Below are 57,175 nucleotides of genomic sequence, written 5' to 3'. Positions count from 1 at the left end.
AGGATCCGTCGTGACACGGGCAAGTTGCAGCGTGCCGATCATCAGCCCGAAGATCGCATAGGCGGTTTCCGTCGCCTTCTCCTCCGGGAAGGACGAGGACAGTTCGGCCGCGATGATTGCGACGATCTCACTTGCCGCATCGGCCATGATTTTGCGGGTCTTCGGATCGTTGCGGGCGATCTCGGGCGCGAGTGCGGCGACGGAGCAGCCTGCCTCTGGCCGGTCGCGGTGCACCGTGCGCAGATACCGATGCACGATGGCCTCAAGCCCGTCCTCGCCACGCTCGCGGGCGGCCTTCGCGTCCGCGAGCCATGCCTCACGGCTGCTCGCATGGGCGGATGAGAGCGCTTCCCGGACAAGGTCGTCCTTGGATTTGAAATGGGCATAGAAGCCGCCATGGGTCAGCCCAGCATCGGCCATCAGGCTGGCAACCCCGGTCCCCTCGATGCCCTTGGCGCGGAACCGCGCTCCCGCAATGTCGAGGACGCGTTTGCGGGTCTGCTCCTTGTGACCCTTCTCGTAACGCAATGTCGCACTCCATTCCTAGTGGGCTTTACATTATCGTCATCATACTATATGTCAACAATCATATAACGGAGGCCCCGATGTCGTCGCATGATCCGGTCGTGATCGTTTCCGCCACTCGCAGCCCGCTCGGTCGGTTCCAGGGCAGCCTCTCTGGGCTGGGCGCCCCGAAGCTCGGCAGCCATGTCATTCGCGCTGCACTCGACCGCGCCGGGCTCGAGGCCGAAAAGGTCGATGAAATCCTCATGGGCTGCGTGTTACCGGCCGGTCAGGGGCAGGCGCCGGCCCGCCAGCTGCCCGCCAGGCAGGCCTGCCGGACGCAACAGGCGCGACGACCGTCAACAAGGTCTGCGGCTCCGGCATGAAGGCGACCATGCTCGCCCATGATCTGATCCTGGCCGGCTCGGCCGGAATCGTCGTCTCCGGCGGCATGGAGTCCATGTCCAACGCGCCGTATCTTCTGGCCAAGGCCCGCAGCGGCTACCGGGTCGGTCACGACCGCCTCATCGACCATATGATGATGGACGGCCTCGAGGATGCCTATGAGGGCGGGCGGCCGATGGGGGATTTCGGCGAGGCGACGGCGGAGGTCTATCAGTTCAGCCGGGCCGACCAGGACACTTACGCAATCGAGACGCTCACCCGGGCCCGTCAGGCCATCGGGGAAGGGGGCTTTGCAGCCGAGATCGCACCGATCGTCATCACCGGGAAGACGGGCGACACGGTCATCGACACGGACGAGAACCCGCTGAAGGTCTCACCGGACAAGATCCCATCCCTGAAGCCGGCCTTCCGGCTCGATGGCACGATCACGGCGGCGAGCTCCTCTGCCAATGCCGACGGAGCGGCGGCGCTCGTCCTCACGCGCCGCTCGATCGCCGAACGCGAAGGCCTCCCGGTCCTGGCAGCAATCCGGGGGCACGCGACCCATTCCCAGGATCCGGCCTGGTTCACCACCGCGCCGATCCCGGCGATCCGCAAGCTCCTCGACAAGGTGGGCTGGGGTGTGGGAGACGTCGATCTGTTTGAGATCAACGAGGCCTTCGCGGTCGTCGCCATGGCGGCGCAGCGGGACCTTGGCATCCCGCGCGACATCCTCAACGTGAACGGCGGCGCCTGTGCGCTCGGCCATCCCATCGGTGCGACCGGTGCGCGCCTGATCGTGACCCTGCTGCATGCGCTGGAACGCCGGGGATTGTCCCGCGGGATCGCATCCCTGTGCATCGGCGGCGGCGAGGCCACCGCCATCGCTGTCGAGCGCATGGCCTGAGTGGTCAGCCCATGGGCTCTGTTGCATCCCTCCTCTTGAACCGAAGGAACCTAGTATGAGCAAAGGACAAGGAACGGCGCTGGTCACTGGCGCTTCGGCCGGCATCGGAGCAGTTTATGCGGATCGTCTCGCCCGCCGCGGATATGATCTCGTTCTCGTTGCCCGCGATGAGACGAAATTGAAAGCTCTCACGGCCCGACTCGTCGCAGAGACGGGCGTAAAAGTCGAAATTTTGCGAGCCGATCTCGCGAATGCCGATGATATTCGTAGGGTCGAGACTCGGCTCCGCTCGGATGACATCGCCATGCTCGTCAACAATGCCGGTATCGCGGTTGCCGGGCCGACGATCGCCATGAATTCGGAGCGCCTCGACGCGATGATCCAGCTCAACGTGGTCGTGGCGACGCGCTTGGCACGCGCCGTTGCACCCGGCTTGGCACAGCGACGGAAGGGAGACATCGTCAACATTGCCTCCGTGGTTGCCATTCGGGGCGATCAGCCGGCCATCAGCGTAGGCTACGGTGCCAGCAAGGCCTATCTCCTTGCGTTCAGCGAAGGACTCGACAGCGAACTTGCGCCATACGGCGTGCGAGTTCAGGCCGTGCTGCCCGGCGTGACGCGGACGGAACTGTGGGAAAAGGGAGGGCTCGATATCAACGCTCTCCCGCAGGACATTGTTATGGAGACCGGCGATATGGTCGATGCAGCGCTTGCAGGTCTCGACCAGGGAGAGCGGGTCACGATTCCGGCGCTACCCGACGTGTCTGACTGGGTTGCCTTCAAAACAGCGCGGGCAGCCCTCCTGCCGAACGTGTCTCATCGCCTGCCGGCAGAACGCTACCGCCGCACGAGTGCCGACGGGGTTCGCTGACGCGGCCCTCCGGGTCCGCGAAGAGCGATGCTCTAATGATTGCAACAAGTATCAAGATGTTTGTTCGGGGCAATTGCATGTTTCCCGCGGCGCCGCCGCACCGTCATGAGGCCGTCATCGAGCCGCTTTAGGTCAGCTCTGTGGCCGCTTGGCCCGAGGGACAAAGACAGGCACGGATGTACTGCCTTCCTTGTCACCTCACCCAGGCGCGACAAAAGACGCTACTCAGCCGAGCTCTCAACTATCCTTAGCGTTCCTGTTGAGCCATTTGCGCAAACTTGTGTCGGAAAATGGCAATATCGGATAGCCCGCAATCCGGCAGAGCGCTTAACTAATGAGCACGGAATTAATGTAGAGGGATCTCTCTGGCAATCGTAGACGCAGCCCTTGCATAACGGGCCTTCCGCAAGTCACTTTGTGAATCGGCGGGTCGAACCATCCAAAAGCATCGCCGACAAACGTCATGTCTTGTCAGAATAAAGCATGAGCAATGTCGAGTTTGATGCGTAGGGCCAAGGCATCAAAAAGCCCGGCTTTGGGCCGGGCTTTGCATCGTTGCAGAGCGTGAGGCTTTGGCTTAGGCCGCCATGGCCTTTTTGAGGTTCTCGTCGATCTTGTCGAGGAAGCCGGTGGTCGAGAGCCATTTCTGCTCGGCCCCGACCAGCAGCGCCAGGTCCTTGGTCATGAAGCCGGCCTCGACCGTGTCGACGCAGACCTTCTCCAGCGTCGCGGCAAAGCGGGCGAGCTCGGCATTGTCGTCGAGCTTGGCCCGGTGGCTTAAGCCCCGGGTCCAGGCGAAGATCGAGGCGATCGAGTTGGTCGAGGTCTCCTTGCCCTTCTGGTGCTCGCGGTAGTGGCGCGTCACCGTGCCGTGCGCCGCTTCCGCCTCGACCGTCCGGCCGTCCGGCGTCATCAGCACCGAGGTCATCAGGCCGAGTGAGCCGAAGCCCTGCGCCACCGTGTCGGACTGCACGTCGCCGTCATAGTTCTTGCACGCCCAGACATAGCCGCCCGACCACTTCAGCGCCGAGGCCACCATGTCGTCGATCAGGCGGTGCTCATACGTGATGCCCACCGCATCGAACTTCGCCTTGAACTCGTTCTGGTACACCTCCTCGAAGATGTCCTTGAAGCGGCCGTCATAGGCCTTCAGGATGGTGTTCTTCGTGGAGAGGTAGACGGGGTACTTGCGGTTCAGGCCGTAGTTCATCGAGGCGCGGGCAAAATCCCGGATCGACTCGTCGAGGTTGTACATCGCCATGGCGACGCCGGCCTCGGGGAACTTGAACACCTCCTTCTCGATCACCGTGCCGTCCTCGCCCTCGAACTTGATCGAAAGCCGGCCCTTGCCCGGTACCTTGAAGTCGGTCGCCTTGTACTGGTCGCCGAAGGCGTGGCGGCCGACGATGATCGGCTGGGTCCAGCCGGGCACCAGGCGCGGCACGTTCTTGCAGATGATCGGCTCGCGGAAGATCACGCCGCCGAGGATGTTGCGGATGGTGCCGTTGGGCGACTTCCACATCTCCTTGAGCTTGAACTCCTCGACGCGGCCCTCGTCCGGCGTGATGGTGGCGCATTTGACGCCGACGCCGTACTTCCTGATCGCCTCGGCGGCCTCGACCGTGACCTTGTCGTTGGTGGCGTCGCGGTGCTCGACGCCGAGATCGTAGTACTTCAGGTCGAGGTCGAGATAGGGGTGGATCAGCTTGTCTTTGATGAAGTGCCAGATAATGCGGGTCATCTCGTCGCCGTCGAGCTCGACGACCGGATTCGCGACCTTGATCTTCGCCACTTTTGGCTCCTGATTGATTTGGACGCGGCGGTTGTTCCGCCTTAAAATTGCACCGCAGCACATAGAGATGCGCTGCGGTGTTGAAAGCCCCCTCGTCCGCATTGAGACGTTACAATACGGACGACACAGGTTAGACGACGACGACTTCGATCTTCCCGACGCCCTCGACGAAGCCTTCCATGACATCGCCGCGCACGACCGCACCGACGCCAGCCGGCGTGCCGGTCATGATAATGTCGCCCGGCTGCAGAGTGAACAGACCAGATAGATACGAGATCATCTCCGGCACCTTCCAGATCAGCTGGTTCAGGTCACCCTGCTGACGCAATTCACCGTTTACCTTCAATGTCACCGCGCCGGACGTCGGGTGGCCGATCTCGCTTGCGGGGACCAGCGGACCGCAGGGCGCGGAGGCTTCAAAGGCCTTTCCGACTTCCCATGGACGTCCCAGCTTCTTGGCCTCGCCCTGGAGATCACGGCGGGTCATGTCAAGACCGACGCCATAGCCGAAGACGTGATCGAGAGCAGTTTCCACGGGGATGTTGTCGCCGCCCTTGGCGAGCGCCACGATCATCTCGATCTCGTGATGCACGTCGGAAGTCTTGCCTGGATAGGGGAACTTGCCGTTCGTGACAATGTTGTCCGCATTCTTCTGGAAGAAAAACGGTGGCTCCTTGGAGGGATCGTGCCCCATTTCGATCGCATGCTCAGCATAGTTGCGGCCGACGCAATAGATCCGGTGGATCGGGAAGAGCTTGTCGCTGCCCTGAACAGGCAACGTGGCAACCGGTGCCGGCTGAATGACATAGCCGGTCATGGCGAGAGGGGCATTCATCATCTTACTCCTGCGTAATAGTCGACTTTTTTCTCAATGTACTCGATGGCCGCCGACATCAGCATCGCCGCAGCGAAGAGGATGATCGTCAGTGCCCAGAAGTTCTCCATGTCGAAGCTGCGTGAATAAAGCTCAAACAGTTCGCCATAACCGATGATCGCCACCAGAAGCTGGCCGATCACAACACCCTTTACGCCGCGCACAAGGCCGAGTCGGATCCCTGCGAGGATCTCCGGCAGTGCGGCAAGGAGAACGATTTTTCCGTAAAGAGCGAAGGGAGAGGCGCCGTAGCAGCGCCCCATTTCAATAAGCGAGTTCGGCACATGCTGAATGCCCGCTCGCGTGTCCAACACGATGATCCACACCGCGAAGAGAAAGACCGTGACGATGACCGTGGTCTCGCCCATGCCGAACAGAATCATCAACACCGGAACCAGGGCCGAGAGCGGCGCGCTGACGAAGATGTTGACCCAGATGCCGAACAGCTCGTCCACCGCCTTGAACCGCCCCATCAGCACGCCCAACGTGACGCCGACTACGATAGCCAGTGCCATGCCGACGGCGAAGCTGTGCAGCGTGATCAGCGCGGCTGCTTGCCATGTTCCGGTCTGCACCATCGCGACCCCGGCCATCAGCACGCTTGAGAGCGGCGGCACCAGGAACATCAGGCCGGACTGTCCGACCAGCTCCCAGATCAGGCACCAGACCAGGAGGGACGCCATCATCGGCACCCGGTAGCCGCAAAGTGTCATAGCTGCTCTCCTCAGTCCACGTAGTGCTTGAGGCCTTGCCAGATCTCCTCGACGGTATCGAGATAACCCTGGTCACGGCGGATGGCGTCGGGAGAGGCCGTTCGATCGATTTTCGGTTCGATGATCTGTGCGACGCGGCTCGGCCGGCGCGAGAGCAGCACGATTCGGTCCGACACGTAGACGGCTTCCTCGATGCTGTGCGTCACGAAGATGAAGGTCTTACGCTCCTTCTCCACCAGTTGCAGCAGGTCCTCCTGGAATTTGCGGCGGTTCTGTTCGTCCACCGCGGAGAACGGCTCGTCGAGGAGCAGCACCTCTGCATTGACCGCGAAGGCGCGTGCAAGACCGACGCGCTGGCGCATGCCCCCGGAGAGTTCGTGCGGGTACTTGTCCTCGAATCCTGTGAGACCGACCTCGGCGATATAGTGGCGGGCAATAGACTGGCGTTCGGCCTTGCCCATCCCCTTCAGCTCAAGCCCGAAGGCCACATTGCGCATCACCGTCGCCCACGGCATCAGGGCAAAATCCTGAAACACGAAGGCGCGTTCCGGACCGGGACCGGTGATAATCTTGCCGTTCACACGCACTTCGCCTGATGTCGGCTCGATGAGTCCGGCGATGATTTTGAGCAGGGTGGTCTTGCCGCAGCCGGAAGGGCCGAGCAGCGTCGTGAGCTTGCCGCGGGGAAAGTCGAGATCGATCAGGCGCAGCGCTTCGATGTCACCGTAGTTCTTGCAGATGCTGCGCACCTCGACGGCAACGTCGCTTTCAACCCGAGGCATCGCATGGATGGAAGCAGTGGGAGCAGTCATGTCAGCCTCTCTTCTTTTCAGGGCGCAGCACGCGGACCTCGAATGCCTCGAGTGCGGCGAGCGTCAGGGTCGAGACCAGGATGATGGAAACCACAGCGGCATACATTTCCGCATAGTTGGCCACTGAGCGATGGTAGGTAATGAGATCTCCGATTCCGGTCGGCGTGATCAGGAGCTCGGCCAGGATGACGCCGATGAACCCAGCCGCAAGGCCGAGACGCAGTCCGGCGAAGATCACCGGACTGGCATCGGGAATGATGATCTTGGTGATCTGCTGGAATCGCGTGCCCTGGAACGAACGGCACATGGCGACCAGCGAAGGATTGGCGTTTCGAACCGCCTTGTAGCCATTCAGGACAATCACCGGCAGGGCAAGCATGATGACCGCGAGGGTCTTTGCCACCAAGCCGATGCCGTACACGAACGTGATGAGCGGGATGAGGGCTGCCATGGGAGCAGATTGAAGGACAATGAACAGTGGTGCCACGAGCCACTCAGCCTTGCGTGACGAGCCCATCACGATGCCGAGCCCCACTCCGACCACGGCTGAAATGGCAATGCCAATGATCAAGGGCTGAACGGTCGATCCGTAAGCCACCAGGAGGCTGCCATCGAGCAGCATGGAGGCGAGGGCATAAAGCGTTTCGAGGAAGGTCGGGAACGCATAGCTGATCGGCACACGTCCGGCGATCTCCCAGATCAGGAAGAAGAGTCCCAGGGACACTGCCCTCACGGCGATTGGGTGGCTCGTGAACAGTCGGCCGAGGCTCAAGCCCCAGCCGGGCGGCGGATGAACGGCCCGCGCGGGGCCGTTCACTTGAGAATTCACCTGGGAGGAGGCCATCATGCCGGTCACCTCACTTGGAGCCGATTTTGGCAACGACGCGATCCAGAGAACGTGTGTCCCAGAAGTCCTCGACCTTCAGGCTGGCGGGTTCACCTGTGAGCTGGCCCGAGAGGGTATAGAAGGCGAAGTCGTCCTTCGCCGCCGCAGCACCGCCGCCGTTAAGCGGGAATGCCTTGCCCTTCGCGAGCTCGTCGAAATAAGGCCCGATGTCACTTGCTTGCGCAGCAGGCAGGTCGGGCAGCAGCTTGTACTTGGCGCGCCACTCGGAAACCACCGCCGGATTGGCTGTCACTTCGCGCCAGGTGGTGAGAATGGCCTCGACGATCTTGTCGACGTCTGCCGCATTCTTTTCGAGGAAATCCTTGTTGGCGAACAAGGCTTCATCGGTTGCGTTCACCCCCTCAAGCGGCAGGATGACGAACTTGCCGGGAGCCTGAGTCTCGAGCAGGCGGCGACCGGAGGAATCGACGATGCTGGCCTTGACGTTGCCTTGGAGCAGAGCACCTGTGCGCACCTCGGCGCCCGGGATGTAGCTGATCTTGGAGAACTTGATGCCCTGCCGCTGTTCCATCAGCTTCATGATGGCCTCGGTTCCGGAACCGCGCGAGTGAACAGCAACCTCCTGCCCGTCCAGATCCTTCCAGGTCTTGTAGAACTGACCGTTCACGGCCGGGTAGAAGCGCAGCGTTGAAAGCTGCATGAACATCCGGATCGGAGCCTTGACCTTCTGAACGAGTGCATAGGGACCGCCGACACCAATGTCAGCCTGACCGCCGACGACAGCCTGAGCGGCGATATCCTCGGATTTCAGATAGGTCATTTCGATATCGACACCCTTTTCCTTGGCGCGCTCGAAGGCCGCCAAGAGATGCAGGGATTCCACGCTGGGGATGTCGCCATAAACCACACGAACCTTGGCCGCTTCCGCTGCGTTCGATGTCATGAGCGCCGCACCAATCGCGAGAACTGCAGCGCTTGCCTTTAAGCACTTTAAGCCCTTGAACATGTTTCTCTCCCATTGTTTTGGGCGGTTCACCCGCTCTTGCTCTCAGTCGCACCTTTCGCGACCAATGCTATATTGGTCGCAATTGGCTGAATTGGTGTCAAGCATTATTTCAGTTGACGCGGTGCAATATTTAGTTAGAAGATCCAACCAATTTGAGATTGGTTGAGATCGGCAGATGCAAATGTACAGTGAGGCGGGATCCAATCGGGGCATCGTCACCCAGCTGAGGGCATACCTCGCGCAGGCCGAGTTGCCTGAAGATGGGCGCTTGCCGCCCGAACGGGATCTGGCCGTTGCCCTGGGCGTCACTCGATCCGAACTGAGGAAAGCGCTCGGGGCGCTCGAGGCCGAGGGTCAGATTTGGCGCCACGTCGGAAAAGGCACCTTCCTGGGGAATCGTCCCACCGACAGCCTTTCAGATATCGCAGCCCTGTCCAAGCGGACCAATCCGGCGGAGCTGATGCGCGCGCGCCTCATTATCGAGCCCGAGATCGCCCGCGCGGCCGCACTGACCGCGACGCCTATGCATCTCTCCGAGTTGAGACTATGCCAGACCCGGACTCAGGAAGCTGCAACATGGCGGCAATATGAGAACTGGGATACCCGCCTGCATCGCACCATCGCCGAGGCGACGCAGAACACGCCCCTTCTTGGACTGTTTGACATGTTGAATGCCCTGCGCCGGGCCGTAACATGGGGCCGTCTCCGCTCGAACCCTGTCAAGCCAGAACCCGATCATCACAGCTTTGCCGAGCACGAGATGATCATTACGGCTATCGAGAATCGCGACATGAATGGCGCTGCCGCGGCGATGCGCACTCACTTGCAGAGTGTGGAGCGCAACCTCTTGGCGCGACAGTCGAGTTAATGTTAATAATCCTAACATGGCACGGTGGGGCCTTGTGCCGTGTGCGCCCTTCACGGGGAGGGTGTGTCCAACACAAGGATCTGACTTGTGCTCAAAGCTCCGCGTCCGCCTGTAGCCACCCTTAGCATCAGCAAGAATGGCTTCCACCTTATTGGCCGGTGCTCGGTTGTTCACCGGAACGCGACGAAAATCGCAGTCGTTATCGGCGTGCGATTTAAGGCTCATGACGCCCGCAGCCATTGGCGCGGATTGTTTTGTTCAGTCAGCTTATCGGACAAAGCCCGACAGAGCTCCTCCATCGATGCCAGACTGTGAATCGGGCGGAATTCGTCGACGTGAGGCAGCATTGTCCTGATGCCGGAAGCCCGTGCCTCGAACGCGTCGAACCGGAGAAGCGGATTCAGCCATATCAGGCGGCGGCAGGAGCGTTTGAGGCGATCCATCTCGAAGGTCAGCTCTCTCGTCACTTCCCGCTCGAGCCCGTCCGTGAACAGAAGAACGATGGCGCCCTGACCGAGCACCCGACGCGACCAGTGACGGTTGAAGTCGTGCAGGGCATGGGCGATCCGTGTCCCGCCTTCCCAGTCCTGTACGCGTTTCGAGGCACGAGCGAGCGCCTCGTCCGGATCACGGCTCGCCAGCTCGCGGCTGATATTGGTCAGGCGGGTTGCAAACACGAAGGAGTAAACCCTCCGCCTCTTCTCAGCGATGGCATGAAGGAAATGCAGGAAGAGGCGGGAGTAGTCCGCCATCGATCCCGAGATGTCGACGATTGCGACCACCGGCGCATGCCGGACCGCGGGGGAGCGATAGGCCAGATCGATCACGGCGCCTCCTCCGCGCAGCGATCGCCGGAACGTCCTGCGCAGATCGATCCGCCGGCCTCTTGGGTCCGGCAGGAAGCGGCGCGTGGCCACTTCGTCGTCCGGAAGAGACATCTCGGTGATCACACGCTTCGCCATCGCGATCTCAGAGGCCGACATCTGCGCGAAGTCCTTCGTCTTCAGGATCTCGCGATCCGAGACGGTGAGGCGGGCAGAGAATTCGGTTTTCTCGACCGGGTCCGGTTTTTCCTGCCGCGGCGTGGCCAAGGCTTCGGCCACACGCAAGGCACCTGCCTGGGGCTTCTTCTCCTCCTTGCCTCCGGGGGCAATCGGCGACATCTGGGCAATCAGCTTCTCGATCAGGGCGCGCCGCCTCCAGAAGATCTTGAAGGCTTGGTCGAAGAGGATGCTGTGCTCATGTCGCTTCACGAAAACGGCGTGAAGCGTCCAGTAAAAGTCCTCGCGCGTGCCAATCCGGCCAGCCTCGACCGCAGCGATTGCATCGAGAACCGCGCCTGGGCCGACCGGCAGGCCCGCATTGCGCAAAGCTCGCGCAAAATAGGCGATGTTGTCTGCAAGGCGACCATCACCGTTTCGGCGGGGATTGCTACTCACTCGGAGATCCGCAGCGCGCTCTGGACAATGTCGAGCATTGCCTTGGCGCGGCTGCCCTGCATTTTCTGGATGTCGTCCTGATATTTTAAGAGAACGCCGAGCGTGTCCGAGACAAGCGTGGGGTCGAGCGCCACCGCATCGAGCTCCACGAGGGCGGAGGCCCAGTCCAGGGTTTCCGCTACACCCGGCGCCTTGAACAGGTCCTTCTTCCGGAGCGCCTGGACGAAGCCGACCACTTCTTGCGACAAACGCCCCGGTGCATCTGGAACGCGGCTCTTCAGGATGGCCAGCTCCCGTTCCGCATCCGGGTAGTCGACCCAATGATAAAGGCAGCGGCGCTTGAGAGCGTCATGAATCTCACGGGTGCGGTTCGACGTGATGACGACGATTGGTGGGTGATCCGCCCGAACCGTACCGAGCTCGGGGATGGTTACCTGGAAGTCTGACAGCACCTCCAGAAGAAAGGCTTCAAAGGCTTCATCCGTGCGGTCGAGTTCGTCGATCAGGAGAACCGGAGCTCCAGCCGTATCGGGCTCAAGGGCCTGCAACAGCGGCCGTTTCACCAGATACCGTTCCGAGAAAAGATCGCTTTCGAGCGTGTCTCGATCCACCGCTCCGCCAGCTTCTGCAAGGCGAATAGCCATCATCTGCCCGGCATAGTTCCACTCGTAGACCGCCGAGGCGATGTCGAGGCCTTCGTAGCATTGCAGTCGGATGAGCCGGCGGCCGAGCCCCGCCGACAGTACCTTCGCGATCTCCGTCTTGCCGACGCCGGCTTCTCCCTCCAGGAAAAGCGGCCTCCCAAGCTTCAGCGCAAGAAAGAGCACCGTCGCGAGCGGACGGTCGGCGACATAGCCTGTGCTCTTCAGAAGGGCTAGCGTTTCGTCGATAGAACCGGGTCGTTCAGCCAAGGGTCTCAATGCTCCACAAGAAGACATGCCCGGGAAATCCCGGGCATGGATGCCTCTGTGCCTTCGTCCAGTCTTGCAGTCGTCGCCTGCCAGGACAAGGTTGAGGGATCGCTTAGGCTCGAGAGGCTGCCGCCTGCACGGCGCGGCGGGCCATGACTCCGACAAGATGAGCCCGATAGGCCGCGTCTGCGTGGATGTCGCTGTTCATCTCGTCTGCCGGCACGGAGATGCCGTCGAGAGCGTCGGCCGCAAAGTTCTGGCGCAAGGCCTGCTCCATATCCGGCACGCGGAACACGCCGTTGGAACCGGCTCCCGTTACGGCCACCCGCACCTCATCCCCGTGCTTGGCCACGAACACGCCGACGAGGGCGTAGCGCGAGGCCGGATGGCGAAACTTCGCATAGGCCGCCTGAGACGGGATCGGGAACGAGATCTTCGTAATGATCTCTCCCTCATCCAAGGCTGTCGTGAAGATACCCTGGAAGAAGTCGTCGGCGGCAATCGTCCGCTTGTCGGTGACGATCGTCGCGTTCAAGGCAAGGCAAGCCGCCGGATAATCCGCGGAGGGATCGTTGTTGGCGACCGAGCCTCCGATCGTGCCGCGGTTGCGCACATGCGGATCGCCGATCAGTTCCGCCAATTCGGCAAGGGCCGGAATGGCCGCCTGCACCTCAGCCGAGTTGGCGACCTCCGCATGCTGGGTCGTGGCACCGATGCTGAGTGTGTCGCCGGAGCGCTCGATCCCGTGAAGTTCGGCGATCTGGCCGAGGTCGATCAGATTGGCTGGTGCCGCGAGCCGCATTTTCATAGTCGGCAGCAGGGTGTGCCCGCCGGCGAGGAACTTGGTCTCCTCCAGCTGAGTAGCGAGGTCAGCCGCCTGCTGGACGCTCGTCGGGCGGTGATATTCGAAAGCGTACATGCTGTCCTCCCTTATTCCGCTGCCATCGGCATGCGCGCCTTCTGCGCCGCCCGCCAGACGGCTTGGGGCGTTGCGGGCATCGCAATATCCTCATGGCCGAGCGCGTCCGTGATCGCGTTGATGACGGCAGGCGGAGCGGCGATGGCACCAGCCTCGCCACAGCCCTTGATCCCGAGTGGGTTCGAAGGGCAGGGCGTCATCGTCATGCCGATCTGGAACGACGGTAGGTCGATGGCGCGCGGCATGCAGTAATCATTGAAGCTGGCGGTCACGAGCTGACCGCTCTGGTCATAGACGGCGCCTTCGAGCAGCGCCTGCCCGACGCCCTGGGCGATGCCGCCATGGACCTGGCCTTCAACGATCATCGGGTTGATGATCACCCCGAAATCGTCGACTGCCGTCCAGCGCTCGATCTTGGTCACGCCCGTGTCGGGGTCGATCTCCACCTCGCAGATATGGACACCAGCCGGGAAGGTGAAGTTGGTGGGGTCGTAGAACGCTCCCTCCTTCAACCCGGGCTCCAGATCCTGGCCTGGGAACTTGTGGGCGATATAGGCCTGGAGAGCCACCTCGCCGAAGCCGAGTGTCCGATCCGTGCCGGCAACCCCGAACTTGCCATCCTTGAACTCGATGTCGCCTTCGGCGGCCTCGAGAACATGCGCCGCCACCTTCTTGCCCTTGGCGATCACCTTGTCGAGAGCCTTGGCGATGGCCGACATGCCGACCGCGCCTGAACGCGATCCATAGGTTCCCATGCCGAACTGTACCTTGTCGGTATCGCCATGGACGATGCTGACCTGATCGATGGGGATGCCGAGCCGGTCGGAGACGAGCTGGGCAAAGGTGGTCTCGTGCCCCTGGCCATGGCTGTGCGAGCCGGTGAGCACCTCGACCGACCCTGTCGGGTTGACGCGCACCTCGGCGGATTCCCAAAGGCCGACGCCTGCCCCGAGGGAGCCGACCGCTTGCGAGGGGGCGATGCCGCAGGCCTCGATGTAGCTCGAGAAGCCGATGCCCCGCAGCTTGCCGCGGCGGGCGCTCTCCTGCTTCCTCGCGCCAAAGTTCTTGTAATCTGCGAGTTCCAGTGCCTTGTCGAGCGAGGCGGCATAATCGCCTGTGTCGTAGGTCATGATGACCGGCGTCTGATGGGGGAACTGCCCGATGTAGTTCTTCCTGCGGAATTCAGCCGGATCCTGACCGAGCTCGCGGGCGGTTCTTTCGACGAGCCGCTCGACCACGAAAGTCGCCTCGGGACGTCCTGCGCCGCGATAGGCGTCGACGGGAGCCGTGTTCGTGTAGACCGCATCCACCTCGCAGTAGATTGCCGGGATATCGTATTGGCCCGACAGGAGCGGGGCATAGAGATAGGTCGGCACGGATGAGGAGAAGGTGGACAGATAGGCGCCGAGATTGGCGATGGTGTGAACCCGAAGGCCCAGGATCCTGTCGTTCTCATCGGTCGCCATCTCCGCATGGGTGACGTGGTCACGGCCATGCGCATCGGACAGGAAAGCTTCGGTACGGTCGGCCGTCCATTTCACGGGCCGCTTGACCTTTTTCGCCGCCCAGACGCAGACCGTCTCTTCGGCGTAGATGAAGATCTTGGAGCCGAACCCGCCGCCGACATCGGGAGCGATGACGCGCAGCTTGTGTTCCGGCGCGATCCCGATGAAGGCCGAGAGGACGAGCCGGGCCACGTGGGGGTTCTGGCTCGTCGTGTAGAGCGTGTAGCCGTCGGTGCCGTGATCGTATTCGCCCACCGCCGCCCGGGGTTCGATGGCGTTCGGCACCAGCCGGTTGTTGACGAGGTCGATCTTCGTCACATGCTTCGCCCGTGCGAAGGCAGCTTCCGTCTCTTCCTTGTTGCCGAGGTGCCAATTGAAGACGGTATTGTCGGGTGACACGTCATGCACCTGGACCGGCGCCTTTGTCGCCTCGGCCGTGTTCACGACGGCAGGGAGGACATCGTAGTCGACCGCGATGGCTTCCGCGGCGTCCTTGGCCTGGGCCAGGGTTTCGGCAATCACCACCGCCACGTGGTCGCCCACATAGCGCACCTTGCCCTGTGCCAGAGCCGGGTGCGGTCCCGCCTTCATGGGAGAGCCGTCCTTGGATTGGATCATCCATCCGCAGATGAGACCTCCGATCTTGTCGGCTGCGAGGTCATCTCCGGTAAAGACGGCCACGACGCCGGGCATGGCCTGTGCCGGGCCGGTGTCGATCGACCGGATCGTGGCGTGTGCATGCGGCGAGCGAAGGAAATATGCGTAGGCTTGGCCAGGTCGATTGAAATCGTCGACGTAGCGTCCCTGGCCGGTTACGAAACGCTGATCCTCTTTCCGGCGTACGGGGGCGCCGATTCCTGTTGCGGTCATGCTGTCCTCCCTTGTCTTCATCGGCCCTCATCAGAAGGCGGAAGCGGGAATCTCGACACGGACGTTGGAGAGACTACGCCGGCTTCGAGGTCCTCAGCCTGCACCCGTTGATGTGGGCGTCGCACCTTGGCGAGGGTCGGCCTATTCAGCCGCCTGCCTTAAAGGTGCCTGGGCCATGGCTAGCGCTCCGGCGGCAACGGCTTTGACGATGTTGTGATAGCCCGTGCAGCGGCACAGATTGCCTTCCAGCTCGGCCCGAATGGTCTGTTCGTCGAGAGCATGTCCCTTCCGGTTCACGATATCGATGGCGGACATGACCATGCCCGGCGTGCAGTAGCCGCATTGCAGGCCATGATGCTCGCGGAAGGCCGCCTGCATCGGATGCAGCTCGCCGCCTTGGGCGATGCCCTCGATGGTGGTGACGGTGGCTGAATTCGCCTGGACGGCGAGGATCGTACAGGCCTTCACGGCCTGATTGTTCAAATGAACGACGCAGGCGCCACACTGGCTGGTGTCGCAGCCCACGTGGGTTCCGGTAAGTCGAAGATTGTCGCGTAAGAAGTGAACGAGAAGAGTGCGGGGGTCGACGTCTGCGGTGACGGGTTGACCGTTCACCGTCAGGGAGACGGTGGTCATGCGTGCTTTCCTCCTCAGACACCGGCAGCCCGGCCAACCTTAGGTGGTCTCAGGCACCGGCAGGTATTCTTGTTGGACGATCGCATGAATGCGATCTGCCAATGTCAAGTGTGAACCGCCCCGATTGAGCGGTCAAGCATTGGAATGATTCAAAGGATGGCCGATGAGGAAACGCTCAGACGGCCGTTTCCTCAGGCGAGAGGATCCTGGCAAAATTCGCGAAGAACTCGTCGGCATATTTCTTCGCTACGCCATTGATCAGCCTGCCGCCGAGCTGAGCGATCTTGCCGCCCACATTCGCTTCGACGTCATAGACCAGCTTGGTTCCGCCCTCGATATCCTCCAGGCGCACCTTCGCTCCGCCCTTGGCCCAACCAGCAACTCCGCCCTGTCCCTCGCCGGTGATGGTGTAGCTGTCGGGGGGATCGAGATCGGTCAGTTTCACGCTGCCCTTGAAGGTTGCCTTGACGGGTCCGATTGAGATTTTCGCCGTTGCCTGGAATTCCGTGTCGCTCACCTTCTCCAGTTCCTGGCACCCTGGGATGCAGGCTTTCAAGACGTTGGGATCATTGAGCGCAACCCAGACTGCTTCCCGGTCCGCCGGTAGCGTGACGTCGCCTTGCATTATCATCGCCATGCTGAGTCCTCCCTGGATTTCCCCCGATATTGACAGCAAAGTATGATGCAAATTGCCCGGAGTGCCAGATCCTAGGTTCTGCTGCAGTGCACGATAGATGCGTGCGCTGCAACAATTGCTTGGAGCCGGTCAACGGCTTGAGCGTGCTTTCAAGACCGGCGCTTCCCATGGGATGGGATCGGTAGCGCCGATGCATCTTCCTCAGCTTCGCCGGGACCCGATGTCCGCCAATGGTGTGCGTCTTCGATCCAAACGGTTCGTCGAAGTTTGCGCCGTTCCGGGCCTCATTGCGAGGACTGCCCTAACGTTTTTGGATTTGGTCGAGTGCATCGACAACGGCATCGAAGGTGAGAAGGATGGAGGGATGGCGAGCCTTGAGGTCCCGCGCCGGTTCCAGAAATGCGAGGTCCGCCCATTTCCCGGAGGGTGGGGTGCCGCCAGCCTTCAACATCCGGCGCATTTCCTCCCGAACGTCCCGAAGCTCTGCCGCGGCCGATCCCACCACGTTTCGGCCCATGATCGATGACGATGCCTGCCCCAGGGCACAGGCTTTCACTTCGTGGGCGAACCCCGTGACGACATCGCCATCGAGTTTCAGATAAACGGTGACCGTCGACCCACACAGCTTGGAGTGTGCCGTAGCGCTGGCATCGGCATCCATTAGCTTCCCGAGACGCGGAATGTCACCTGCAAGCTGCAATATGCGCCGGCTGTAGATATCGTTGAGCATCTTGCTCGTAAGCCATCCGACGAATGTACCTGCCCCTCGCTGAATCAGACGCTCCGATCCAAGACCTGTCAATGGTCAGATACAGCCCCAACACCTGAGTCCAGGGTTCGCCTGCGGGTTCATTCGTATTCTGGTTGCGGTTCAAGGGGCCGCAATGGCAGTATTGACCCATATCGGCCGTCTGAGGCTGCTCATTTCGCCAGGGAATCTCATGTTCTCGACCGATACGGATATCCTAAGGACCGCAGAAGCCTGGAGGCGCGCGGGCAGGGGCGTGGCAATCGCGACCGTGGTCGAAACCTGGGGGTCGGCACCGCGTCCTGTCGGCAGTCACCTGGTGATTGACGAGGATACGAACTTTCTCGGGTCCGTTTCTGGCGGATGCGTCGAGGGAGCGGTCATTACGGAGGCTCTGGACGTCATTGCCGATGGAAAGCCGCGGATGCTCGAGTTCGGGGTTGCCGACGAGAGCGCATGGCAGGTCGGACTCTCATGCGGGGGACGGATCAGCGTCTACGTGGAACGAGTAGACTAGGATGGGCGGATATTCTCTGCCGCCTTCATTTCTCCGTTTCGCCGGATGGTGAGGGCATGACATGCGGCTGAGTCTTCTATCGGACCTGAATGCAGAGCGAGCCGCTCGGCGAGCCGCCGTGCTTGTGACCGACATCGCATCGGGCGAACAGCGCCTTGTTCGGGAAGAAGGGGTTGGAAATGACCCTATCGCTCAGGACATTCAGGAGCGCCTGCGCCAGGGCAAGAGTGGCCTCATTGAGCGGGATGGTCGCCAGTACTTTCTCACCGTGCAGACGCCACCGGTGAGGGTGGTGATCATTGGTGCCGTCCACATTAGCCAGGCCTTGGCTCCTATGGCAAAGGACCTGGACCTCGACGTCACCATCATCGACCCGCGTACGGCCTTCGCGACTCCCGAACGCTTTCCGGACGTGCAGGTGAGGGCTGAGTGGCCCGATGCTGCCCTGCCCGATATCGGGATCGACCGATATACGGCCGTCGTGGCACTGACCCATGACCCTAAAATCGACGATCCTGCGCTCGCCGCGGCCTTCAGGTCGCCATGCTTTTACATCGGTGCGCTCGGCTCGCGCAAAACCCATGAGCGCCGCGTTCAGCGACTGATGGCGTCCGGCTTCACCGACGCGGATCTTGCCCGTATCCATGCCCCGATCGGGCTTGACATCGGAGCCGTTTCTCCGGCGGAGATTGCCGTCTCCATCCTGGCAGAGATCGTTGCAACCCTGCGCAAGGAGCGGAGGCGCTCGGCGTGAAATTTGGCCTTATTCCAATTGAGGAGGCGATTGGAGCCCTGGCGGCTCACAGCGTGCGGGCAGGCAGCACGACGGTGAAGAAAGGAACCCTCGTCTCGCCCGAGATCGCGATGCAGCTGAAGCAAGCTGGCGTCGAGACGATGATCGCAGCGCGGCTCGAACCTGGAGATATCAGCGAGGACGAAGCGGCCTGGCGGCTCGCCCGATCTCTTGCCGGCGAAAACGTCGTTGTCGAAGCACCCTTCACCGGACGTTCCAATCTCTACGCCGAGGCCTCGGGCGTGCTCCTGATCGATGTCGAGGCGATCAACGGCCTCAATGCGGTCGACGAGGCCATGACGGCCGCCACCTTACCCGCCTACAAGCCGGTAGTCGTGGGGGAGATGGTCGGCACCGTCAAAATCATTCCCTATGCCATCCCGGAGACCCTGCTATGGAATGGGTTAGCTGCGGTTGGCAGGGAGGCGCTGCGTGTTGCACCCTATACCCGTCGCTTGGTCGGCGTTGTTTCGACGGTTCTTCCAGGGCTCAAGCCGAGTGTGATCGACAAGACCGTTGCCGTGCTGGCGCAGCGGCTCGAGCCCGCGAATGCAAGGATCGTGCAGGATTGCCGTGTGTCCCACGATGCGGCTGTATTGGCGCGGGAGCTTTCCGAACTGGCACAAGGCGACACGCAGCTCATCATCGTGTTCGGGGCCTCGGCGATTGCCGACCGTCGGGACGTCATTCCATCCGCCATCGAGCGGGCAGGCGGACGAGTGGAGCATTTCGGTATGCCTGTCGATCCTGGAAACCTACTTCTCATCGGAGCCATCGCCGGCAAGCCTGTCATCGGAGCTCCTGGCTGTGCTCGGTCACCCAAGGAGAACGGGTTTGACTGGATTCTTCACCGACTTCTTGCGGATGTTCCCGTGACACGGGCTGACATCATGTCACTCGGCGTCGGAGGGCTTCTTATGGAGATCGTCTCCCGGCCACAGCCGCGTGAGGGCGGCGAAAGCGAGGCTGATGAATGAGCGATGTGGCGGCTATTGTTCTGGCCGCCGGGCGCGGCAGCCGGTTCGGCGACGAGCCGAAGCTGCTGGCTCGGCTTGGCGGCAAGGCCTTGGTTCGCCATGTCGCTGAGGCTGCCGTCGGCTCTTCGGTCGATCCGGTTATCGTGGTGACCGGCCATCGATCCGAAGAGGTCGAGGCGGCCGTGCATGGGCTTTCCGTTCGGATCCTCCATAATGCCTTGTTTGAACAGGGGCTTTCGACGTCGCTGAAAGCCGGGTTCTCCGCCCTCCCTCCAAAGGCGCGGGCTGCAATCATCCTCCTTGGGGACATGCCCTTCGTGAGAGCTGATCTCATCGATGCCCTCGTGGTAGGGTGGCGAGAAAGGGGAGAACCAGCGGCCCTGATCCCCACCTTGAACGGCCGACGTGGCAACCCGGTCGTGCTCTCACGTGATCTCCAAGCTGCGATCGAAGGCCTGTCCGGTGACGTCGGCGCAGGCCCACTTTTGCGCGGACGGTTGGATGTTCTCGAGTGGACGACCACGGATCCTGCTGTCGTTCAGGACATCGACACGAGAGAGGATTTCGCCACGCACCGAACGTGAACGGCTGAGGCGGGGACTTTCACCAGCATTGCGGATTGGCCGCTTAAGATCAATCGAGCTTGTCCAACGTGATGGGCAGGTCGCGCACGCGCTTTCCCGTCGCGTGATAGACCGCGTTGGCAACCGCGGCTGCGACGCCGACGATGCCGATCTCGCCCAGCCCTTTGATGCCGAGCCGATTGATGGTGTCGTCCGGCTCGTCGACGAAGATGATCTTGATGTCGTGGATGTCGGCGTTCACCGGGACGTGGTATTCCGCAATGTTGGCATTCATGACGCGCCCGAAGGTGTGGTCGAGAAGCGTTTCCTCGTGCAGTGCCATGCCGATACCCCATACCACGCCACCCAGGATCTGGCTCCCGGCGGTCTTGGTATTCAGGATGCGCCCGGCCGCAACTGCGCTGACGACGCGGGTGACTCGGATGACACCGAGCTCTTCGTCTACCTTGACCTCGACAAAGACCGCGGAATGCACGTTGTGCGAACGCGACTCATCCTTGGCAAAGCGCGTGGTCTTCTCCTGCTCGATGCGGTCGACGCCGCCATGGCGCATGGCATCGGCAATCGATACCGCGCTTGCAGGATCGCGCTTGCTCACGAGCTTGCCGTCGGCCAGCGTGACCTCATCGGGCGCAACGTCTGCAAAAGGCGAATTCGGCATCTGCTTGGCGAGGCCCAACAGCTCGTGGCGGACTGCGTCGGACGTTGTCGCGATCCCATTGGCCACCGAGGCTGCAATCCATGATCCCCCTTCGACCGGCGATTGCGGCAGAGTCGAGTCTCCAAGCTTGACGGTGATGGCGTCGAGCGGCAACCCGAGCATGTCGGCCGCGACCTGGGCCATGATCGTGTAGGTGCCCGTGCCGATGTCGGAGGTCGCGCATGACACCTCCGCATGGCCGTTGGAGGTGAGTGCGATACGCACCGCGATCGGCACCTGCAATGCCTCCCAGACGCCCGTCGCCATACCCCAGCCCACCAGCTCGTTGCCATCGCGCATCGAGCGAGGTTCGGGGGTGCGTTTATCCCAGCCAAACACTTCAGCACCTTGGCGATAACAGTCCCGCAGGTTCTTGCTGCCGTAGGGCCGATCGGCGTGCTGGTCACGGTCCGAATAGCACCTCAGGCGCAGATCGAGCGGGTCGAGCCTGAGCGCGACCGCGAGCTCGTCCATGGCGCATTCGAGGGCATAGACGCCAGTCGCCGCGCTCGGAGCACGCATGTCGCACGAGGTTGCAAGATCGAGCGGCGCGAGGTTATGGGCGTATGTCGCATTGGCACACTGGTAGAGCAGGCCTGACCAGCCTGTCTCCTGCCGATAAAAGTGCTCGTATTGCGAGGTCACCGTGAGAGCATCATGTGTGACCGTCTCGAGTGTTCCGTCAGCCTTGGCACCGAGCTCGATCCGCTGGATCATAGCCGGCCGATGGCCGAGGCCATACATCTGCTGCCGGGTGAGCACGACGCGCACCGAGCGCTTTAGCGCGAGCGCCGCCAGCGCGGCCAGAACTACCTGATATTGTGGGCGCAATCCTGATCCGAAGCCGCCGCCCATGAAGGGTGACATGACGCGCACATCGTCCGGATCCAACTTGAACACGCCACAGATATAGCGCTGGACGTTCTGCACGCCCTGGGTTTTGTCGTAGATTGTAAGCTTGCCATCGCCCTCGAATATGACCGTCGATGCATAGAGCTCCATCGGGTTGTGATGTTCGATCGGAACGTAATATTCGCCCTGGTGGCGCACTTCGGCAGCAGCGAATGCCTTCTCGGCCGCGCCGCGTGGCTTTGGTGGGGCGAAGGGATCCGCTCCAGGCTTTGCAGATGGTTTCAAAGCAGAGGGTTCTTCCCGCCTGCGGTGCATGTCGGTGACATGCGGTTCCCGGTCATAATCGACCCGCACTAAGGAGGCCGCGAACTGAGCGATTTCCGGTTCTTCGGCAACGACTAACGCGATTGGCTGCCCGTCGAACAAAATTCTATCGTCGTAGAGCGGCCGGAACGGCGAGCCATCCGGAGCAACATCGTCCTTATAGGCGCTGTCGTCGTCTGGCATCTCCGGCCGATTCAGGTGCGTGAGCACCTCGATCACGCCATCGACGCTCAATGCCTCGCTCACATCGAGACGCGCAATCCTGCCCTTGGCGATGGTGGATGTAACGACGCTGCCATGGGCGAGGTCGTCCGGGTGGACTTCCGCAGCGTATTTCGCAGCGCCGGTGACCTTTGCATGGCCGTCGACACGGGGTGTGGCGGTGCCGATATACGTCATGACAGTCACCGGATCTTCTTGATGGCCTGGACCTGGGGCGTGCCGTTCGCGGCCTGCGTCAACGTGCGTTCGATCGCACGATGGGCGAGTCCGATCTTGAAATTGTTGTGCGCGTAGCCTCTGGCATCGCGAAGCAGGATATCGGCCGCTCTCGCGAACGCCGTCCGGTCGGGGGCTTCGCCGCGCAATGCCGCTTCGGCTTCAGCTTTGCGCCAGGGTTTGTGGGCGACGCCGCCGAGCGCGAGCCGCGCCTCCTTGATGCGACCTCCCTCGATCTCCATGGCCGCGGCAACCGACACCAATGCGAACGCATAAGACAGCCGGTCGCGGATCTTCAAATAGCTGTAGTTTGCCGCGAAGCCCTTCGGCGGCAGTTCGATAGCCACAATGATCTCGGTCGGCGCGAGATTGGTATCGATTTGCGGCGTGTCGCCCGGTAGGCGATGGAAATCGGCAATGGGGATCGCGCGTTCACCAGCGGGCCCTGCCACATGGACTGTGGCTTCCAGGGCCGCGAGTGCGACGCACATGTCGGATGGGTGCGTCGCGATACAAGCGTCACTCGTGCCGAGGATAGCGTTAATCCGATTGATGCCATTGATCGCGGAGCAGCCGCTGCCGGGCTCTCGCTTGTTGCAAGGGGTTGCCGTGTCGTAGAAATAGAAGCACCGTGTGCGCTGCAGCAGATTGCCGCCAGTCGATGCCATGTTGCGCAATTGCTGCGATGCCCCCGCCAGAATCGCGCTTGACACTAACGGATAGCGCTTCTCGATTAGTGGATGGTAGGCAAGATCGCTGTTCGGCACGAGTGCACCGATGTGCAAGCCGCCATTCGAGGTTTCCTCGATCGTCTTGAGCGGCAGATGCGTGATATCGATCAGCCGCGTCGGGCTCTCGACCTCGTACTTCATCAGGTCGATGAGGTTGGTGCCTCCCGCGATGAACTTCGCGGTTGGATCAGCCGCGATCTGTCGGATGGCGTCGGGGACGTCAGAGGCACGCGCATATTCAAAGTTGATCATGGCTTGGCACCCATTGCCTGCTGGATCGCCGCGACGATGTTGGGATAGGCGCCGCACCGGCATATATTGCCGCTCATCAGTTCGCGGATTTCCTCCGCGGTCTTTGCCTTGCCCTCCGCGATGAGAGCGACGGCGGAACAGATCTGGCCGGGCGTGCAATAGCCGCACTGGAATGCATCGTGATCGATGAAGGCCTGCTGCACGGGATGGAGTGCACCATCGGTGGCGAGGCCTTCGACCGTAGTGATATTGGCGCCGTCTTTCATGACAGCAAACGTCAGGCACGAAACGAGCCGGCGGCCGTCAACCAAGACAGTGCAGGCGCCGCATTGACCGTGATCACAACCCTTCTTGGTGCCGGTCAGATCGAGGTGATCCCGCAGGGCATCGAGCAAAGTCGTCCACGGTGCAATTGTCAACGAGCGTCTTTGCCCGTTGACATTGAGCGTGACGGGTATCGCAGCTGGCTTGGAGATCGATTTAGACCCCGGGTCGTTTGGGAATGGCGATGGGCTCATCCGACTCCCCCGATTCGCCGTTAGGCGTCACACTACGCTCCCAAGTCAATTTGCCTATTTTGAGGCGCGTCATCGTTCCGGTCCGCGCTCATCAGGATCAACACGTGGCCCAGAGCGTAACGCCCTTAACCGGCCGGAGATCAGCCAAAGGGCAGATACTGTTGAGAAATTCGGCGAAGACCATTCTCGGGCGTTCTGCACCCAGGATCTGGGTCTGCTCTGGAAGGCCGCCGCTACCAGTAGGCTACCAGTGCGGTGGCTGGGGCTTTTTCAGAATCGGCACTGAGTAAAGCAGATCGGATATCCGCATCGGTACGGTGAGCAGGCCTTTACACGGCTGCGCTTAAGGCTCGTCTTTGACCATTTCGGACGTTGGGAGGGTCAGTGCAGTGGAGAGGCTAATGGCTAGGGTCGGCCAGCGCTATACTCCGACGAGGTCCAAGGCGGAAGCGTAGGCGGGACGAGACGTGCATGTCGACAGCAATTGCCATTCTCGGTGGGGTCGGACTGTTCCTGCTCGGCATGACCGTTATGACCGACGGCCTGAAGGCGCTGGCGGGGTCAGCCCTGCGCACCGTCCTCGGCAAGGCGGCGGCTACGCCGCTCTCGGGGGCCTTCTGGGGCGCGGTCGTCACGCTGCTCGTGCAGTCGTCGAGCGCGGTGACAATGACAACGATCGGCCTCGTCAGCGCCGGGCTTCTGACCTTTCCGCAGGGACTCGGCCTCGTGTTCGGCGCCAATGTCGGCACCACGGGCACTGGCTGGCTCGTGGCGCTGATTGGCGTGCGCGTCTCACTTTCGGCCTACGCCCTGCCGATGATTTTTGTTGGCGCGTTGGCCAAGTTGCTGGCTGGCAGGCGGATCGCGGCGGCGGGCGGGGCGCTCGCGGGCTTCGCGCTCGTGCTCTACGGGCTGACAACCCTCCAGCAGGGTATGGGAGGGCTTGCCGAGAGCCTGCATCCGTCGGACCTGCCCGCGACGCTCGGCGCGCCGGGGGTGGGCTGGGTCGCGGGGACGGTCGGTCTCATAACCCTGATCGTCGTCGGTCTGGCGATGACCGCGGTCATGCAGTCTTCGACAGCCGCCATCGCCGTCACCATTTCTGCTTTCTATGCCGGGGCAGTAAGCCTGGAGCAGGGCGCGGCGCTGATTATCGGCCAGAATATCGGGACGGCGACAAGCTCCGCATTGGCGGCCATCGGTGCCGGCACGACGGCCAAGCGCCTCGCTCTCGCCTATGTGCTCTTCAAGGTCATAGCGGCGCTCATCGCGATCGTCGCCTTTCCGTTCACGGCAGCGCTGATGAAAGCCCTCGCCGCGTCGGTCGACGGGATGACGCTCCTTGCCGCCTATCACACGGCCTATAACGTCGTCGGGGTCGCGGTGCTTCTTCCGGCTACGCAGTGGTTCACCCGTATCGTGGAGCGGCTCTTGCCCTCCGATCAAACGGCGCTTCAGCGCGCGCTCGATCCTAGTGCGCTCGCCAGTCCGGTGATCGCGGTCGAGACCGCCCGGCGTGTCGTGGCGGACGTCCTCGCGACAACCGCCGCCTCGGTTTCCGCTGCGCTTTCGGGCGGGGCCGGCCCCGCCGCGCAGGACATTGCGGTGGCCGCCGCCGCGCTCGAGGAGGTGCGGGATTTCCTGTCCGAATTGAAGGAACCGCCCGGCACCGAGGCCGAGCGGCTCCGCATGACGAGCACGCTGCACGCACTCGATCACGCCTCGCGCCTCGCAGAAGTCGTGGCGGACGGCGGGCTCCCAGGACAGGCGGCCGGTGCCCCGCATGACTTTCGCGCCGCAGAGTTGTGCGCAAAGGCCATGCGCGCGATACAGGCGATTGGTGGCTCGATTACCTCGGAGTCCGCCCTCAGCGCGCAGGCCGCCCCCATCGGCTGGAACGTGTCGTCCAAAGTCGCCGCCGCGCTCGCTGAAGCCGAGGGCACTGCGAGGGAACTCGATGCTCTCCAGCGGGACCATCGTGCCGCGTCCGTCGCGCCGGGAAAGCTGACCGTCGCGGATGCCTTCGCGCGGATCGACGCCATCGGGCGGCTCGACCGGATCGCGCATCATGCCTGGCGTTCGGCGGCGCATCTCCTGGGCCCCGGCGCGGATGACGATCTGGACCGGTAGTCCCAACCAGAGAGCACTCGGCGTGGAAGGAACGAGGATGAGTCCCGCTGGGACCGCGGCTTCAGGCGTGGATCCGGCGGCAGCCTCGATGCTGCCGAGGCGCCGGGCGGCTAAGACCTACGGACCCAACTGCCTACCGCAGGGCAAGAAGAGGGGCCGCTTGCGGGCGCCTCGTCGTTTCATCGCTCAGCGTTTCGCCCAACAACAACTTCCATAGAAGCTCTTATGAAAACCCAGTTACGGCATGGGGGACATAGGGCGCTTCCAAGGCTTTAATCTCGCCCTCTGTTAGCTTGATCGATAGGGCCGCCACCGCATCGTCGAGGTGATGCGGCCTGGTGGCCCCGACGATGGGAGCGGTGATCTCGGGCTTGGCCAGGAGCCAGGCGAGTGCCACCTGCGCCCGCGGGATGCTGCGCTGGGATGCGACCTGGGCCACCGCTTCCACCACTTTGCGATCCGCATCGGCGGTTGTGGCATAGAGTGTCTTGCCGAACTCGTCCGTTTCCGAGCGAGCACTCGTCTCGTTCCAGTCGCGGGTCAGGCGGCCCCGGGCCAGCGGGCTCCAGGGAATGACGCCGATGCCCTCCGCCCGGCAGAGCGGCAGCATCTCGCGCTCTTCCTCCCGGTACAACAGGTTCATGTAGTTCTGCATGGACACGAAGCGCGCCCAGCCGTGCCGCTCGGACAGTGCCAGCGCCTTGGCAAATTGCCAGGCATACATGGAGGAGGCGCCGATATAGCGGACCTTGCCGGCGCGAACCACATCGTTGAGCGCCTCGAGCGTCTCCTCGATCGGGGTCGAGGCATCCCAGCGATGGATTTGCAGCAGGTCGATGTAGTCGGTGCCGAGCCGCTTCAGGCTCGCATCGGTCTCGGTGAAGATGCTCTTGCGCGACAGGCCCGCGCCGTTAGGCCCGGGTCGCATCCGGCCGTGCAGCTTTGTCGCCAGCACGATCTCCTCGCGCCGGGCAAAATCCTTCAAGGCACGTCCGACGATCTCTTCCGACGTGCCGTCGGAATAGACATTGGCGGTGTCGAAGAAGTTGATCCCATGATCAAGCGCCTGGCGGATGAAGGGCCGACTTTCGCTTTCGGGCAGGGTCCAGGGATGGGAGCCGCGGTCCGGTTCGCCATAGCTCATGCAGCCCAGGCAAAGCCGCGAGACCTCCAAGCCGGTGCGGCCGGGCTTTACGTATTCCATGGAGTTCCTCCCTCATCGTCAGAACGTAGCGGTCATGGGATCAGATCCGATGCGCCCGCTCGGATTATCGAGCCCGGCAATGGCGGCCATGTCCTGGGCATCGAGGGCAAAGTCGAAGACGTTGAGGTTCTCCACAATCCGACCGGGCGTGACCGATTTGGGAATGACGATCAAGTCGTTGTCGACATGCCAGCGGATAATGATCTGGGCCGGCGTGCACCGATGCTTTTCGGCGATGTGTGCGATCACCGGATCGGACAGCGCCTGCCCTTGGCCGAGGGGGCTCCAAGACTGGGTCTTGATCCCTCGCTTGGCATGCACTTCCCGCAGGCGCTTCTGCTGGAAGCGGGAATGAAGCTCGATCTGGTTGAGCACGGGCGGTACGCCAGTCTCGTCGATGATGCGGTCGAGATGCTCTGCCGCGAAGTTCGACACGCCGATTGACCGGACACGCCCCTCCTTCTGGGCCTTGATCAGAGCACGCCAGGTGTCGACATAGAGTCCCCGCCACGGTGACGGCCAGTGAACCAGATAGAGATCAACATAATCCTGACCCAATCTCTTTAAGCTCTCATCCAGTGCCTTAAGGGTGCTGTCATAGCCCTGATCTTCGTTCCAGACCTTGGTGGTCAGGAAGATCTCATCACGCGCCACGCCTGACGCGTGGATGCCCTTACCGACCCCTTCCTCGTTCTGATAGACGGCCGCCGTATCGATGTGACGATAGCCGATCTCGAGTGCGGTTTTGACAGCGGCCACTGCGACATCGTTCGGAGTCTTCCAGACGCCCAGTCCGACCTGGGGAATGCTGTAGCCGTCACTGAAGGAGATACGAGGCTGATGGGTCATCAATGTTTCCAAGTGATATGCGATGTGAAGCAGAGGTTCAATCATCGCGAATGGCGAGTTGTCTTTGCGGTCGACGCCTCAGCTGCATCTGGTCAGGATATCCTTCAGCGATACTTTGGCGGTCGGAGACAATTTATAGTGCCATTCCGTCTCACCGGCTGCTGCACTTTCCTTGACTGAGTGTTGAGCGCAATTTAACAGTTTCCCATGCTCAGCCGCACCGACCTCGCCGATCTGGACGCCTTTCTCGACATCGTTCGATATGGCGGCTTCCGGCGCGCTGCGACCGCTCGGGGCGTCTCCGCCTCGGCCCTGAGCCATGCCATCCGAGGCCTGGAGGCCCGGCTCGGCATACGCCTGCTCCATCGCACCAGCCGCAGCGTGAAGCTCACGGCGGCAGGCGAGATGCTCTTTCAGGACCTCGATCCCGAGTTTCGGCGGATCGAAGAGGCGCTGGACCGTCTGGACCATTTCCGTGAGCGCCCCGCCGGACGGGTTCGCATCAACGTGCTGCGTGACGCCGCGCGTCTCCTGCTGACGCCGCTGTTGCCGGCCTTCGCTGCTGCCTATCCGGACATTGAAATCGAGATCGAGGTCGACGATCACTTCGTCGATGTGATCGCGAGCGGGTTCGATGCGGGCATTCGCTATGGCGGCACGGTTCCAGAGGGGATGGTCGCTGTCCGCCTTTCGCAAGATCTGAACTGGGTCGTGGTCGGATCGCCCGCCTACCTCGATGTGGCAGGGCGGCCTGAAGCACCCGAAGACCTCACCCGCCATCGCTGCATCCGGATCAGAACCGGCGACGGTCGTATCTATCATTGGGAGTTGGGAGCTGGCGACAGAGCGGTCACCGTCGATGTCCCCGGCACGATTACACTCGATGATTCCGAACTGTCGATTCGTGCCGCTGAGGCAGGGGCAGGCCTGTACTATTGTCTCGAAACTCGCGTCACGCATGAGATCGCAACGGGAACGCTCGAGGTGGTGCTGCCGGAATGGCGTTCCCCCGGTCCTGGATTCCATGCCTATTATGCAGGCCATCGCCAAATCCCGAGCGGCCTGCGCAGCTTTCTTGACTTCGTCCGCGCCCATTCCCTCGGACGAGGGGCGCCGTAGCTGAACTCGCGTCGAAGGGCGCAAGCGGCCACATCGTTGAACGAGGCTCAACGGGCTGTTGCGTCGATCATGTCTAGAGAGAAATGATCGGGAGGCATATTCCATGGGATCCGATGCGGCATCCGTCGCATCGGACGCTCTCTGGGAGGACCGACATGGGGAAGGTTATCGTGACTGGCGGCCATGGCAAATTGGGCCGGGCCTGCGTTCAGGACCTTGTCGACCACGGCTACGATGTGCTGGTGTTTGACAGCACGCCCTCGCCATCGCACCTGAGGCGTCGTTCCGTGCAGATCGACTTGTCCGATTTCGGCCAGACGCTGGATGCCTTTCTGAGTTTGGACAATCATTCGGGTCAGGTTGATGCCGTTGTCCATCTCGCGGCCATTCCGGCACCCGGCCGCCAGAGCGACGCCAGGACCTACCAGAACAACACGGCCTGCAGCTTCAACGTCTTCCATGCCGCCAAGCGGGCTGGCGTCAAGAACATCGTATTCGCCTCGAGTGAGACGGTGCTCGGCTTGCCGTTCGACACACCACCTCCCTACGTTCCCGTCGATGAAGAATATGAGCCTCGACCGGAAACGACCTATTCCCTTGGCAAGGTGATGGACGAGACCTTGGCGCGGCACCTCTGCCGGCAGGATCCGGAGCTGAAGATGTATGGCTTGCGCTTTTCCAATGTCATGGAGGTCAGCGACTATGCGGCCTTTCCGGACTTTGACAACGATGCCCGGCAGCGCAAGTGGAATCTTTGGGCTTACATCGATGCTCGAGATGGAGCGCAAGCCGTACGAAAGGCCCTGGAGCATCCCGGGAAGGGCTTCGAGATCTTCATCATCGCTAATGCCGATACGGTGATGACGCGACCGAATAAGGAGCTGATTGCGGAAGTCTTTCCCGGTGTGCCGTTCCGACGTGAGGTTGGCCCCAACGAAACCCTCCTCTCGATCGACAAGGCACGACGGGTGCTCAGCTATGAGCCGCGCCATACCTGGAAGGAAGGTCTGTAAGAAACTCCTGCGCAAACAGAACCATGGATAGTCGGGGCCTTAGGTCGTCATTGAGCGGGAACGTCGGGGGATTAATGTCATAGCCCGCTCGTGGGTGCCAAGCGGACATCGGGCCGTCAACCTACGACACTGCGCCCGCGGGACTTTGCGCCTGCGCCGCTCTCCGAAACAGCCAGGCGGAGAGGAGCCAGAGCGCGGAGAAAGACCCAGTCAGGATCAAGAGTTCCCCAGGTTCACTCGGTCCCGTAAAGCCCGCTCCGGCAATCAGGGCCACCATGCCGACCGACGCCTGAGCGAGCGCCGTTGCAACCATCGCATACGCCATTCCACGGGGCTGGAAACGCGCCATGACAGCACCGATGATACCGGCGGCGAGCACTCCGCCATACATCAGGTTGGCGGGGTTATCCTCCGGCCCGATGATGCCAACGGCAAGGTTCATCCAGACGAGGATGAAGGCTGCCGCCAGCGCAACGCCGACGGCGGCTCGGTACGCGGTATTGCCTGCCATTCTCGCTGCTAGCTCGTAGGTGCCGCCAGCGCAGACCAGCATGGCGCCGAAGATGGCGAAATCGGCCACGTCCCAGTCCACCTCATCGGTGACCTGCATCGCGAGTAAGGGCAGCAGCAGGGCGAACGCTGCAGTGCCCCAGGCTGCGAACCTCCAATCGTTCCTGTGCTGTCTATCACCGACTTTCGCGGGCTCTGGCATGACTCTGTCTCAGTGCATGAGGGAAGCCTTCATCCTAATGGCCGCTTGTGTGCGGCAGGAGTCAATTCTGAGCGATAGCACTGGGCTGACCTTATCCGGATTTCTGGATCGGCGACGTGAGCGGCGACTCATTCAGTCCGGTTGTTTTCATAGTTTTACCCAGAGCGGCCCTTTCGCGAAAGCTGAGAGCTCCGTACCGGAGATTTGAAACCGGGCATGCGGGCAGGAGCGCGTCGCCGCCGCCGAGCGCATCGTGCGGACCCGAAGGGCCGCGTCAGCGAAAGGTAGACCCGGCTCTCCGCGTCAAGGATGCGCTGCTTAAGGGATTGTGCATCGCTCCGCAGATGATGATCACGGATCAGCTGGCTCTATGCTGCTGCCAAAAGGGCGGTGATGCCCTTTGCCAGCATCGGGTTTGAACAATCGAACAAAAAACTGACATCAGCCGACCCGATGATGCGAGCGTACTATGAAGCGCTTTAAGCTGGCCGGGCAGATCCAGCGCTTTCTCTCCGTCCACGATCCGAGTGCAAACCTATCTCAACCCGCTAAATTGACGATGCTCTACTCTAGAGTCCTGCAAAAGATACTCCTTTAACGCGCTATGGGCCCGCTCAAGTTCTCGCGCCAAACGCTCAACCTGTTCTCCTCCGCTTCGGATAAGATCGGCGCTCGTGACGCGTCTCCAGCCGACGCAGATTTCATGCACCGTCTTGGCTCCCACATTGGCGGATGCGCTCTGCAGGCCGTGAGCTTCAAGGCGAAACCTGTGCGAGTCGCCCGACGCTGCTGCATCTCGCAACTCGCCGACGAGATGGTCGGCGTCGGAGAAAAACTCCTCAACGAGATCGAGAACGAAATCCCTTCCGCCCAATTGCTCCAGTTCTACGAGAAGGGATTCGTCTATGATGGTGGGAGGAGCAGCCGTCGAAGCAGCGGGAACCGGGTTGCCTTCGACGGGCGCTCGAGCAGGACGGGATGCCACGTGCTCCTCGATGGCTCTGAGAAGTGTCGCAGGCTGCACGGGTTTGGTCAGGCAGGCATCTATACCGGCCGCGAGTGCCTCGGCGGCAACTTCTGGCGTCACGTCGGCTGTCAGGGCGAAGATGGGGGTATGGGTGTCCTTGGGTTCCATGAATCGGAACAGCTTAGCAGCCTCGATGCCGGTCATGACCGGCATGTTGACGTCCAGAATGACCAGGTCGAACGACTCCTCCTCCAGCGCGCTGAGCGCATCCTCCCCGTTTGTGACGCATCGGGCGGTATGCCCGCCGCGCTCCAGAATCTTCGATATCACCAACCGATTCGTCGCATTGTCATCCGCCAAGAGGATCGAGAGCGGACGCGATGCGCGGGGAAGCTCGATCCCGCTCGGCTCGCTCCACATTGCCTGAGCCCAGGACGTTTGGGCGGCCGCCGCAATCGATGCGGTTCGAGCGTCACCCTGCGTAAAATCGAGTGGCAATACGCTGCTTGACACATGTATCAAGCCCGACGTCGCGAAGACTCGAGATGTATCCCGGCGTATGAGAACTGGAGCCACAGGAAGGTTCGCAGCCTCGAGCTCCGCGATCAAGAGGTCGTCAGACAGGTCGCTATAATAGAACAGAACGATCTGGCGACCTCTGTTCCGCCAGATCCACTCGCTCGCTTCGGACAAAGTTTGAGTGACGGCAATATCGGCTCCATTACCAAGCCGAAGCGCAATAGCCTGTGCAAGGCTAGGATAGGAGCAAACCAGAAGCGGCTGGATCAGCCAGGGCGTCGGTCGGCCCGAAGCTTCCTGATCCGCGGCCCTCATCGGGATGGTGAACCAGAAGCAGCTTCCGTGACCCTCTCTGCTATCGACCCCAATTTTACCGCCCATGGCTTCGATGAGTTGCCGGCTGATGGAGAGGCCGAGCCCCGTTCCGCCAAACCGATTAATGATGGTTTCGTCGGCCTGGGTGAAGTTCTCGAAGATCTTTCCTACCGCGTGTGGGGCAATGCCGATGCCGGTGTCGGAGACCATGAATCGGATGAAAGGCTTGTTGTTCTCGTTCACAGGGTGCGCTGCGAGCGTGACATACCCTTTTTCCGTGAACTTGATGGCATTGCCGAGAAGGTTGAGCAGGACTTCCTCGAGATGGTGCTTCGGTCCATGAAGCTGCAAAGGAGTCGGCGGAGCGATATGGATCGTCAATCGAAGCTCTTTTTGTTGAGCTTGAGTCAGGACCATAGCGCGGGCGGTGGATAGGACTTCCGACAGATCAAACTCAATCTGCTCGATCGGCATCTTTCCCGCTTCGATGCGGGACAGGTTCAAGATGTTATTGATCTGCCTGAGCAAAGACTCGCCGGCGGAACCAATCGTCCGAATGATTCCACGCTGTTCTGCGTCGAGGCTCGTTCCCGACATGAGACCCGAAAGACCGATGATTGCGCTCAGCGGAGTTCTCAATTCATGGCTGACGCTGGCAAGGAACAATGTCTTTGCCCGGTTTGCCGCCTCCGCCTGCGCCTTGGCATTGGATAGTTTGCGGATCAGCGTACTTGCATAGAGGGGGAGAACGATAAGGCTCAGCAGCAGGGTTGCCGAGAGGTAGATGTCGTCGTGCCACCTCGGCGTCGTGTAGATGACCACCATGAAGCACACGACCGAGACGACCAGCGCAACATACAGAAACCGGACGCCGAAGCGAAATCCATTTCCAAACGTAATCCATAGATAGAGCAGAAAAAGGACCGAGGACGTCTCCCCGACGTAGTGAAGCTGAACGGAGGCGGTGGCAAGATCGCTGACGATGGCAATAATTCGTCGGACCGTCGACTGGTGAGGTCTGAGGAGAATGTGGACGACGATTCCGATTGAAATGAATGCGAAGATCGTTGCACCGATCAACGCCTCGCGCGGTACAGAAGGATTGATCCAGAAAGTATAGGCTGCGATCAGACTCAAAAAGATGAGCCTGTTCAGGCTCATCTCATGCTCACGGTCGGGACTGTTCTTCAGGCGTGATAGGATACTGGCTATCACGAGCTCTGGACCTTCTTGGGCGGCACGCCCTGCTTCGGCAGCAGGTATCGGGGGTTCTCCTTGAGCAAGGCCTCGAAGAGATCGGTCGGTACGGGGCGACTGAACAGATAGCCTTGAGCCTCGTCACAGGCGTGATTGAGGAGGCATGTGAGCTGAGGGTTGGTTTCGACGCCCTCCGCAACCACTTTCAGCTCGAGGCTTTGGGCCAGGGAGATGATCGCCCTGACAATGGCTTCGTCGCGGCTCCCCGCCAAGAGGCTTGAGATGAACGATCGATCGATCTTCAATGTGTCGACGGCGAAATTCTTCAGGTAGCTGAGAGAGGAGAAGCCCACTCCGAAATCGTCGATCGCGAGCCGCACTCCAAGCTTCTTGAGTCTCTGAAGAATCTGCTTGGTTCGTTCGACGTCCTTGAGAAGGCTGCCCTCGGTGAGTTCGAGTTCAAGGGACTCCGGATTCAGATTGGTCTCCCTAAGGGTGTCCTCGACGAGCTGAACGATATCCTGGCGGAGAAACTGGACGGGTGACAGGTTGACTGAGATCCGGAGCGGACCGTATCCGAGGTTCTGCCACGCCGCAGCCTGAGTACAGGCCTTCTTGAGAACCCACGCGCCGATCTCGTTGATCAGCCCGGTCTCTTCCGCAATATTGATGAATGCGTTGGGAGAGGTGAGGCCGAATTCCGGCCTGATCCATCGCAAGAGCGCTTCTGCGCCTGCAATCGATCCTGTCTCCAGATCGATTTGGGGCTGATAGTGAAGCTCGAACTGTTCCTGAGCAATTGCCTTGCGTAGATCGGTCTCCAGGCCGATGTTGTTCCAGGAGACACTGTCCATCTCGGGCGAGTAGAAGCGCAGCGTGTTCCTTCCCTCAGCCTTGGCCCGGTACATGGACAGGTCAGCGCACCGGAGGAGCTTCTCGGCATCCTGGCTGTCGCGAGGCGCCAACGTGATTCCAATCGTGCAGCCTATTCTGATCTCGGTCTCTTCAAGGAGGAATGGTGCGGACAGGGAATCGATAATCTTGCGGGCGAGTTCTTCCGCATCGTCCGGAGATTCGGTGTTCGCCTGCACGACGACGAACTCGTCGCCCGACATTCTTGCGACGAGGTCGCTGCTCGAAACGGTTCCAAGAAGGCGGCTCGTCACCAACTGCAGCATGCGATCGCCCCCGGCGTGGCCGAGGGCATCATTAACCGTCTTGAAGCGATCGAGGTCGATCAGGAGGATTGCAAACCGGGTCTCTTCGCTGGAGAGCCCCTGTTGGATCCAATCGTAGAGCATTCTCCGGTTGGGAAGATCGGTCAGCGTGTCATGCAGCGCAATATGCCGCAAGGTGCTTTCAGCCTGCTTTCGCTCGGTGATGTCGACCGACGTCGTCAGAACGCTGGTTTCGGTGCCTGAAAACGCGCGCATCGATGTCTTGGTCGTCAGAAAGGCACGTTCATCCCCGAAGATGTCGGAAATACTCTCCTCAAAGCTCACGGAGGTTCGCTGATCCTTGACGATGGAACCGTGAACCTGCCGGCCGAACTCCGGCTTGCTGCTCCGCAGCACATCGCTCATCAGTTTTCCCGTCAGAGCTTCCGGAGTGGAGTTGACGAAGTCGGCAAAGTGGGCGTTCACGAAGACGATGCGACTGTCCTTGTCGGCTGCGCTGATCAATGCCGGCACGGTATCGATCACCCGGGCCAGAGCCTCCCGGCTGCTGCGGACCAGTTCCTCCTGAGAGCGTTCACTGATACGGAGTTGCTGCTCGAGAGCCTGGGCGCGGCCTTTGATCTGCTGTTGCTGCCGCTGCAGCTTGAGCAGATTGCGGGCCCGGGTGACGAATTCATAATGATCGACAGGGGATCGCAGGAAGTCCGTAGCCCCTGCTTCCAGGGCGCGAAGCCGGAAGGCTCTGTCATCGTAGGCAGTGATGACGATGATCGGAACATCGATGCCATTGGTATTGGCCCGGACATGTTTGGTGAATTCCGCGCCGTCCATGACGGGCATTCGAAAGTCGGTAACAATCAGATCAGGAGCGTTGCCCTCGAGCCATTCGAGTGCCTCCACTGGTGATGCAAAGGCATGCACCACCGCTCCGTCTTCGATCTTCTGAGCGAGTCGGGAATAGATGTTGCGGTTGGTGCCTTTGTCGTCGAGGATCAGAATAACTGCCATGTGTTGCCCCCCGGCATCCCCCAGTCTGTCAGCTCGATCTATGCTCTGGAGTCGTTGAGCCTCCTCAGTGATCGACGATGGCGTTTAACCTGCTTCGTTGCTGTCATTCCGTGGGTCGTGCGGCGTGTCCTAGCGCAAGTGCCGTTTCATCCCTTTCGTGAGATCATCTATTCGTTCGCAGGTACGCCACGGCATCTTGTTGCTTTGTTGCATAAGATCAACATGACGTTTGCATCGAACATTTATATCGCAATTACGTAGGGAATGTATCCTGCTTTGCTTGACCGTTTATGGACTTGGTTAATTCAGTATTTTCAGGATCAGGCAATAAAGCTCTTAAATTTCAAGTAATCAGGTGGTCTCTGATTGTTTAAGTTTGTAAGAGGCGGGCGTCATTAACCAAGCTTCTCGACAAATCTTCCTAGGTACTATCCACTAGGCTGTTAAAGGATCATTATCCTTAAGGAAGGTTGCCTCCGACAGGTGCGCACCGCTCGACGGCGAGATGAAGCTCGCCGTGCTGATGAATTCTCTATGATGGAGAGCAGGATGCTATCCCCGTTGGCCAAAGCCGATGACCATCTCTTTTCTGACGTTCAATCTGTCGGCGATCTAGAAATATCGACTCCTGCAACTCCGACGCGGAGGCCCGCAATCGAGTCGACGCAATCCGACCCAACCAAGCTTCTCCTGCCGTATATTGACGTCAAACTTGACTTCGAGCAGAAGATCTATTGGGCGGCCATGCGTCCGAGCCAGCATCCGATGATCACGATAGAGCTTCTGCGGGACATGATGTGTGTGCAGGAATCCGTGCGCGCGATCATGGAAGAAGGAAACCGCGAACAATGTCGGCACCTGGAGTACTTCGTTGCCGCATCCCAGACACCAGGTGTCTATAACTTCGGCGGAAATCTGGCTTACTTTGCCGATTGCATCCGACGCAGGGATCGTGAGGGATTGAGGGGCTACGCCTATGCGTGCATCGATGTAGTCTATGGAAATGCAATGGCCTTTCATACGCCACTGATTACAATTGCGCTGGTTCAAGGCGATGCGCTGGGCGGTGGATTCGAGTGCGCACTCTCGTTTGACGTTCTTGTCGCAGAGAAAAGCGCGAGGATGGGCCTGCCGGAGGTGCTGTTCAATCTGTTCCCTGGAATGGGGGCATACAGCTTCCTGTCCCGCAAGATCGGTATGGCATCTGCCGAGAAACTCATCATGAGCGGGAAGGTCTATACCGCAGAAGAACTGTATCATCTCGGTGTCGTTGATGTTCTTGCCGAAGACGGCCAGGGAGAAAACACGGTTCGGGATTACATCGCTCGCAACAGGCGCAGGCATAACGCTCACAGCGCCATCTATCGTTCGAAGAGGAGGATCGACCCCTTAAAGTATGAAGAGCTGCAGGATATCGTCGATATCTGGCTGGATGCTGCAATGAAGCTGAGTGAGCAGGATCTGCGGATGATGAAGCGCCTTGTCGCAGCGCAAGAACGCCGCTTGGATAGACAGGAATAATGGGAGTGTGTCGTGCGGCTTAGGTGCTCCCTTCCTTGATAAGCGCAATGCCAAAGCAGCCAAGTGCCTGTCGCAGTTTCGAGTTAGAGCATCGGACCTAAAAGTGGAATCCACTTTTAGGTCCGATGCTTCTTTCGTTGACTGGCGCATCGTCGAACGCGGAAAACCGGACCCACTTTTCACTGGCGTGGCCCTTTGGGTCGCTGCCGCGGCCCTCTGGGTCCGCGCGATGCGCTACTATGACGATGCTCCTTGAAGATCGAATCGAGCCGCGAGTTATCTGCTCACGAGGCATCAATTGAGAGTGGCCAAGGCCTTCGGATCAGGCTTGGGATTTGTTCCTCTGGGCTCGCTTCGAGAGCGTCGGATAGGGGGCTGTGCGGAAGTTCGATAGCACCTACAGTATCCACCCAATTGAAACGTGGGCGTAGAGAAAGAAGCGACGGAAGGTCTGGAAACGGGATCGAGATCGAGCCTTCAGCGGCGATCCGCTCTTGTGGAGTCGGAGGCAGAGACAGTTCGGCCGGCTCCGGTGGTGGAGGCATCGAAGCCTCCACTGGAAAACTCGGCTCGGCGGGATCGGGTGGCAGTGGCATTGCGGCCTCCGAGGGCGCTGCCGGCATAGTAGATGTAAGTGGCTCCGATGGCGGTTCGCTGACTGGCGGCGTTGAGGGGAATGTCGGTTCAGTAGGTTCCGGGGATGGCGGCATCAGCGCTGCGACCGGGAAGTTGGGCTCGGCAGGCTCCGGGGGCGGGTCGTGCGAGACTGAGGACACCTCTGGCTGTGGCGATACTTGCGGTCGCGGAGCCTGAGGTCCGAGCGGCTGCTGTGGATTCACGCTTGCGCTTGGAGTGATCTGACGGGAGCGGATAGCTGAACGCTTTCTGGCATCCTCTGCCATCATCTCAGCCTGACGCCTCACCTCCACATTGGCGGGTCGTGGCTTGGATGCGGCTTTCGGTGGAGGAGGCTGGGGTATAACAGCGGGATTCACCATTCTTTCAGCGCAGGAGGCTGTGATCCAACTCAAAGTAAGGGCGGTAAACATCCCAAACTTACGCATGCCCTCGCGTCCTCCCCTGATCAGCTTATCAGATTAGCGAAGAAAAACCATTCAGAGGAGGTCCCGCGTCAATTCGCGCTCTGAATGAACAAGATTATCTGAAAGTAGTTGCAGAATGCCCGTTGCATGAACTGGCATTTGAGTTTCGTCCGCGAGCCCCGTCTTGGATTATGCGGTGATACACGAACTCGAATGTCTCGAACATCTTCCTTCCTGTCACACGAATTCAGCTATGGGATAGGATCATTGAGAATGTGGTTCCTTCGATTATTAGGCATGTTCACGCATCCGGTGATCGAGACACTATCGGCATTGGCATCGAGCTTGCCGCTAGACCTGACTGCATCTGTAATCCACGCAATATTTTCCCATGGAGCAGGTGGGCGATAAGCTTGCGGGCGGCGAGAGAAAGGTGCCCGCCTGCTGCCCTCGCCGCGATAGAGGCGGTTTTCCTGCTGGAGCGGGCAATCACGCTCGATCCCGACTACGCGGAGGCGCACCGCTGGCTGGCGCTGAATCTGTGGCTGGGCTGGGAGTTCTGGGATGAACCGATGGAGTCCTGCGCACGATCCCTGGCCGAAGCGCAACAGGCGGTAGCCCTCGATCCAAACGATGCTGGGAACCGGTGGGTGCTGGGCATCTTCTTGGGCCACGGGCGCCGCTGGGCCGAGGCGGACGTGGAATTCGACGCTGCCCTTGAACTGGACCCGAACCATGCCGACGCCTGGGCGATGCGCGCAGATCTGGCGACACTTGGCGGCCAGCCCGCCGAGGGCATCGAACTGGTCCGCAAGGCTCTCCGGCTCAACCCGCATCCGCCCGGCTGGTACTACTGGCAATTGGGACAGGCAGAGTACGCAATCCACGACTACGAGGCGGCGGTCCACACGCTGCACCGGCCTGAAACCTATCGCACGACCTCACGTCGCCTGCTTGCCGCGAGCCTGGCGCAGCTTGGCCGTCTGGATGAGGCGCGCTGTGAGGCAGATCTGTTCATGATGAGCAACCCGAAATTCACGATCCGGCACTGGGCTGACACCCAGCCCTTCCGGGACGATGACCTGCGGCGGCATTTTCTGGAAGGATGCCGCCTGGCTGGGCTTCGGGAGTGATGTGGGTGCCGATGTAAGCGCCGCGTCCAGCCCATTGTAGGACACACTAACCCATGTCTCGCCCTTGTCCCGGCTGACCGCATGACCGAGAGGAACGCCGGTAGCAGAGTCCGCTTGTCTCGTGAACCGTCGCCGCTTTGGATCAGATGGCTTTGCTTCCTACTCGGCGGCCGTGCGTCCTTCATCGGTGGCTTTGCGCTGAGCAGTCCGGTCGACTTCGACGGTGTCAGGGGCCTCCTTCTTGGCTTCTCCGCGATCCTGCTCGGCGGCTTGCGCTCCGGGCTGCGGTTCCAGCACCACCTTCCGCTGCTCGCTGTCCCAGCGCGCGATGACCCGGTCGCCTTCATGAACCTCATTTGCAAGCATCGCGCGGGCGAGTTGGGTTTCAAGCTCCGAACGGATCAGGCGTCGCAATTCGCGGGCGCCGAATTCCGGACGGAATCCCGCTGCCGCGAGATGGTCGAGAAGAGTAGCGTCGACGACGAGATCGACTCCCTGGCCATGGGCCGTGCGCTTGACCCGTTCGAGCTGGAGCTCGACGATGGAACGGATCTCGCTGCGCGACAGGGCGTGGAAGACGATGATCTCGTCGATGCGGTTGATGAATTCCGGTCGGAAGTGACCGCGTAAGACTTCCATCAATTCGCGCTTGAGCTTTGCCTGATCATCCTCGGCCGTTCCGCGCAGGTTGAGATGGCGCTGAATGATGTCAGAACCGAGATTGCTCGTTGCAATGATGATGGTGTTGGTGAAGTCGACCACGCGGCCCTTGCCGTCGGTCAGGCGGCCGTCATCGAACACCTGGAGCAGGATGTTGTAGACATCCGGATGCGCCTTCTCGATCTCGTCGAGGAGCACGACGGAATAGGGCCGCCGCCGCACGCGCTCGGTGAGCTGCCCGCCTTCCTCGTAGCCGACATAGCCGGGCGGCGCGCCGATGAGGCGGGAAACCGCATGGCGCTCCATATATTCCGACATGTCGAGACGGATCATTGCGTCCTCGTCGCCGAAGACCGTCTCGGCTAGAGCCTTGGCGAGCTCGGTCTTGCCGACGCCGGTCGGGCCGAGGAACAGGAAGGTCGCGATGGGACGGCGGCCTTCGCGCAGTCCAGCCCGCGCCAGCCGGACGGCATCGCTGACCGCCCGGATGGCCTCCTCCTGGCCGATGACGCGCTTGTGCAGGCGCTCTTCCATCTTCACGAGGCGCTGGCGCTCCTCGGTCGTGAGCTCGTTGACTGGCACGCCGGTGAGCTTCGACACCACCTGCGCGATTTGCTCGGTGCGCACCTCGGTCGAGGCCGAGCTGCGCTCCCGCCGCCACCGCTCCATGGCCTCCTGCAGGTCCTTGTTGCGGGCATCGTGCCGCGCCTGGATTTCGGATGCGCGGTCGAAAAGCTTGCGGGACGAGGCGTAATCCTGCTCCCGCTTGAGCTGGCGAACCTCCGCCTCCATTTCCTGCACGTCGATGGGCCGGGCGGTCGCCGAGATTTTGACGCGCGCGGCGGCCTGGTCGATCAGGTCGATGGCCTTATCCGGCAGGAAGCGCCCCGTGATGTAGCGGTCGGAGAGTTCCGCCGCCGCGATGATGGCCTCGTCCGTGATGGTGACCTTGTGGTGCGCTTCCAGCGTGTCCCGCAGGCCGCGCAGGATCATGATCGTCTGCGCGACCGTCGGCTCGGGCACGAAGACCGGCTGAAAGCGGCGCTCCAGGGCGGCATCCTTCTCGATGTGCTTCTGGTATTCGTTGAGCGTCGTCGCACCGATCAGGTTGAGTTCGCCACGGGCGAGCGCAGGCTTGAACACATTGGCGATATCGAGCCCGCCTTCGCCGCCGCCTTGGCCGGCGCCGACGATGGTGTGGATCTCATCGATGAACAGGACGAGCTCGTCTTCGCGCTCGGTGACCTCCTTGAGGATCTGCTGGACGCGCTCCTCGAACTCGCCGCGATATTTGGAGCCGGCCACCATGGAGTTGATCGACAACTCGACGAGGCGTTTGTCTCGCAGGCTCTCGGGAACTTCGCCCGCGATTATGCGTTGGGCAAGACCTTCGACGATGGCCGTCTTGCCGACGCCCGGCTCGCCGATGAGGACCGGGTTGTTCTTCTTACGCCGTGCGAGGACTTCGATGGTGGTTTCGATTTCCTGTGCGCGGCCAATCACGGGGTCGAGCTTGCCCTCGCGGGCGAGCTTGGTGAGGTCGCGGGAATACTTGTCGAGATTGGGCGTATTGGTGGGTGTATCGACCCGTCCTTCCTCGGCGCCGTGCCCGACGACCTTGGCCACCTGCTGGCGGATGGCCTGGGGCGTGAGGCCATAGCGGGCCAAGACATCGGGCCCGATGCCTTCGCCCTCTTCGGCCAGACCGATGAGCAGGTGCTCCGGCCCGACATAGGAATGGCCGAACTCGCTCGACACAGAGAAGGCGCGGGAGAGGGCGCTCTTCACGCGGGGAGAAACGCCGATCTCGCCGCCTTCTTCCGGATTGAAATCGCCACGCGGGCTCTCCGCAACGATCTGGTTGCGCAGATCGTCAAGAGAGACCTTGAACTGTTCGAGAATGGTGCGGACGACGTCGCTTTCGGTGAGTGCCAGGAGCAGATGCTCGGTATCAACCTCGCGGCGCCCGAAATCGCCGGCCCGCCGGGCGGCCGATTGCAGGATCTCCTCCGCATGTTCGCTCAGGCGCTCGGCGACGCCCGCCGCTGCGCCGCGTCCGCGGGCCCGTCCGCGGCCTGATCTGACAGGTGTCGAGGGGCCTTCGTCTCGGGCCTCGGAAGCGTCCTCTGGCCGGCTGCGGCTTCCTGCCGATGGGCTGCCGCCGAAGAAGTCATCGGAGAAGAAGTCGTCGAACAGGCTGCCTCGTCTACCGAAGAGGGATTCCAGCGGCGAGCTCGACCGTTGCTGGCGAGCCAGACGCCGGTAATCGACGTCGCAGAGTTCCATGATTTGCCGCTGGCCGTTGCTGACAACCTGTGCTCGAACGGTTGCGGGCCGGATTCCACAAATGTCACACAATCCATCCGCCATGGCCTTGACTCCATGCTGGCTGTTTCGTGCGGTGGTAGACGTCGTTCCATCGTTGACGCTTCACCTTGGCGCACGACTTCGGCGTGATCATCCATCGTTAGCAGTTGTTCCGGTCGATACGCGGACCGAATGATCCCTCAGGGAGAGTACGCACTCGCTCGACAATTCGCCCTGGAGCCGTCGCCAGGTTCGGGCTGAAAAATGCTTACAGAGAAGCAGGCTTGGCGATCATTATAGGGGCCGTCACGACAGGGACAATGAGCGGCCCAGGCGGACCGAAGCGGTCCTCATCGGCGATCCGCCCTGCCAGCTCTCGGTCGATCATCGCCGGGTTGACGCCTTTCGACGACATCGGCTGGCGGGCTCGTCTTCTCCGTCTGCTCTTTCTGTGCCGTCTTACGGGCCTGCGCGCTGTCGATGATGAGGCGGGCGCCGCGCTGATAGGTCAGGTAGTTCCAGAACCAGTTCAAAGCGACCGCGGCCCGGTTGCGCAGGCCGATCAAGAAATAGACATGGGCGATGCCCCAGAACCACCAACCGACAAGCCCCTTCAGGTGAAAGCGGTCGAGCTTCACCACGGCAGCCTTGCGCCCGATCGTGGCGAGGTCTCCCTGGTGGCGATAATGGAACGGTCCCGGAACGGGCCTGTTCGCGACTTTTGCGGCAATGACATCGGCCACATAGCGCCCCATCTGCTTCGCCGCTGGAGCGATGCCGGGTACCGGCTTTCCGGCTGTGCCATCGACCACCGCTGCGGTATCGCCGATCACGAAGATCTCAGGCCTGCCCGGCACAGTCAGATCCGGCGCGACCTTCACCCGTCCGGCGCGGTCTGCCTCCACTCCCAGCCATTCGGCAGCCGGGGAGGCCACCACGCCTGCGGCCCAGATGATCGTGCCGGTCTCGATGCGCTCGCCATCGAGATCGACCCCGCCCTCATTGCAGTTCGTGACCGAGGCCTGAGTGCGGACTTCGACGCCCATCTTCTCCAGAGCTTTGCGCGCATAGGCCGACAGGTCTTCGGGAAAGGCCGGCAGCAGGCGTGGTCCCGCCTCGATCAGGATCACACGGGCGGCATGCGGATCGATCCGGCGGAACTCGGCCGGAAGGGCGTGGTGAGCGACTTCCGCGATGGCCCCGGCCATCTCGACGCCTGTCGGCCCGCCGCCCACGACCACGAAGGTGAGCAGACGGCGCTGCTCGTCATAGTCGTCGGTCAACTCGGCATGCTCGAAAGCCAGCAGAACCTTGCGGCGGATCTCGGTCGCATCCTCCATCTGCTTCAATCCCGGAGCGACGGAGGCCCATTCCGGATGCCCGAAATAGGAATGCGTCGCGCCTGTCGCGAGAACAAGGTAGTCGTAAGCGACCGTCAAAGATCCTGCATGGACGACACGCGCATCGGCATCGATCCCGGTCACATTCGCCAGGAGCACGGTCGCGTTTTTCTGCCGCTTGAGGATGCCGCGGATCGGCCAGGCAATATCGGCAGGCGACAGAGCCGCCGTGGCGACCTGGTAGAGCAGCGGCTGGAAATAATGGTAATTGTGCCGGTCGATTATCGTCACATCGACCGGGGAGTTGGTCAGGGCCCGGGCAACCGTCAGCCCCCCAAACCCCGCTCCGACGATTGTGACCCTTGCTCTGCCAGCGATCATGATGTCCCCGCTGCTGCTGCGCCGGATAGGATGATTTTGGGAACCTCCCACGCAGCTCAATCAGCAATTATCACGAATGTTCCGAATTCCAGGCATTGTGTTGACAAGCGAAAGACGAGTTTGCCGCAGAACCAAGGGCCTTGGTGTGGGTAAGCCACCCGGATCTCACCATCTGCACATGAGCGTTCACGGACCTCGATCGAGGTATGGCGGTGAGGTCGAAGCCATCGAGCCGCTGCTTTTGGAGCAAAGTGGCACATCCTGCGATACCAAGTCAGCATATGGTTATCGTCGATCGGCATCGTGTTACGAACGGTAGCCCAGACGAACCAGGGACATACGCCCTGGCGCAACAAAGCCCATTCGAGCTCGTCCTGAATAAGCCCTATGCTTAGTGTAATCCTTCGCAGAAGCGCGAGATGCGTCGGCACCCCTCCTTCAACGTTTCCGTATCGGTGGCATAAGAAATCCTGAAGTAGGGGCTCATCCCATATGCGCTACCCTGCACCGTGGCGACATGCTGCTCCTCCAAAAGTGCGGAGACAAAGTCGGTATCGGACTCGATGCGCCGCCCCCATTCCGTCGTCTTGCCAATACATCCAGCAATGTTTGGGAATACGTAGAATGCTCCTTCGGGCTTGTGACAGGTGATGCCTGGAATCTCGTTGAGGAGCCTAACGACCAAGTCACGTCTTTCGCGGTAGACGTCCGCACGTTCCTTCAGAAGATCCTGAGGACCGTCTAGGACCGCAACCGCCGCGGCTTGACTCAAGGTGCAGATTCCACCCGTCGCTTGCCCATGAACATTGTTCATTGCCGCGATCAAGTCCTTTGGGCCGCCGCAGTAACCGACGCGCCAGCCGGTCATGGCGTAGGCCTTCGAGGCGCCGTTCACGGTCAGCACGCGATCCCAAAGCTTGGGTTCGACCTCGGCGATCGTGCAGAACTCGAAGCCATCATAGGTGAGATGTTCGTAGATATCGTCGGTCAGGATCCAAAGGTGAGGGTGCTTTAACATGACGTCGGCAATCGCGCGCATCTCGGAGCGCGTGCAGGCCGCACCAGTCGGATTGTTGGGGAAGTTCAGAATCAGCCACTTGGTGCTTGGCGTAATCGCGGCATCCAGATCCTCGGCGCGAAGCTTGAAATGATTGTTCTCAGGGCAGGGGACGGAAACGGGCGTCGCTTCGGCCAGGAGCGCGATATCGGCATACGTGATCCAACCGGGAGCGGGGATGACGACTTCGTCGCCAGGGTTGCAGGTCGCGAGAAGTGCGTTGAAGATGATCTGCTTACCCCCGTTGGCGATTAGGATCTCATCGAGCGCGTAGTCCAAATTGTTCTCGCGCTTGAACTTGCGCTGAACCGCGGCCCTCAAAGCCGCGGTGCCCGGCTGAGCGGGATACTTGGTGTCTCCGGCCAGTGCGGCTTGGTGGGCAGCCTCAATCGCATGCTGCGGCGTCGGGAAGTCAGGCTCACCCGATGACAGGCTGACGATCTGAACGCCCTGAGAACGAAGCTCACGTGCTTTGTCCGTCATGGCTGCGGATGCGGAAACCTTCACGTTGTCGAGACGGCTTGCGAGTTGAGGCATCGTCGTGGTCCTTGTTTATCCTGCCTTTAGGCAAAGGCGGCTGTTGCCGCCACGCGGGCGCTCTCGTCAGTATCTCGGATCGGGCTTCGTCCTTCCCGATCCGAGAAGAGGCGTCACACGTTGATGCTGCGTGCTTCCAGCGCGTCGACAAACGAGCGGTCCCATCTGCCGTCTCTGATCGCCTGCATGGTCTCTTCTTCCTTCTGCTTCTGAAGGAGAGCCTTCTCGATAACGGTCGGCGCTTCCTCGCGAGAGAGCACGACAAGTCCGTCCTGATCGCCGACGACGATGTCGCCGGGGCGTACCGCCATCCCGCCCACAGATACAGGGACATTGATCGCCCCGGGACCGTCCTTGTACGGGCCTCGGTGATTGACGCCTCTGGCGTAGACGGGGAAAGGACGCTCGCGGATCTCGGCGACGTCGCGGATGGCACCATCGAGGATCATCCCGGCGACACCCACGCTTGCGGCATAGAATGTCATGATTCCACCGACGAGCGCATTGGCGATATCGCCATCGGCGTCGACCACCAGCACATCGCCGGGCCTGCAGATATCGAATGCCCGGAGAATGGCTAAGTTGTCTCCGGCGCGCGTGCGCACCGTCACCGCTGTGCCGGCCAGCGGGGCAGGGTGATGATAGGGCTGAAGCCCGGTACTGCCCCGGTTGCGCTGCAGCTGATCGCTGAGAAGGGCGACCGGAATTTGTTTCAGGGTTGCAATGAGCTCTGGATCGGCCGATGGAGCCGACGGGTGTTTCCTGATGCTATTTGTCATTGTTCAGCTCACGGATCTCTGATCGATCCCTGACAGCTAGCGGGACGCTCGGAGACTAGCCAAGACAAGTTCGGTCTGCCAACATAGGAAAATCTTATGGCTCGCGTGTAGGAGGAGCCCAGCTCATGTCCGGTAGCGGTGATCGGATAATGAACCTCAAACGCCTCCAGTACTTCGTGAAGATTGTCGACATCGGCAATCTGACACAGGCGGCAGATGTCCTGCACGTGGCTCAGCCGGCGCTGAGCCAGCAATTGGCAACCTTGGAATCTGAAGTCCGTCAGCAGCTCCTCGTTCGCACGCCGCGGGGCGTGACGCCGACGGAAGCCGGCAAGGTTCTGTATCGCCACGCTCAGCTCATTCTCCGGCAATGCGATCAGGCGCGCGTTGACATGAGGGCGGCCGGAGGGGGCATTTCCGGCGCCGTTTCCGTGGGCCTCGCGCCTGGCACCGCCGCTGCTGGCCTTGCTATGCCTCTGCTGATTGCCACAAGGAGCCGTCATCCCGGCGTCGTGCTCTATCTCAACGAGACCTATGGAACCACGCTTTCGGAACTCGTCATGAACGGCAGAATGGATCTGGCCGTGCTGTACGGCGGGGGACAATCGGTGCATGGGCTCACGTTCCAACCGCTCCTGCGCGAAGGCCTTTATCTAGTGGGCCCCAGCAGCATTCCGGCCCCGTCGGACTCCGTGCCCCTCGAACGGATCGGCGAAATGGATCTCTTCCTGCCTCGGCCTTACAATGTGGTCCGCAAGGTCGTCGACGCCGCGTGCGCAGGCATTGGACTGGTTCCTCGCGTCGTCGCCGAGATCGAGTCGGCGAGCACGCTGGCGTCTGTCATCGCTGCAGGAATGGGCGTGACGATCCTGCCCGGCTCGATGGCGAGGCAGGTCGTGGAGACCACATCGGCGTGGCATGCGCGGATCATCGATCCGGCCATCGAGGTGCCCCTGGCTCTGTGCCAATCGGACCACCTTCCACTTTCGGAGCCAGCTGCCGCGATCAGGCAGATTTTGCTGGAGCTCGTTCGGGAACTGCCCGGCAACATGCTGTTGGCTCAAGATGAGAGTGTCCTGAAGAGAGCATAAGCTGCCCTTATGGGCACAGAGACAATCTGTCTTGGCCTCCCTTTTGGGCGACTGCTAGCGTCAAGGACATAGGCCCGTCACGGTGACGGACCGGTGATCCCCATGACGCTTGACGAGATCAAAGCTGCAATCGATGCGATGAACGCATCCGACCTTGTTGAAGTGGAGATCAGCAAGGATGGCTGGACCCTGCGGCTGATGCGGGACACAGGGTCCGCCGTGCCCTCTACCAGCGGGGCCGGGCCAAGACCATCTGCGGCGCCGATGCGCCCGGAGGCCTCTCGTCGCGAGCCAGCGTCGTCCGTCAAATCCGCGTCGTCGAAGAACGATGTCAGCGCTCCCTTGTCCGGAATTGTCTATCTCGGCCCTTCGCCGGAGGCGCCTCCCTTCGTGGCCGTCGGTCAGACAGTCACGGCCGGAACCACGCTCTGCACCGTTGAAGCCATGAAGATGTTCAATCCCGTGGCGGCCGAACGGGATGGCGTGGTCGAGGCGGTATTCGTCACGACCGGCGACGAGGTCGCAGCTGGCCAGCCCCTCTTGCGGATCGTCTGAGCGCCCATGTTCGACACTGTCCTCATAGCCAATCGCGGCGAAATTGCTCTTCGGATCCAGCGGGCCTGCCGAACGCTTGGTCTGCGGACGGTCGCTGTCTATTCGCAAGCCGATCAAGATGCCCCGCACGTCAGGCACGCGGACACCGCCGTGTGCATCGGGCCGGCTCCTGCAGGAAAGAGCTATCTTGATGGTGCCGCGATTCTGCTCGCCGCGGAGGCGACGGGCGCACAGGCAATTCATCCCGGATATGGATTCCTGTCCGAGAATGCCGCCTTTGCCGAGAGCGTCGCCCGCTCGGGCTTGACGTTCATCGGCCCAAGCCCAGAATGCATTCGCACCATGGGCGACAAGGTGGCAGCCAAGCGTGCCATGCGCGAGGCAAACGTGCCGTGCGTGCCCGGCTCAGAAGGAGCCCTGCCCGACGATCCCGAAGCCCTGCAGGCTATTGTCGGTGAGATCGGGTTCCCGCTCATTCTCAAAGCCGCAGGCGGCGGCGGCGGACGCGGCATGCGCGTCGTCAGAGAACGTTCGGAGCTTGCTGGTGCTTTTGCACTCGTCCGCGAGGAAGCACGCCGCGCCTTCGGCAATCCGGAGATCTATGCCGAAAAGTTCCTCGAACATCCGCGCCACGTGGAGATCCAGGTGTTGGCGGATGGCAATGGCACAGCGCTCTGGCTCGGCAGCCGCGATTGCTCGCTCCAGCGCCGCCATCAGAAGGTCTTGGAGGAGGCCCCGGCTCCGGGTCTGCCTGTCGATCTCATCGCGAGGATTGGCGAGCGCTGCGTCGAGGCCTGTCGTCGGATCGGCTATCAGGGCGTCGGCACCTTCGAGTTCCTGGTTGAGCAAGGGGAATTCTTCTTCATCGAGATGAATACGCGGGTGCAGGTCGAGCACCCCGTCACCGAGGCGACGACCGGAATCGACATCGTGGCCGAAGGCATTCGGGTTGCGCGGGGCGAAGGCCTCACCCTGACCCAAGCCGATATAGGCTGCCATGGTCACGCCTTCGAATGCCGGATCAATGCAGAAGACCCCGACAGCTTCGCACCCTCCCCGGGGCAGGTCACGCGGTTCGATGTCCCGGGCGGCCCTGGCGTCAGGGTCGATAGTCACATCGCCGCAGGAGCGACCGTTCCGCCTTACTACGACTCGATGATCGCCAAGCTCATTGTGCACGGGCAGACCCGGCACGAGGCGCTGGCGCGGTTGAGGGTGGCACTGTCCGAGATGAAGGTCGGCGGTGTTGCCACGAATCTTGCCTTGCACAAGAGGATCGTGGACGAGCCCGGCTTCATCGAGGGCGGGTTCGATATCCACTACCTTGAGCAAATGCTGAAAGCCGGGGCCCCCGCATGATCGTCAAGGAGCCTCAGATCAGCTTGCTGGGCACCAGAGCGCTTCTCTTCGAAGCGCCCGGTGAGACCAGCCTGACGACGCAACGGCGGATTTGGTCGCTTGCCCGTGAGGTGGGGACCTGGCCGGAGGTGAGCGAAGCCGTGCCGGGCGTCAACAATCTCCTCGTCAGCTTTTTGGCGCCGCCGCGGACGCTTGCGCCGATCGAGATGCGTCTGCAATCCGCCTGGGACACGGCGACACCGATGATCCTGCAGGGCCGCACGATCGAATTGCCGGTCGTCTATGGCGGGGAAGGGGGGCCGCACATGGCGGATGTCGTCGCCCATACCGGCCTGTGCCCAGAGGAGATCGCGGAGATCCATGCCAGCCCGCTTTACCCGGTCTATGCGATTGGAAGCCATCCGGGCTATTGCTATCTCGGCGGCATGGACGCACGCATCGCAACACCGCGCAGAAAAGTGCCGGTGCTGAAGCTTCCGGGCGGCGCAGTATCGATCGGAGGGTCGCAGACCGGCGTGTCGGCTTCGGCGGGGCCCAGCGGCTGGAACACGATCGGCACGACATCGACATCGTTCTTCGATGCGACACGTGATCCACCTGTCCTGCTGCAGCCGGGTGACAGCATTCGCTTCCGCATCGTCGAGGTGGTCCGATGATGGAGATTCTCTCAAAGAGCGCTCTCACGACCATACAAGATCGTGGACGCTTCGGCGCTTTGAAATGGGGCGTCGGCACAGCCGGTGCGATGGACGGCCTTGCGCTTGCCTGCGGCAATCTTCTGCTCGGCAACGGTGAGGACGCCGCTGCGATCGAGATCCAGGTCTTTCCATTCGAGGCTCGGTTTGACCGTGAAGCAGAGATCGCGCTGACGGGAGCAACATGCGAGGCAACGATTGATGGGAAGGCCATTCTTCCCTGGTCGAGCATCCGGGTGGCACCCGGCGCGGTGCTGCGCCTTGGGCTGACGCGCTCTGCGCGATGGCGAGGATCGCGCGCTTACATCTGCGTGGCAGGCGGGATCGACGTTCCAGTCGTTCTGGGATCCCGCTCCACGCAGTTGCGGGGCGGCATCGGCGGTCTTGAGGGTCGCGCGCTGCAGCAGGGAGACAAACTGCCTTTCGGCGAGCCCAACGACGCACGCCGTGCGTCGGATGGAACCAGCATTGTGCCGCCGACATTTGCTTTGCCCCTGATGTTGGATGGCCTGCCGGCGGTCCGGGTTCTGCCGGCCGCTGAATACCACTGCTTCAAGCCCGAGTCCCAGAGCGATCTGTGGCTGAAGCCGTGGAAGGTGACGCCTCAGAGCGATCGCTACGGATATCGCCTGTCCGGCCCTGTTCTTCAGCCCATTGCTCCCATGGAGCTGCGCTCGCATGGCATCGTTCCCGGAGTCATTCAGGTGCCGCACGGCGGCCAGCCGATCGTGCAGATGTGCGACGCCCAGCCTTCCGGCGGATATCCGAAGATCGGAACCGTCATCGAGGCGGATCTCTGGCGGCTCGGGCAGGCACCGATCGGCAGTTCCATCCGCTTCATCGAGACAGACTGGGATGGGGCGCTGCACGCCCTCGACGAAATCTCGCAATGGCTGTCCGATGTGGCGCGGTGTCTTGATCTTGCGGGAGCCCGGAGCGTGAGCTCATGAAGATCTCAGACATCCCACAAATTGCAGCCTGGATTTCCGAAGCGGGGATCGCGACATACGAGCTCATAGGGCCGGATTATCGCATCTGCCTGAGGCGCAGTGTTAAGGCTCGAAGCAAGCGCGTTGTGTCGGCGGGCTCCGTACGGGGTGTGGCCGTTCCGGCAAAAGGCCAATCTGATGTCGTCGGATCGCCGGGTGTGGGGCTTTTCCTGCACGCTCACCCTGTCCAAGAGACCGCGCTGGTGGAGCCGAACGAGCCAGTCGCCATCGGTCAGCCGCTGGGGCTTCTGCAGGTCGGACCCATTCTCTTACCCGTCCTCTCTCCGCGCGATGGGATTGTGGCCTCGATCATTGCGCCGGACTGCTCGCTCGTCGGCTATGGCGATCCGCTCGTCGCATTGAAGCCTTAGGGGAGCCAACCGATGCAAATCGATCTCAATGCAGACCTTGCCGAGGGTTACGGCCAGTGGCGTATCGGTGACGACGATGCCCTGCTGGATGTACTGTCGTCTGCGAACCTCGCTTGCGGCTTTCACGCGGGCGATCCCCTCATCATGGAGAAAACCGTCAAGGCAGCCCTGCAACGCGGTGTCGATGTCGGTGCGCATGTCGGCTTTCCCGACAAGCAGGGGTTCGGACGGCGGCCGATGCAGATCGACTCGGACGAATTGGCTGCGATGGTCATCTATCAGCTCGGAGCACTTGAGGGCATCGCGCGGGCGGTGGGGCACAGGATGACCCACATGAGCTTTCATGGTGCTCTCGGGAATATGGCTGCCGCGGATTCCGCTGTTGCCGCACCCCTCGTTGCCGCAGTCGCGCGCTTCAACCCTGAGCTGATCATCGTCTCCTCGACGAGCCGGGCCATCGAGGACGCAGCGGTATCGTGCAGCCTTCGCGTCGCGACAACCTTCCTCGCGGACCGTGCCTACGATAGATCGGGTCTTCTCGTTCCCCGCCGGCTACCGAACTCCGTCATTCACAATGAGGCCAAGGTTCTGGAACGGGTGCGACAGATTCTCTGGCAGGGGACCGTTACAACGTACGAAGGCGAGGATCTGCCGATGCGTCCTCACAGCATTCTGCTGCATGGGGACACCCCGGGCGCCTTGTCGCTGGCTCGCAAGATCCGCACGGAAATCGAGCAGGCCGGTGGGAAGGTCGTGCCCGTATCCCAGATGGCGTAGTCCGGCTCCGGCGCCGCAAGATAAGAACAGCTTATCGCCACAAACACAAACGGTCTTGGCGTCTGCCGGCTAACTTCTCTTAAGTTATATCAACCAGCGAGGACACTCATGCCCTTCTCTGATTACAAGACAGCTCTTGTGACCGGCGCTTCTTCGGGGATTGGCGCCGCCGTGGTCGAGCGGTTCCGCCGCGAAGGCTTGGAGGTCCATGCGATCGCCCGTAGTCGAGAGCCGCTGGAGCGCCTTGCCGAAAGGACCGGATGCATCGCTCATATCATCGACGTGACCGATCGCGAAAAGCTCGCCCGCCTCGCAGAGACAGTCCAGTTCGACATCCTGGTCAACAACGCAGGCGTCGACCGTCCCAAGAAGTTCCTCGAGGCGGATCCCGAGGACATCGACCTGCTCGTCGATGTGAACACACGGGCCGTGCTCCATCTCTGCCGCCTCATCATTCCCGGCATGGTGGCGCGAGATCGCGGTCACGTCATCAACATCTCGTCGATCGCTGGTGTCTATAATTTCGGCGGGAACTCGACCTACCATGCGACTAAAGCTGCGATCAGCATGCTTTCTCGCCAGCTGCGCATTGATGCCTTCGGACACCGGGTTCGTGTCACAGAGATCTGTCCCGGGCGCGTCGCAACCGATATCTTTGCGCATGTTCATGGCGACACGCCCGAGATCCGGGAGCGCTTCATCGAAGGCTTTGAGCTGCCGGAGGCGGCCGACATTGCCGAGGCCATCGCCTTCGCCGTTGCCGCGCCCGTATCCATGAATGTGGGTCACATGGAGATCACTCCGACCCTTCAAGTTCTCGGCGGTCTCCAAACCGCTCGTCCGGCCGCCAGAGATGGCCAGCCGTCCAAGGCGGGTTAAGCTGCAATGACCGGGTTCGATCTTATCACGATTTTAACGAACCCGAACTTCGGGCTCATGCTCCTCCAGGGGATGGAGATGACCTTTGTGATTGCAGCCGGGTCGTGGCTCCTCGCCATGAGCCTCGCAATCCTGCTTCTGATCATTCGGCTGACCCCGAGTCGCATCGCTGACCGCGCCGTTGCAGCCTACGTCTCCTACCACCGCAATGTTCCGACACTGGTGCAGCTCATGCTGTGGTATTTCGGAATATCGAGCCTCCTGCCCGAAGCACTGCAGTACTGGCTCTCCGACCACGGTGCGGAAGCCATCTTCGCCATCGTTGCACTTGGGCTGTGTCAGGCGGCCTATTTCAGCGAGGATCTGCGCTCCGGCATCCGTTCCGTGCCGGCCGGCCAATCCGAGGCTGCCCGCGCCCTCGGACACAGCTTCGTCGGCACGATGCGCTATGTGCTCATGCCGCAAGCGTTTCGTAACGCTTTGCCGGCTCTCGTCAACCACAGCGTCTCCCTGTTCAAGAACAGCAGCCTTGCGATGGCGATTGGGGTTGCCGAGCTCACGCACGCCGTCAAGGAAATCGAGAGCCAGAGCTTCAGAACCTTCGAAGCCTACCTGATTGCAACCATCGCGTACCTGATCTGCTCTCTGCTGATCATGTCGGTCGGAACTGCACTCGGCCGGCAGGCAGTCCTGAAGGGAGGGCGCTGACCGATGCTCTGGGACATCCTCTCCATCATTCAGGATAACTGGCTTCTTCTACTGATCGGCCAATACCCCAATGGGCCGCTTGGAGGTTTCGCTGCGACCCTGATCCTTTCCGTGCTCAGCATCGTTCTCGCATTCCCGCTCAGCGTGCTGCTTGCACTTGCCAGGCTGTCGCAATCGCCATTCCTGCTCTGGCCGTCTACCGCACTTGTCTATATCGCGCGGGGCGTTCCGCTTCTGATGCTGATCCTGTGGGTCTACTTCATGGTCCCACTGCTTGTCGGCGCGAATATACCCGGGTTCGTGACGATGCTCGTGACGCTGGTCCTTTATGAGGCGGCGTTTCTGAGCGAGGTCGTGCGAGCAGGGATTGTCGCGCTTGGGCGCGGTCAGATGGATGCGGCACGTGCCCTCGGCCATAGCTATCTTGGGGCGATGTGGTATGTCATCCTGCCACAGGCACTCTACAACATGCTGCCCAGCATCCTCAGCCAGTTCGTCTCGACGATCAAGGAAACGACTCTGGGATACGTGATCAACGTTCCGGAACTCACCTTTGCGGCCAATCAGATCAACAATCGCCTCCTCACGAAGCCATTCGAGGTCTTCTTCATCCTGGCGATCGTATACTACCTCGTCTGCTGGACACTGTCCTACGCCGCGACCGTTCTGGAGCGACGCATCGCGCGCAAGCGAGCTGGGACGAGTGCCGGTCCGGTACCCGTCACAATGCAACCTCAAACACTTACGGCTGAGCCATGAGCACTGTGCGTCCGTCTGCGGGAGGCCCACCAATGATCCGCTTTTCGAACGTCCGCAAGAATTACGGGACTTTTCAGGCGCTTGACGACATCAACGCTGAGGTGGCGCGGAGCGAGGTCGTGGTGGTCTGCGGGCCCTCAGGCTCAGGAAAGTCGACGTTGATCAGAACGGTTAATCGGCTCGAAGAAATCCAGTCCGGCTCGATCGTCTTCGACGGTCAGGACGTGCATGCCAAAATGCGCAGCAAGGAACTCAACCATCTTCGAAGCCGCATCGGATTTGTGTTTCAGAGCTTCAATCTGTTTCCGCACCTCTCGGCGCTCGATAACGTCACTCTGTCGCCCGTCACGGTGAACGGCGTCAAGCGGGAGGTTGCCCGCGAGAAGGCGATGCAGCTTCTTGACCGCGTGGGCCTTGCCGCAAAGGCCGGCTCCTATCCGGGCCAGCTATCCGGCGGCCAACAGCAGCGCGTCGCGATTGCTCGGGCGCTCGCCATGGAGCCGCCGGCGATGCTGTTCGATGAGCCCACCAGCGCCCTCGATCCCGAGATGGTGGGCGAGGTGCTCGCCGTGATGAAGGCTCTGGCCGCGGATGGCATGACAATGATGTGCGTCACTCACGAGATGGGATTCGCACGTGAAGTTGCGGATCGCGTCTGGTTCATGGACGGAGGCCGCATTATTGAGGAGGCCGATCCCGAGAGCTTTTTCTCGCGGCCTCAGCACCCTCGGGCGCAGCGCTTCCTATCGGATCTGCGCCACTGATCGACCAGCCAAAAATAAAACCAGAGGAGAAGGACATGTCACTGAAATTGCTTAAACTCAGCCTCGCTGTCACTGCGCTCGGCATCGCGGCGATTGCCCCCGCGAGCGCCGATCAACTTGCTGATATCATGGCTCGCAAAGAGCTTCGCTGCGGTGTCTACGCCGACGTGCCGCCGTTCTCGGCGCCGGATCCGAAGACGCGCGAGCTGGTAGGCTTCGATGTCGATCTGTGCAAGGGGATCGCCAAGCGATGGGGCGTCGAGGCAAAGCTTACGCCGCTGTCCGTCGAGGCACGCGTGCCGGAGGTGAAGCTCGGTCGCGTTGATCTGACGATTGCGAACCTCGCTTACACCCTAAGCCGCGCTGAACAGATCCAGTATAGTGATCCTTACTATATGGCCAAGGAAATGCTGGCCGTGAAGGCGAGCGATCCGGCAACGTCGAAGGCCGACTTCAAGGGTAAGCGACTTGCTTCAACGAAGGGATCAACCTCCGAGCTCGCCATCAAGATGAACGGATCCGAGCCACTGACATTCCAGGACACGGGCTCAGCGTTCATGGCGGTTCAACAGAACAAGGCGCTCGGCATGGTCGCAAATACCATGACGATCACGAAGCTCGTCAACGAGTCGAAGACGCGCGGCGTTGAGCTGAAGATGATCCAGGAACCTATGGTCTTGCAGCCAACGGGCATCGGCATGAAGAAGGACGAGCCTGCCCTGCTGGCAAAGGTCAACGAAACCCTCAGGGCAATGGATGAGGCCGGTGAAATCAATGCGGCCTGGGACAAATGGCTCGGGCCAAACACTGAGTTCAAGATGACGCGGACCGACAAGGTCACACCCCTGACCGAGCTGAAGTTCGAGCCAATTCCCTAAAATCTGGTACGTTCGTTCGCTCTTGGCGAACCTTCCCGCCGGCTTGCGTCAAGCGAGCCGGCGTTTGCTTTTGCGATGCCGCTTCGCCCTTGAGTCCCCATCCGCCCCTTGGGCGAAGGCGCAGACTCCGCCTCCGGCTCATGCGATCACAGCGCCATAAGGAAAAGCTATGGCTACAGATTGGAGTTGTCTTTGTCGAACCGATTTTCTGAGCCTAACTTTGCAAGCCATCCGGTTATGAGGAAATGGCCGGGATAAACGACAAACTACATCTGACATTCCATCGCGCTCGATGATTGAGAAGGTTTTCATGGTGTCTTCGTTGTTTTCTCTTTCCGGTCGGCGTGCGGTTGTGACGGGCTCGTCGCAGGGCATCGGCTTTGCGCTGGCCAAGGGCCTGGCGGAGCATGGGGCGGCGGTGGTTCTCAACGGCCGCGACCCGGGCAAGATCG

50 protein-coding genes and 1 pseudogene (1 of these 51 cut by a window edge) are annotated in these 57,175 nt (G+C 61.2%); 25 read left to right on the top strand and 26 right to left on the bottom strand.

Annotated features, from left to right (window positions below):
- Nucleotides 1-528, bottom strand: the 5' portion of a protein-coding gene (locus ACS5Q1_RS21665; protein WP_473100115.1) for a TetR/AcrR family transcriptional regulator. Its footprint begins 99 nt before the window's first position; the window shows 528 of its 627 coding nt (coding positions 1-528); its start codon is at nt 526-528; its stop codon lies beyond the left edge, outside the window.
- Between the two features lie 77 nt (nt 529-605).
- Here ACS5Q1_RS21665 and ACS5Q1_RS21660 point away from each other — a divergent pair.
- Both ACS5Q1_RS21660 and ACS5Q1_RS21655 read left to right on the top strand, forming a co-directional pair.
- A pseudogene (locus ACS5Q1_RS21660) lies at nt 606-1,795 on the top strand (acetyl-CoA C-acyltransferase).
- A 55-nt stretch (nt 1,796-1,850) separates the two neighbouring features.
- Nucleotides 1,851-2,666, top strand: coding sequence for an SDR family NAD(P)-dependent oxidoreductase (locus tag ACS5Q1_RS21655; RefSeq protein WP_473100114.1), 816 nt, complete (start codon nt 1,851-1,853; stop codon nt 2,664-2,666).
- Between the two features lie 577 nt (nt 2,667-3,243).
- Here ACS5Q1_RS21655 and ACS5Q1_RS21650 read toward each other — a convergent pair.
- The 6 genes from ACS5Q1_RS21650 to ACS5Q1_RS21625 all read right to left on the bottom strand — a co-directional run bounded on the left by ACS5Q1_RS21650 (nt 3,244) and on the right by ACS5Q1_RS21625 (nt 8,710).
- The gene (locus ACS5Q1_RS21650; protein WP_473100113.1) at nt 3,244-4,458 is read right to left on the bottom strand and encodes an NADP-dependent isocitrate dehydrogenase; all 1,215 of its coding nucleotides are present in this window, start codon (nt 4,456-4,458) and stop codon (nt 3,244-3,246) included.
- Between the two features lie 130 nt (nt 4,459-4,588).
- A complete protein-coding gene (locus ACS5Q1_RS21645) occupies nt 4,589-5,293 on the bottom strand; it encodes a fumarylacetoacetate hydrolase family protein (RefSeq protein ID WP_473100121.1) in 705 nt (234 codons plus the stop codon).
- Nucleotides 5,293-6,045 (bottom strand): ABC transporter permease, encoded by a 753-nt coding sequence (locus ACS5Q1_RS21640; RefSeq protein ID WP_473100112.1) that lies wholly within the window; start codon nt 6,043-6,045, stop codon nt 5,293-5,295. Before ACS5Q1_RS21640 ends, ACS5Q1_RS21645 begins: the two co-directional genes overlap by 1 nt.
- 11 nt (nt 6,046-6,056) lie before the next feature.
- Nucleotides 6,057-6,857: an ABC transporter ATP-binding protein gene (locus ACS5Q1_RS21635; RefSeq protein ID WP_203441439.1), complete on the bottom strand. Its 801-nt coding sequence runs from the start codon at nt 6,855-6,857 to the stop codon at nt 6,057-6,059.
- Nucleotide 6,858: 1 nt separating this feature from the next.
- Entirely contained in the window at nt 6,859-7,701 is an 843-nt protein-coding gene (locus ACS5Q1_RS21630; RefSeq protein WP_473100120.1) for an ABC transporter permease, read from the bottom strand.
- Between the two features lie 13 nt (nt 7,702-7,714).
- Nucleotides 7,715-8,710 carry an ABC transporter substrate-binding protein gene (locus tag ACS5Q1_RS21625; RefSeq protein WP_473100111.1) on the bottom strand — a complete coding sequence of 332 codons (996 nt, stop codon included), beginning with the start codon at nt 8,708-8,710 and terminating at the stop codon, nt 7,715-7,717.
- 175 nt (nt 8,711-8,885) lie between these two features.
- Between ACS5Q1_RS21625 and ACS5Q1_RS21620 the strand changes: the two genes are divergently transcribed.
- Nucleotides 8,886-9,578, top strand: a complete 693-nt coding sequence (locus ACS5Q1_RS21620) for a FadR/GntR family transcriptional regulator (RefSeq protein ID WP_203441437.1) — start codon at nt 8,886-8,888, stop codon at nt 9,576-9,578.
- 221 nt (nt 9,579-9,799) lie between these two features.
- Here ACS5Q1_RS21620 and ACS5Q1_RS21615 read toward each other — a convergent pair whose 3' ends face one another.
- The 7 genes from ACS5Q1_RS21615 to ACS5Q1_RS21585 form a co-directional block, all read right to left on the bottom strand.
- Complete coding sequence (locus ACS5Q1_RS21615; protein ID WP_473100110.1) at nt 9,800-11,017, bottom strand: vWA domain-containing protein; 1,218 nt, start codon at nt 11,015-11,017, stop codon at nt 9,800-9,802.
- A complete protein-coding gene (locus ACS5Q1_RS21610) occupies nt 11,014-11,928 on the bottom strand; it encodes an AAA family ATPase (RefSeq protein WP_473100109.1) in 915 nt (304 codons plus the stop codon). Before ACS5Q1_RS21610 ends, ACS5Q1_RS21615 begins: the two co-directional genes overlap by 4 nt.
- Nucleotides 11,929-12,040: 112 nt before the next feature.
- Nucleotides 12,041-12,847, bottom strand: coding sequence for an FAD binding domain-containing protein (locus tag ACS5Q1_RS21605; protein ID WP_473100108.1), 807 nt, complete (start codon nt 12,845-12,847; stop codon nt 12,041-12,043).
- 11 nt (nt 12,848-12,858) lie between these two features.
- Nucleotides 12,859-15,222 carry a xanthine dehydrogenase family protein molybdopterin-binding subunit gene (locus tag ACS5Q1_RS21600; RefSeq protein WP_473100107.1) on the bottom strand — a complete coding sequence of 788 codons (2,364 nt, stop codon included), beginning with the start codon at nt 15,220-15,222 and terminating at the stop codon, nt 12,859-12,861.
- Between the two features lie 141 nt (nt 15,223-15,363).
- Nucleotides 15,364-15,858: a (2Fe-2S)-binding protein gene (locus tag ACS5Q1_RS21595; protein WP_473100106.1), complete on the bottom strand. Its 495-nt coding sequence runs from the start codon at nt 15,856-15,858 to the stop codon at nt 15,364-15,366.
- Between the two features lie 175 nt (nt 15,859-16,033).
- Nucleotides 16,034-16,495: a CoxG family protein gene (locus tag ACS5Q1_RS21590; RefSeq protein WP_203441431.1), complete on the bottom strand. Its 462-nt coding sequence runs from the start codon at nt 16,493-16,495 to the stop codon at nt 16,034-16,036.
- 301 nt (nt 16,496-16,796) lie between these two features.
- The gene (locus ACS5Q1_RS21585) at nt 16,797-17,225 is read right to left on the bottom strand and encodes an iron-sulfur cluster assembly scaffold protein (RefSeq protein ID WP_473100105.1); all 429 of its coding nucleotides are present in this window, start codon (nt 17,223-17,225) and stop codon (nt 16,797-16,799) included.
- Between the two features lie 211 nt (nt 17,226-17,436).
- On the opposite strand from ACS5Q1_RS21585, the gene ACS5Q1_RS21580 reads away from it, so the two are divergent.
- The 4 genes from ACS5Q1_RS21580 (at nt 17,437) to ACS5Q1_RS21565 (ending at nt 20,114) form a co-directional block, all read left to right on the top strand.
- On the top strand, nt 17,437-17,760 hold the full coding sequence (locus ACS5Q1_RS21580) for an XdhC family protein (RefSeq protein ID WP_473100119.1): 324 nt from the start codon (nt 17,437-17,439) through the stop codon (nt 17,758-17,760).
- A 61-nt stretch (nt 17,761-17,821) separates the two neighbouring features.
- Nucleotides 17,822-18,514 (top strand): XdhC family protein, encoded by a 693-nt coding sequence (locus tag ACS5Q1_RS21575; RefSeq protein WP_473100104.1) that lies wholly within the window; start codon nt 17,822-17,824, stop codon nt 18,512-18,514.
- Complete coding sequence (locus ACS5Q1_RS21570; RefSeq protein WP_473100103.1) at nt 18,511-19,530, top strand: molybdopterin-binding protein; 1,020 nt, start codon at nt 18,511-18,513, stop codon at nt 19,528-19,530. Before ACS5Q1_RS21575 ends, ACS5Q1_RS21570 begins: the two co-directional genes overlap by 4 nt.
- Nucleotides 19,527-20,114, top strand: coding sequence for a nucleotidyltransferase family protein (locus tag ACS5Q1_RS21565; protein WP_473100102.1), 588 nt, complete (start codon nt 19,527-19,529; stop codon nt 20,112-20,114). Before ACS5Q1_RS21570 ends, ACS5Q1_RS21565 begins: the two co-directional genes overlap by 4 nt.
- A gap of 49 nt (nt 20,115-20,163) precedes the next feature.
- Here ACS5Q1_RS21565 and ACS5Q1_RS21560 read toward each other — a convergent pair whose 3' ends face one another.
- The 3 genes from ACS5Q1_RS21560 to ACS5Q1_RS21550 are packed head-to-tail and all read right to left on the bottom strand — an operon-like array spanning nt 20,164 to nt 23,929.
- Nucleotides 20,164-22,389: a xanthine dehydrogenase family protein molybdopterin-binding subunit gene (locus ACS5Q1_RS21560; RefSeq protein ID WP_473100118.1), complete on the bottom strand. Its 2,226-nt coding sequence runs from the start codon at nt 22,387-22,389 to the stop codon at nt 20,164-20,166.
- Between the two features lie 5 nt (nt 22,390-22,394).
- Entirely contained in the window at nt 22,395-23,411 is a 1,017-nt protein-coding gene (locus ACS5Q1_RS21555) for an FAD binding domain-containing protein (protein WP_473100101.1), read from the bottom strand.
- On the bottom strand, nt 23,408-23,929 hold the full coding sequence (locus ACS5Q1_RS21550) for a (2Fe-2S)-binding protein (protein WP_473100100.1): 522 nt from the start codon (nt 23,927-23,929) through the stop codon (nt 23,408-23,410). Before ACS5Q1_RS21550 ends, ACS5Q1_RS21555 begins: the two co-directional genes overlap by 4 nt.
- A 471-nt stretch (nt 23,930-24,400) precedes the next feature.
- Between ACS5Q1_RS21550 and ACS5Q1_RS21545 the strand changes: the two genes are divergently transcribed.
- Entirely contained in the window at nt 24,401-26,059 is a 1,659-nt protein-coding gene (locus ACS5Q1_RS21545; protein ID WP_473100099.1) for a Na/Pi cotransporter family protein, read from the top strand.
- 223 nt (nt 26,060-26,282) lie between these two features.
- Here ACS5Q1_RS21545 and ACS5Q1_RS21540 read toward each other — a convergent pair whose 3' ends face one another.
- Nucleotides 26,283-27,263: an aldo/keto reductase gene (locus tag ACS5Q1_RS21540; RefSeq protein ID WP_473100098.1), complete on the bottom strand. Its 981-nt coding sequence runs from the start codon at nt 27,261-27,263 to the stop codon at nt 26,283-26,285.
- An 18-nt stretch (nt 27,264-27,281) separates the two neighbouring features.
- Nucleotides 27,282-28,112, bottom strand: coding sequence for an aldo/keto reductase (locus ACS5Q1_RS21535; protein ID WP_473100097.1), 831 nt, complete (start codon nt 28,110-28,112; stop codon nt 27,282-27,284).
- A gap of 207 nt (nt 28,113-28,319) precedes the next feature.
- Here ACS5Q1_RS21535 and ACS5Q1_RS21530 point away from each other — a divergent pair, with 207 nt between their 5' ends.
- Nucleotides 28,320-29,231, top strand: coding sequence for a LysR family transcriptional regulator (locus ACS5Q1_RS21530; RefSeq protein ID WP_473100096.1), 912 nt, complete (start codon nt 28,320-28,322; stop codon nt 29,229-29,231).
- A gap of 155 nt (nt 29,232-29,386) precedes the next feature.
- Entirely contained in the window at nt 29,387-30,244 is an 858-nt protein-coding gene (locus ACS5Q1_RS21525; RefSeq protein WP_473100095.1) for an NAD-dependent epimerase/dehydratase family protein, read from the top strand.
- Between the two features lie 121 nt (nt 30,245-30,365).
- Here the strand turns inward: ACS5Q1_RS21525 and ACS5Q1_RS21520 are convergent, their stop codons facing one another.
- From ACS5Q1_RS21520 to ACS5Q1_RS21510, 3 genes are all read right to left on the bottom strand, one after another.
- A complete protein-coding gene (locus ACS5Q1_RS21520; protein ID WP_473100094.1) occupies nt 30,366-30,956 on the bottom strand; it encodes a hypothetical protein in 591 nt (196 codons plus the stop codon).
- 535 nt (nt 30,957-31,491) lie between these two features.
- On the bottom strand, nt 31,492-33,918 hold the full coding sequence (locus ACS5Q1_RS21515; protein WP_473100093.1) for a hybrid sensor histidine kinase/response regulator: 2,427 nt from the start codon (nt 33,916-33,918) through the stop codon (nt 31,492-31,494).
- A gap of 50 nt (nt 33,919-33,968) precedes the next feature.
- Nucleotides 33,969-36,140, bottom strand: a complete 2,172-nt coding sequence (locus ACS5Q1_RS21510; protein ID WP_473100092.1) for a GGDEF/EAL domain-containing response regulator — start codon at nt 36,138-36,140, stop codon at nt 33,969-33,971.
- Between the two features lie 561 nt (nt 36,141-36,701).
- Between ACS5Q1_RS21510 and ACS5Q1_RS21505 the strand changes: the two genes are divergently transcribed.
- Together ACS5Q1_RS21505 and ACS5Q1_RS21500 are read left to right on the top strand one after the other, a co-directional pair.
- Nucleotides 36,702-37,661, top strand: a complete 960-nt coding sequence (locus ACS5Q1_RS21505) for a crotonase/enoyl-CoA hydratase family protein (RefSeq protein WP_473100091.1) — start codon at nt 36,702-36,704, stop codon at nt 37,659-37,661.
- Between the two features lie 1,456 nt (nt 37,662-39,117).
- Nucleotides 39,118-39,837 (top strand): tetratricopeptide repeat protein, encoded by a 720-nt coding sequence (locus ACS5Q1_RS21500; RefSeq protein WP_473100090.1) that lies wholly within the window; start codon nt 39,118-39,120, stop codon nt 39,835-39,837.
- Nucleotides 39,838-39,996: 159 nt separating this feature from the next.
- Here ACS5Q1_RS21500 and ACS5Q1_RS21495 read toward each other — a convergent pair whose 3' ends face one another.
- From ACS5Q1_RS21495 to ACS5Q1_RS21480, 4 genes are all read right to left on the bottom strand, one after another.
- On the bottom strand, nt 39,997-42,867 hold the full coding sequence (locus ACS5Q1_RS21495) for an ATP-dependent Clp protease ATP-binding subunit (RefSeq protein WP_473100089.1): 2,871 nt from the start codon (nt 42,865-42,867) through the stop codon (nt 39,997-39,999).
- Between the two features lie 287 nt (nt 42,868-43,154).
- Nucleotides 43,155-44,525 carry an NAD(P)/FAD-dependent oxidoreductase gene (locus tag ACS5Q1_RS21490; protein ID WP_473100088.1) on the bottom strand — a complete coding sequence of 457 codons (1,371 nt, stop codon included), beginning with the start codon at nt 44,523-44,525 and terminating at the stop codon, nt 43,155-43,157.
- Between the two features lie 391 nt (nt 44,526-44,916).
- A complete protein-coding gene (locus ACS5Q1_RS21485) occupies nt 44,917-46,119 on the bottom strand; it encodes a pyridoxal phosphate-dependent aminotransferase (protein ID WP_473100087.1) in 1,203 nt (400 codons plus the stop codon).
- Nucleotides 46,120-46,232: 113 nt separating this feature from the next.
- Complete coding sequence (locus ACS5Q1_RS21480) at nt 46,233-46,898, bottom strand: RraA family protein (RefSeq protein ID WP_473100086.1); 666 nt, start codon at nt 46,896-46,898, stop codon at nt 46,233-46,235.
- A gap of 149 nt (nt 46,899-47,047) precedes the next feature.
- Here ACS5Q1_RS21480 and nac point away from each other — a divergent pair, with 149 nt between their 5' ends.
- The 13 genes from nac to ACS5Q1_RS21415 all read left to right on the top strand — a co-directional run.
- The gene (nac, locus tag ACS5Q1_RS21475) at nt 47,048-47,989 is read left to right on the top strand and encodes a nitrogen assimilation transcriptional regulator NAC (protein ID WP_473100085.1); all 942 of its coding nucleotides are present in this window, start codon (nt 47,048-47,050) and stop codon (nt 47,987-47,989) included.
- A 102-nt stretch (nt 47,990-48,091) separates the two neighbouring features.
- Complete coding sequence (locus ACS5Q1_RS21470; RefSeq protein ID WP_473100084.1) at nt 48,092-48,544, top strand: acetyl-CoA carboxylase biotin carboxyl carrier protein; 453 nt, start codon at nt 48,092-48,094, stop codon at nt 48,542-48,544.
- Between the two features lie 6 nt (nt 48,545-48,550).
- Nucleotides 48,551-49,903, top strand: a complete 1,353-nt coding sequence (gene accC / locus ACS5Q1_RS21465) for an acetyl-CoA carboxylase biotin carboxylase subunit (protein ID WP_473100083.1) — start codon at nt 48,551-48,553, stop codon at nt 49,901-49,903.
- The gene (gene pxpB / locus ACS5Q1_RS21460) at nt 49,900-50,559 is read left to right on the top strand and encodes a 5-oxoprolinase subunit PxpB (RefSeq protein ID WP_473100082.1); all 660 of its coding nucleotides are present in this window, start codon (nt 49,900-49,902) and stop codon (nt 50,557-50,559) included. Before accC ends, pxpB begins: the two co-directional genes overlap by 4 nt.
- Complete coding sequence (locus tag ACS5Q1_RS21455) at nt 50,556-51,548, top strand: 5-oxoprolinase subunit C family protein (protein WP_473100081.1); 993 nt, start codon at nt 50,556-50,558, stop codon at nt 51,546-51,548. The genes pxpB and ACS5Q1_RS21455 overlap by 4 nt, the downstream gene beginning before the upstream one ends.
- Entirely contained in the window at nt 51,545-51,958 is a 414-nt protein-coding gene (locus tag ACS5Q1_RS21450; RefSeq protein ID WP_473100080.1) for an acetyl-CoA carboxylase biotin carboxyl carrier protein, read from the top strand. Before ACS5Q1_RS21455 ends, ACS5Q1_RS21450 begins: the two co-directional genes overlap by 4 nt.
- 12 nt (nt 51,959-51,970) lie before the next feature.
- The gene (locus tag ACS5Q1_RS21445; RefSeq protein ID WP_473100079.1) at nt 51,971-52,735 is read left to right on the top strand and encodes a LamB/YcsF family protein; all 765 of its coding nucleotides are present in this window, start codon (nt 51,971-51,973) and stop codon (nt 52,733-52,735) included.
- A 108-nt stretch (nt 52,736-52,843) separates the two neighbouring features.
- Entirely contained in the window at nt 52,844-53,614 is a 771-nt protein-coding gene (locus ACS5Q1_RS21440) for an SDR family oxidoreductase (protein WP_473100078.1), read from the top strand.
- A 6-nt stretch (nt 53,615-53,620) separates the two neighbouring features.
- Nucleotides 53,621-54,322: an amino acid ABC transporter permease gene (locus tag ACS5Q1_RS21435; protein ID WP_473100077.1), complete on the top strand. Its 702-nt coding sequence runs from the start codon at nt 53,621-53,623 to the stop codon at nt 54,320-54,322.
- A gap of 3 nt (nt 54,323-54,325) precedes the next feature.
- Nucleotides 54,326-55,081, top strand: coding sequence for an amino acid ABC transporter permease (locus ACS5Q1_RS21430; RefSeq protein ID WP_473100076.1), 756 nt, complete (start codon nt 54,326-54,328; stop codon nt 55,079-55,081).
- A 32-nt stretch (nt 55,082-55,113) separates the two neighbouring features.
- Nucleotides 55,114-55,845: an amino acid ABC transporter ATP-binding protein gene (locus ACS5Q1_RS21425; protein WP_473100075.1), complete on the top strand. Its 732-nt coding sequence runs from the start codon at nt 55,114-55,116 to the stop codon at nt 55,843-55,845.
- Between the two features lie 35 nt (nt 55,846-55,880).
- On the top strand, nt 55,881-56,723 hold the full coding sequence (locus ACS5Q1_RS21420) for an ABC transporter substrate-binding protein (protein WP_473100074.1): 843 nt from the start codon (nt 55,881-55,883) through the stop codon (nt 56,721-56,723).
- A 310-nt stretch (nt 56,724-57,033) separates the two neighbouring features.
- Nucleotides 57,034-57,175, top strand: a 142-nt coding sequence (locus ACS5Q1_RS21415; RefSeq protein WP_473100117.1) for an SDR family NAD(P)-dependent oxidoreductase, incomplete at its 3' end; no start/stop codon positions are given.

It is taken from the genome of Microvirga sp. GN3 (genome assembly GCF_055792825.1).
This window is presented reverse-complemented; position numbering and strand designations above follow the sequence as displayed.

Bases quoted from the DNA above. Each gene is read 5' to 3' on its own strand.
- ACS5Q1_RS21530 (WP_473100096.1), top strand. From the start codon at position 28,320: ATGCTCAGCCGCACCGACCTCGCCGATCTGGACGCCTTTCTCGACATC.
- ACS5Q1_RS21560 (WP_473100118.1), bottom strand. From the start codon at position 22,389: ATGACGTATATCGGCACCGCCACACCCCGTGTCGACGGCCATGCAAAG.
- ACS5Q1_RS21655 (WP_473100114.1), top strand. From the start codon at position 1,851: ATGAGCAAAGGACAAGGAACGGCGCTGGTCACTGGCGCTTCGGCCGGC.
- ACS5Q1_RS21605 (WP_473100108.1), bottom strand. From the start codon at position 12,847: ATGTACGCTTTCGAATATCACCGCCCGACGAGCGTCCAGCAGGCGGCT.
- ACS5Q1_RS21435 (WP_473100077.1), top strand. From the start codon at position 53,621: ATGACCGGGTTCGATCTTATCACGATTTTAACGAACCCGAACTTCGGG.
- ACS5Q1_RS21470 (WP_473100084.1), top strand. From the start codon at position 48,092: ATGACGCTTGACGAGATCAAAGCTGCAATCGATGCGATGAACGCATCC.
- ACS5Q1_RS21430 (WP_473100076.1), top strand. From the start codon at position 54,326: ATGCTCTGGGACATCCTCTCCATCATTCAGGATAACTGGCTTCTTCTA.
- ACS5Q1_RS21515 (WP_473100093.1), bottom strand. From the start codon at position 33,918: ATGAGCCTGAACAGGCTCATCTTTTTGAGTCTGATCGCAGCCTATACT.
- ACS5Q1_RS21585 (WP_473100105.1), bottom strand. From the start codon at position 17,225: ATGCTCAACGATATCTACAGCCGGCGCATATTGCAGCTTGCAGGTGAC.
- ACS5Q1_RS21480 (WP_473100086.1), bottom strand. From the start codon at position 46,898: ATGACAAATAGCATCAGGAAACACCCGTCGGCTCCATCGGCCGATCCA.
- ACS5Q1_RS21565 (WP_473100102.1), top strand. From the start codon at position 19,527: ATGAGCGATGTGGCGGCTATTGTTCTGGCCGCCGGGCGCGGCAGCCGG.
- ACS5Q1_RS21440 (WP_473100078.1), top strand. From the start codon at position 52,844: ATGCCCTTCTCTGATTACAAGACAGCTCTTGTGACCGGCGCTTCTTCG.
- ACS5Q1_RS21525 (WP_473100095.1), top strand. From the start codon at position 29,387: ATGGGGAAGGTTATCGTGACTGGCGGCCATGGCAAATTGGGCCGGGCC.
- nac (WP_473100085.1), top strand. From the start codon at position 47,048: ATGAACCTCAAACGCCTCCAGTACTTCGTGAAGATTGTCGACATCGGC.
- ACS5Q1_RS21540 (WP_473100098.1), bottom strand. From the start codon at position 27,263: ATGGAATACGTAAAGCCCGGCCGCACCGGCTTGGAGGTCTCGCGGCTT.
- ACS5Q1_RS21620 (WP_203441437.1), top strand. From the start codon at position 8,886: ATGCAAATGTACAGTGAGGCGGGATCCAATCGGGGCATCGTCACCCAG.
- ACS5Q1_RS21445 (WP_473100079.1), top strand. From the start codon at position 51,971: ATGCAAATCGATCTCAATGCAGACCTTGCCGAGGGTTACGGCCAGTGG.
- ACS5Q1_RS21595 (WP_473100106.1), bottom strand. From the start codon at position 15,858: ATGACCACCGTCTCCCTGACGGTGAACGGTCAACCCGTCACCGCAGAC.
- ACS5Q1_RS21450 (WP_473100080.1), top strand. From the start codon at position 51,545: ATGAAGATCTCAGACATCCCACAAATTGCAGCCTGGATTTCCGAAGCG.
- ACS5Q1_RS21510 (WP_473100092.1), bottom strand. From the start codon at position 36,140: ATGGCAGTTATTCTGATCCTCGACGACAAAGGCACCAACCGCAACATC.
- ACS5Q1_RS21625 (WP_473100111.1), bottom strand. From the start codon at position 8,710: ATGTTCAAGGGCTTAAAGTGCTTAAAGGCAAGCGCTGCAGTTCTCGCG.
- ACS5Q1_RS21520 (WP_473100094.1), bottom strand. From the start codon at position 30,956: ATGCCAGAGCCCGCGAAAGTCGGTGATAGACAGCACAGGAACGATTGG.
- pxpB (WP_473100082.1), top strand. From the start codon at position 49,900: ATGATCGTCAAGGAGCCTCAGATCAGCTTGCTGGGCACCAGAGCGCTT.
- ACS5Q1_RS21455 (WP_473100081.1), top strand. From the start codon at position 50,556: ATGATGGAGATTCTCTCAAAGAGCGCTCTCACGACCATACAAGATCGT.
- ACS5Q1_RS21535 (WP_473100097.1), bottom strand. From the start codon at position 28,112: ATGACCCATCAGCCTCGTATCTCCTTCAGTGACGGCTACAGCATTCCC.
- ACS5Q1_RS21575 (WP_473100104.1), top strand. From the start codon at position 17,822: ATGCGGCTGAGTCTTCTATCGGACCTGAATGCAGAGCGAGCCGCTCGG.
- accC (WP_473100083.1), top strand. From the start codon at position 48,551: ATGTTCGACACTGTCCTCATAGCCAATCGCGGCGAAATTGCTCTTCGG.
- ACS5Q1_RS21485 (WP_473100087.1), bottom strand. From the start codon at position 46,119: ATGCCTCAACTCGCAAGCCGTCTCGACAACGTGAAGGTTTCCGCATCC.
- ACS5Q1_RS21630 (WP_473100120.1), bottom strand. From the start codon at position 7,701: ATGGCCTCCTCCCAGGTGAATTCTCAAGTGAACGGCCCCGCGCGGGCC.
- ACS5Q1_RS21645 (WP_473100121.1), bottom strand. From the start codon at position 5,293: ATGAATGCCCCTCTCGCCATGACCGGCTATGTCATTCAGCCGGCACCG.
- ACS5Q1_RS21580 (WP_473100119.1), top strand. From the start codon at position 17,437: ATGTTCTCGACCGATACGGATATCCTAAGGACCGCAGAAGCCTGGAGG.
- ACS5Q1_RS21545 (WP_473100099.1), top strand. From the start codon at position 24,401: ATGTCGACAGCAATTGCCATTCTCGGTGGGGTCGGACTGTTCCTGCTC.
- ACS5Q1_RS21640 (WP_473100112.1), bottom strand. From the start codon at position 6,045: ATGACACTTTGCGGCTACCGGGTGCCGATGATGGCGTCCCTCCTGGTC.
- ACS5Q1_RS21490 (WP_473100088.1), bottom strand. From the start codon at position 44,525: ATGATCGCTGGCAGAGCAAGGGTCACAATCGTCGGAGCGGGGTTTGGG.
- ACS5Q1_RS21635 (WP_203441439.1), bottom strand. From the start codon at position 6,857: ATGACTGCTCCCACTGCTTCCATCCATGCGATGCCTCGGGTTGAAAGC.
- ACS5Q1_RS21555 (WP_473100101.1), bottom strand. From the start codon at position 23,411: ATGATCAACTTTGAATATGCGCGTGCCTCTGACGTCCCCGACGCCATC.
- ACS5Q1_RS21425 (WP_473100075.1), top strand. From the start codon at position 55,114: ATGATCCGCTTTTCGAACGTCCGCAAGAATTACGGGACTTTTCAGGCG.
- ACS5Q1_RS21590 (WP_203441431.1), bottom strand. From the start codon at position 16,495: ATGGCGATGATAATGCAAGGCGACGTCACGCTACCGGCGGACCGGGAA.
- ACS5Q1_RS21600 (WP_473100107.1), bottom strand. From the start codon at position 15,222: ATGACCGCAACAGGAATCGGCGCCCCCGTACGCCGGAAAGAGGATCAG.
- ACS5Q1_RS21420 (WP_473100074.1), top strand. From the start codon at position 55,881: ATGTCACTGAAATTGCTTAAACTCAGCCTCGCTGTCACTGCGCTCGGC.
- ACS5Q1_RS21495 (WP_473100089.1), bottom strand. From the start codon at position 42,867: ATGGCGGATGGATTGTGTGACATTTGTGGAATCCGGCCCGCAACCGTT.
- ACS5Q1_RS21550 (WP_473100100.1), bottom strand. From the start codon at position 23,929: ATGAGCCCATCGCCATTCCCAAACGACCCGGGGTCTAAATCGATCTCC.